The 55,045-nt window shown below is 58.9% G+C and carries 59 protein-coding genes (1 of these 59 cut by a window edge); 18 read left to right on the plus strand and 41 right to left on the minus strand.

Going from position 1 to position 55,045, the window contains the following annotated elements; all coding sequences use genetic code 11:
• Positions 1-62: 62 nt before the first annotated feature.
• The 7 genes from MWN76_RS14510 to MWN76_RS14540 form a co-directional block, all read right to left on the minus strand.
• Positions 63-2,372 (minus strand): xanthine dehydrogenase family protein molybdopterin-binding subunit, encoded by a 2,310-nt coding sequence (locus MWN76_RS14510; RefSeq protein ID WP_250462280.1) that lies wholly within the window; start codon positions 2,370-2,372, stop codon positions 63-65.
• Complete coding sequence (locus MWN76_RS14515) at positions 2,365-2,862, minus strand: (2Fe-2S)-binding protein (RefSeq protein ID WP_250462281.1); 498 nt, start codon at positions 2,860-2,862, stop codon at positions 2,365-2,367. Before MWN76_RS14515 ends, MWN76_RS14510 begins: the two co-directional genes overlap by 8 nt.
• On the minus strand, positions 2,859-4,169 hold the full coding sequence (locus tag MWN76_RS14520) for a cytochrome c (protein WP_250462282.1): 1,311 nt from the start codon (positions 4,167-4,169) through the stop codon (positions 2,859-2,861). The genes MWN76_RS14515 and MWN76_RS14520 overlap by 4 nt, the downstream gene beginning before the upstream one ends.
• Before the next feature lie 197 nt (positions 4,170-4,366).
• A complete protein-coding gene (locus tag MWN76_RS14525; protein WP_250462283.1) occupies positions 4,367-4,957 on the minus strand; it encodes a DUF6064 family protein in 591 nt (196 codons plus the stop codon).
• Positions 4,954-5,886, minus strand: a complete 933-nt coding sequence (locus MWN76_RS14530; RefSeq protein WP_250462284.1) for an aldo/keto reductase — start codon at positions 5,884-5,886, stop codon at positions 4,954-4,956. Before MWN76_RS14530 ends, MWN76_RS14525 begins: the two co-directional genes overlap by 4 nt.
• Entirely contained in the window at positions 5,883-6,299 is a 417-nt protein-coding gene (locus MWN76_RS14535) for a hypothetical protein (RefSeq protein ID WP_250462286.1), read from the minus strand. Before MWN76_RS14535 ends, MWN76_RS14530 begins: the two co-directional genes overlap by 4 nt.
• The gene (locus tag MWN76_RS14540) at positions 6,296-7,201 is read right to left on the minus strand and encodes a LysR family transcriptional regulator (protein WP_250462288.1); all 906 of its coding nucleotides are present in this window, start codon (positions 7,199-7,201) and stop codon (positions 6,296-6,298) included. The genes MWN76_RS14535 and MWN76_RS14540 overlap by 4 nt, the downstream gene beginning before the upstream one ends.
• A gap of 91 nt (positions 7,202-7,292) precedes the next feature.
• Between MWN76_RS14540 and MWN76_RS14545 the strand changes: the two genes are divergently transcribed.
• On the plus strand, positions 7,293-7,508 hold the full coding sequence (locus tag MWN76_RS14545; protein WP_250462290.1) for a DUF2798 domain-containing protein: 216 nt from the start codon (positions 7,293-7,295) through the stop codon (positions 7,506-7,508).
• A 102-nt stretch (positions 7,509-7,610) separates the two neighbouring features.
• A complete protein-coding gene (locus tag MWN76_RS14550; RefSeq protein WP_250462292.1) occupies positions 7,611-9,653 on the plus strand; it encodes a carboxypeptidase-like regulatory domain-containing protein in 2,043 nt (680 codons plus the stop codon).
• 132 nt (positions 9,654-9,785) lie between these two features.
• Here MWN76_RS14550 and MWN76_RS14555 read toward each other — a convergent pair whose 3' ends face one another.
• From MWN76_RS14555 to MWN76_RS14610, 12 genes are all read right to left on the minus strand, one after another.
• Complete coding sequence (locus MWN76_RS14555; RefSeq protein WP_250462294.1) at positions 9,786-10,817, minus strand: S8 family serine peptidase; 1,032 nt, start codon at positions 10,815-10,817, stop codon at positions 9,786-9,788.
• Positions 10,818-11,440: 623 nt separating this feature from the next.
• On the minus strand, positions 11,441-12,025 hold the full coding sequence (locus MWN76_RS14560) for a hypothetical protein (protein ID WP_250462296.1): 585 nt from the start codon (positions 12,023-12,025) through the stop codon (positions 11,441-11,443).
• Positions 12,022-12,585 (minus strand): sigma-70 family RNA polymerase sigma factor, encoded by a 564-nt coding sequence (locus tag MWN76_RS14565; protein ID WP_250462298.1) that lies wholly within the window; start codon positions 12,583-12,585, stop codon positions 12,022-12,024. Before MWN76_RS14565 ends, MWN76_RS14560 begins: the two co-directional genes overlap by 4 nt.
• Before the next feature lie 14 nt (positions 12,586-12,599).
• Positions 12,600-13,823, minus strand: coding sequence for a hypothetical protein (locus MWN76_RS14570; RefSeq protein ID WP_250462300.1), 1,224 nt, complete (start codon positions 13,821-13,823; stop codon positions 12,600-12,602).
• Positions 13,820-15,865: a hypothetical protein gene (locus tag MWN76_RS14575; protein ID WP_250462302.1), complete on the minus strand. Its 2,046-nt coding sequence runs from the start codon at positions 15,863-15,865 to the stop codon at positions 13,820-13,822. The genes MWN76_RS14570 and MWN76_RS14575 overlap by 4 nt, the downstream gene beginning before the upstream one ends.
• A gap of 286 nt (positions 15,866-16,151) precedes the next feature.
• A complete protein-coding gene (locus MWN76_RS14580) occupies positions 16,152-16,583 on the minus strand; it encodes a GFA family protein (RefSeq protein ID WP_250462304.1) in 432 nt (143 codons plus the stop codon).
• Between the two features lie 192 nt (positions 16,584-16,775).
• Positions 16,776-17,672, minus strand: a complete 897-nt coding sequence (gene cyoE, locus MWN76_RS14585) for a heme o synthase (RefSeq protein ID WP_250462306.1) — start codon at positions 17,670-17,672, stop codon at positions 16,776-16,778.
• A 2-nt stretch (positions 17,673-17,674) separates the two neighbouring features.
• On the minus strand, positions 17,675-18,010 hold the full coding sequence (gene cyoD / locus MWN76_RS14590; RefSeq protein WP_250462308.1) for a cytochrome o ubiquinol oxidase subunit IV: 336 nt from the start codon (positions 18,008-18,010) through the stop codon (positions 17,675-17,677).
• Entirely contained in the window at positions 18,010-18,639 is a 630-nt protein-coding gene (cyoC, locus tag MWN76_RS14595) for a cytochrome o ubiquinol oxidase subunit III (RefSeq protein ID WP_250462310.1), read from the minus strand. The genes cyoD and cyoC overlap by 1 nt, the downstream gene beginning before the upstream one ends.
• Positions 18,636-20,660, minus strand: a complete 2,025-nt coding sequence (gene cyoB / locus MWN76_RS14600; RefSeq protein ID WP_250462312.1) for a cytochrome o ubiquinol oxidase subunit I — start codon at positions 20,658-20,660, stop codon at positions 18,636-18,638. Before cyoB ends, cyoC begins: the two co-directional genes overlap by 4 nt.
• Positions 20,661-20,664: 4 nt before the next feature.
• Positions 20,665-21,600 carry a ubiquinol oxidase subunit II gene (gene cyoA, locus MWN76_RS14605; protein ID WP_250462314.1) on the minus strand — a complete coding sequence of 312 codons (936 nt, stop codon included), beginning with the start codon at positions 21,598-21,600 and terminating at the stop codon, positions 20,665-20,667.
• Positions 21,601-21,810: 210 nt separating this feature from the next.
• Entirely contained in the window at positions 21,811-22,200 is a 390-nt protein-coding gene (locus tag MWN76_RS14610; protein WP_250462316.1) for a hypothetical protein, read from the minus strand.
• Positions 22,201-22,372: 172 nt separating this feature from the next.
• Here MWN76_RS14610 and MWN76_RS14615 point away from each other — a divergent pair, with 172 nt between their 5' ends.
• On the plus strand, positions 22,373-22,858 hold the full coding sequence (locus tag MWN76_RS14615) for an ArsR/SmtB family transcription factor (RefSeq protein ID WP_250462318.1): 486 nt from the start codon (positions 22,373-22,375) through the stop codon (positions 22,856-22,858).
• Complete coding sequence (locus MWN76_RS14620; RefSeq protein WP_250462320.1) at positions 22,858-23,391, plus strand: SRPBCC family protein; 534 nt, start codon at positions 22,858-22,860, stop codon at positions 23,389-23,391. The genes MWN76_RS14615 and MWN76_RS14620 overlap by 1 nt, the downstream gene beginning before the upstream one ends.
• A gap of 345 nt (positions 23,392-23,736) precedes the next feature.
• Here the strand turns inward: MWN76_RS14620 and MWN76_RS14625 are convergent, their stop codons facing one another.
• From MWN76_RS14625 to MWN76_RS14635, 3 genes are read right to left on the minus strand one after another with little or no spacing between them, the layout of a single operon-like run.
• A complete protein-coding gene (locus tag MWN76_RS14625) occupies positions 23,737-24,069 on the minus strand; it encodes a VOC family protein (protein ID WP_250462321.1) in 333 nt (110 codons plus the stop codon).
• Positions 24,070-24,111: 42 nt separating this feature from the next.
• Positions 24,112-24,636 (minus strand): NAD(P)H-dependent oxidoreductase, encoded by a 525-nt coding sequence (locus MWN76_RS14630; protein WP_284500558.1) that lies wholly within the window; start codon positions 24,634-24,636, stop codon positions 24,112-24,114.
• Between the two features lie 7 nt (positions 24,637-24,643).
• Positions 24,644-24,865, minus strand: coding sequence for an NAD(P)H-dependent oxidoreductase (locus MWN76_RS14635; protein WP_250462323.1), 222 nt, complete (start codon positions 24,863-24,865; stop codon positions 24,644-24,646).
• 88 nt (positions 24,866-24,953) lie between these two features.
• Here MWN76_RS14635 and MWN76_RS14640 point away from each other — a divergent pair, with 88 nt between their 5' ends.
• A complete protein-coding gene (locus MWN76_RS14640; RefSeq protein ID WP_250462325.1) occupies positions 24,954-25,850 on the plus strand; it encodes a LysR family transcriptional regulator in 897 nt (298 codons plus the stop codon).
• 124 nt (positions 25,851-25,974) lie between these two features.
• On the opposite strand, the gene MWN76_RS14645 is transcribed toward MWN76_RS14640, so the two are convergent.
• The gene (locus tag MWN76_RS14645; RefSeq protein ID WP_250462327.1) at positions 25,975-26,880 is read right to left on the minus strand and encodes a LysR substrate-binding domain-containing protein; all 906 of its coding nucleotides are present in this window, start codon (positions 26,878-26,880) and stop codon (positions 25,975-25,977) included.
• A 98-nt stretch (positions 26,881-26,978) separates the two neighbouring features.
• Here MWN76_RS14645 and MWN76_RS14650 point away from each other — a divergent pair, with 98 nt between their 5' ends.
• Entirely contained in the window at positions 26,979-27,860 is an 882-nt protein-coding gene (locus MWN76_RS14650; RefSeq protein ID WP_250462329.1) for an aldo/keto reductase family oxidoreductase, read from the plus strand.
• Positions 27,861-27,991: 131 nt separating this feature from the next.
• Here the strand turns inward: MWN76_RS14650 and MWN76_RS14655 are convergent, their stop codons facing one another.
• The 5 genes from MWN76_RS14655 to MWN76_RS14675 form a co-directional block, all read right to left on the minus strand.
• The gene (locus MWN76_RS14655; RefSeq protein WP_250462331.1) at positions 27,992-29,380 is read right to left on the minus strand and encodes a S41 family peptidase; all 1,389 of its coding nucleotides are present in this window, start codon (positions 29,378-29,380) and stop codon (positions 27,992-27,994) included.
• Between the two features lie 373 nt (positions 29,381-29,753).
• Positions 29,754-30,086 carry an isocitrate lyase/phosphoenolpyruvate mutase family protein gene (locus MWN76_RS14660; protein ID WP_284500541.1) on the minus strand — a complete coding sequence of 111 codons (333 nt, stop codon included), beginning with the start codon at positions 30,084-30,086 and terminating at the stop codon, positions 29,754-29,756.
• Positions 30,016-30,453 (minus strand): DUF6326 family protein, encoded by a 438-nt coding sequence (locus MWN76_RS14665; RefSeq protein ID WP_250462335.1) that lies wholly within the window; start codon positions 30,451-30,453, stop codon positions 30,016-30,018. Before MWN76_RS14665 ends, MWN76_RS14660 begins: the two co-directional genes overlap by 71 nt.
• A 166-nt stretch (positions 30,454-30,619) precedes the next feature.
• Entirely contained in the window at positions 30,620-31,246 is a 627-nt protein-coding gene (locus MWN76_RS14670) for a hypothetical protein (RefSeq protein WP_250462337.1), read from the minus strand.
• Between the two features lie 681 nt (positions 31,247-31,927).
• Positions 31,928-32,416 (minus strand): GNAT family N-acetyltransferase, encoded by a 489-nt coding sequence (locus MWN76_RS14675; protein WP_250462339.1) that lies wholly within the window; start codon positions 32,414-32,416, stop codon positions 31,928-31,930.
• A 492-nt stretch (positions 32,417-32,908) separates the two neighbouring features.
• On the opposite strand from MWN76_RS14675, the gene MWN76_RS14680 reads away from it, so the two are divergent.
• Entirely contained in the window at positions 32,909-33,220 is a 312-nt protein-coding gene (locus MWN76_RS14680) for a group II intron maturase-specific domain-containing protein (RefSeq protein ID WP_345780075.1), read from the plus strand.
• 79 nt (positions 33,221-33,299) lie between these two features.
• Here MWN76_RS14680 and MWN76_RS14685 read toward each other — a convergent pair whose 3' ends face one another.
• The 7 genes from MWN76_RS14685 to MWN76_RS14715 form a co-directional block, all read right to left on the minus strand.
• Positions 33,300-34,907: a hypothetical protein gene (locus tag MWN76_RS14685; protein ID WP_250462343.1), complete on the minus strand. Its 1,608-nt coding sequence runs from the start codon at positions 34,905-34,907 to the stop codon at positions 33,300-33,302.
• Positions 34,897-35,919, minus strand: a complete 1,023-nt coding sequence (locus MWN76_RS14690; RefSeq protein ID WP_250462345.1) for a hypothetical protein — start codon at positions 35,917-35,919, stop codon at positions 34,897-34,899. Before MWN76_RS14690 ends, MWN76_RS14685 begins: the two co-directional genes overlap by 11 nt.
• 168 nt (positions 35,920-36,087) lie before the next feature.
• A complete protein-coding gene (locus MWN76_RS14695) occupies positions 36,088-36,249 on the minus strand; it encodes a hypothetical protein (RefSeq protein WP_250462347.1) in 162 nt (53 codons plus the stop codon).
• Entirely contained in the window at positions 36,246-36,779 is a 534-nt protein-coding gene (locus MWN76_RS14700; RefSeq protein ID WP_250462349.1) for a hypothetical protein, read from the minus strand. The genes MWN76_RS14695 and MWN76_RS14700 overlap by 4 nt, the downstream gene beginning before the upstream one ends.
• A 126-nt stretch (positions 36,780-36,905) precedes the next feature.
• On the minus strand, positions 36,906-37,358 hold the full coding sequence (locus MWN76_RS14705) for a DUF4265 domain-containing protein (RefSeq protein WP_250462351.1): 453 nt from the start codon (positions 37,356-37,358) through the stop codon (positions 36,906-36,908).
• A 97-nt stretch (positions 37,359-37,455) separates the two neighbouring features.
• Positions 37,456-37,896, minus strand: coding sequence for a hypothetical protein (locus MWN76_RS14710; RefSeq protein ID WP_250462353.1), 441 nt, complete (start codon positions 37,894-37,896; stop codon positions 37,456-37,458).
• A 101-nt stretch (positions 37,897-37,997) separates the two neighbouring features.
• Positions 37,998-38,654, minus strand: coding sequence for a hypothetical protein (locus tag MWN76_RS14715; RefSeq protein ID WP_250462355.1), 657 nt, complete (start codon positions 38,652-38,654; stop codon positions 37,998-38,000).
• A 385-nt stretch (positions 38,655-39,039) separates the two neighbouring features.
• Between MWN76_RS14715 and MWN76_RS21305 the strand changes: the two genes are divergently transcribed.
• Together MWN76_RS21305 and MWN76_RS14720 are read left to right on the plus strand one after the other, a co-directional pair.
• Positions 39,040-39,240, plus strand: coding sequence for a site-specific integrase (locus MWN76_RS21305; protein WP_425606625.1), 201 nt, complete (start codon positions 39,040-39,042; stop codon positions 39,238-39,240).
• Between the two features lie 462 nt (positions 39,241-39,702).
• The gene (locus MWN76_RS14720) at positions 39,703-40,278 is read left to right on the plus strand and encodes a GIY-YIG nuclease family protein (protein WP_250462357.1); all 576 of its coding nucleotides are present in this window, start codon (positions 39,703-39,705) and stop codon (positions 40,276-40,278) included.
• Positions 40,279-40,379: 101 nt separating this feature from the next.
• Here the strand turns inward: MWN76_RS14720 and acnB are convergent, their stop codons facing one another.
• Positions 40,380-42,995 carry a bifunctional aconitate hydratase 2/2-methylisocitrate dehydratase gene (gene acnB / locus MWN76_RS14725; RefSeq protein ID WP_250462359.1) on the minus strand — a complete coding sequence of 872 codons (2,616 nt, stop codon included), beginning with the start codon at positions 42,993-42,995 and terminating at the stop codon, positions 40,380-40,382.
• Between the two features lie 559 nt (positions 42,996-43,554).
• On the opposite strand from acnB, the gene MWN76_RS14730 reads away from it, so the two are divergent.
• The 3 genes from MWN76_RS14730 (at position 43,555) to MWN76_RS14740 (ending at position 45,566) form a co-directional block, all read left to right on the plus strand.
• Positions 43,555-44,010: a DUF1289 domain-containing protein gene (locus MWN76_RS14730; protein ID WP_250462361.1), complete on the plus strand. Its 456-nt coding sequence runs from the start codon at positions 43,555-43,557 to the stop codon at positions 44,008-44,010.
• A gap of 187 nt (positions 44,011-44,197) precedes the next feature.
• Positions 44,198-45,124 carry a lipid kinase gene (locus tag MWN76_RS14735; protein WP_345780076.1) on the plus strand — a complete coding sequence of 309 codons (927 nt, stop codon included), beginning with the start codon at positions 44,198-44,200 and terminating at the stop codon, positions 45,122-45,124.
• 7 nt (positions 45,125-45,131) lie between these two features.
• Complete coding sequence (locus tag MWN76_RS14740; RefSeq protein WP_250462367.1) at positions 45,132-45,566, plus strand: hypothetical protein; 435 nt, start codon at positions 45,132-45,134, stop codon at positions 45,564-45,566.
• 14 nt (positions 45,567-45,580) lie between these two features.
• On the opposite strand, the gene MWN76_RS14745 is transcribed toward MWN76_RS14740, so the two are convergent.
• On the minus strand, positions 45,581-46,510 hold the full coding sequence (locus MWN76_RS14745) for a hypothetical protein (RefSeq protein ID WP_250462369.1): 930 nt from the start codon (positions 46,508-46,510) through the stop codon (positions 45,581-45,583).
• 187 nt (positions 46,511-46,697) lie between these two features.
• On the opposite strand from MWN76_RS14745, the gene MWN76_RS14750 reads away from it, so the two are divergent.
• Both MWN76_RS14750 and MWN76_RS14755 read left to right on the plus strand, forming a co-directional pair.
• Positions 46,698-47,462 carry an iron-containing redox enzyme family protein gene (locus MWN76_RS14750; RefSeq protein ID WP_250462371.1) on the plus strand — a complete coding sequence of 255 codons (765 nt, stop codon included), beginning with the start codon at positions 46,698-46,700 and terminating at the stop codon, positions 47,460-47,462.
• A 40-nt stretch (positions 47,463-47,502) separates the two neighbouring features.
• The gene (locus MWN76_RS14755) at positions 47,503-48,120 is read left to right on the plus strand and encodes a MiaE family protein (RefSeq protein WP_250462373.1); all 618 of its coding nucleotides are present in this window, start codon (positions 47,503-47,505) and stop codon (positions 48,118-48,120) included.
• Positions 48,121-48,356: 236 nt separating this feature from the next.
• Here MWN76_RS14755 and MWN76_RS14760 read toward each other — a convergent pair whose 3' ends face one another.
• On the minus strand, positions 48,357-48,620 hold the full coding sequence (locus MWN76_RS14760; protein WP_250462375.1) for a DUF3081 family protein: 264 nt from the start codon (positions 48,618-48,620) through the stop codon (positions 48,357-48,359).
• 100 nt (positions 48,621-48,720) lie between these two features.
• On the opposite strand from MWN76_RS14760, the gene MWN76_RS14765 reads away from it, so the two are divergent.
• Together MWN76_RS14765 and MWN76_RS14770 are read left to right on the plus strand one after the other, a co-directional pair.
• The gene (locus MWN76_RS14765; protein WP_250462377.1) at positions 48,721-49,176 is read left to right on the plus strand and encodes a DUF3429 domain-containing protein; all 456 of its coding nucleotides are present in this window, start codon (positions 48,721-48,723) and stop codon (positions 49,174-49,176) included.
• The gene (locus MWN76_RS14770; protein ID WP_250462379.1) at positions 49,164-49,856 is read left to right on the plus strand and encodes a malonic semialdehyde reductase; all 693 of its coding nucleotides are present in this window, start codon (positions 49,164-49,166) and stop codon (positions 49,854-49,856) included. The genes MWN76_RS14765 and MWN76_RS14770 overlap by 13 nt, the downstream gene beginning before the upstream one ends.
• 42 nt (positions 49,857-49,898) lie before the next feature.
• Here MWN76_RS14770 and MWN76_RS14775 read toward each other — a convergent pair whose 3' ends face one another.
• Positions 49,899-50,357, minus strand: a complete 459-nt coding sequence (locus tag MWN76_RS14775) for a DUF2269 domain-containing protein (RefSeq protein ID WP_250462381.1) — start codon at positions 50,355-50,357, stop codon at positions 49,899-49,901.
• Between the two features lie 67 nt (positions 50,358-50,424).
• Positions 50,425-51,372 (minus strand): hydrogen peroxide-inducible genes activator, encoded by a 948-nt coding sequence (locus MWN76_RS14780; protein WP_250462383.1) that lies wholly within the window; start codon positions 51,370-51,372, stop codon positions 50,425-50,427.
• 133 nt (positions 51,373-51,505) lie between these two features.
• Here MWN76_RS14780 and MWN76_RS14785 point away from each other — a divergent pair, with 133 nt between their 5' ends.
• Both MWN76_RS14785 and MWN76_RS14790 read left to right on the plus strand, forming a co-directional pair.
• On the plus strand, positions 51,506-52,177 hold the full coding sequence (locus MWN76_RS14785) for a carbonic anhydrase (protein WP_250462386.1): 672 nt from the start codon (positions 51,506-51,508) through the stop codon (positions 52,175-52,177).
• 1 nt (position 52,178) lies between these two features.
• The gene (locus MWN76_RS14790; RefSeq protein WP_250462389.1) at positions 52,179-53,816 is read left to right on the plus strand and encodes a SulP family inorganic anion transporter; all 1,638 of its coding nucleotides are present in this window, start codon (positions 52,179-52,181) and stop codon (positions 53,814-53,816) included.
• Between the two features lie 83 nt (positions 53,817-53,899).
• Here MWN76_RS14790 and adiC read toward each other — a convergent pair whose 3' ends face one another.
• Positions 53,900-55,045, minus strand: the 3' portion of a protein-coding gene (gene adiC / locus MWN76_RS14795) for an arginine/agmatine antiporter (protein WP_250462392.1). The gene runs 339 nt beyond the window's last position; the window shows 1,146 of its 1,485 coding nt (coding positions 340-1,485); its start codon lies off the right edge, out of view; the stop codon is at positions 53,900-53,902.

The following is a 55,045-nucleotide window of genomic DNA, read 5'->3' on the forward strand; positions in this document are numbered from 1 at the left end:
ACCACTATGGCCCCGGGTGGCGAGGGCCCGCAGCTATCGTAGGTTAAGCGAGCAATCCCTGCTCATTCTTCAGGCGCCGGCGAATCCCCTCGTATCGCCCGGAGAATCTCCTCCGCCCGCATCGGCAGGGTCCGCATGCGCACCCCGGTTGCGGCGAAAATCGCGTTGCCAATCGCCGGGCCCACCACGGTGGTGGCTGGCTCGCCGAGGCCTACGGGCATCTCGGTGCTGTCGACAAATTCCATTTCGATGTTTGGCACATCACGCATGCGCAGTGGGGTGTAGGTGTTCAGGTTGGTGTCCACCACCTGGCCCTTGTCGAAGCGGGTGCCCTCGTGCAGGGCCAGGCTGACGCCCCAGAGGGCGGCGCCCTCTACCTGGGCGCGGGCGCCGTCCGGGTGGACGACGGTGCCGGCGTCGGTGACCAGGGTGAGTTTCTCCACCGTCGGCCGGCCGGTTTTGCGGTCCACGCGCACGCGGGCGACGCAGGCGGTCCAGGTGGGCATATTGCGTTCCTGGCCATAGGTGGTGGCGACGCCCAGGCCGGTGTCCGCCGGCATTTCGCTGCCCCAGCCAGAGATTTCCCGCACGCGGCGCAGCACGTTGGCCTGGCGGCTGGCGCCGCCGACGGCGTTGGGGGCGGAGCCGACGTTCTTGCCCTCTGCCTTGAGTTTTTCCAGCCGGAATTCAATCGGGTCCTGGCCGGCCTTGTGGGCGGCTTCGTCCATAAAGCTTTCCAGCGCCCAGTTGACCCAGCCGGAGCCCACGGAACGCAGCCAGCCGGGGCGGAAGGTTTCGGCGGCCAGGTCGTTGGAGATGGCCCGCAGCCGGTTGCCGCCCAGGGTATACCAGTGCAGGGCGCCCTGGATCGCGAAGGGATCGTACTTGCCGCCGGAGATACCGTCGACAAGAAACGAGGGCGCCATCACTTCGGTGGGCCAGCCGGCGGTGGCGTGGTGCTCCATGGCGGTGGCCCGGCCATCGCTGTCGAAGGCCATGCGCATCCGCTGTACCGAGGCTGAACGCAGTGAGTCGAAGCGGAGGTCGTCCTCGCGGGTCAGTACCATCTTGACCGGCCTGCCCAGGGCCTTTGCGGCCAGCGCGGCGGGCACGGCGTAGTCGCCGTTCAGCCGGCGACCGAAACCGCCGCCGAGCATATAGGTCTTCATGACCACTTTTTCTTCCGGCACACCCAGCGCCTTTGCCAGCGTGGGGATGATCAGTGACTGCCACTGGTTACCGGTATGGATTTCCCAGATGCCGTTTTTCTCCAGTGCCAGCGCGTTGACCGGTTCCAGCTGGAAGTGCAGGGCGCTGTGGGTGATGTACTCGGCTTCCAGGGTGGAATCGGCCGTGGCGAAGGCCTGTTCCACATCGCCGTCGTCCACCACCAGCACGCCGGCGTCGCCGCTGTTGATCAGTTCGCGCCCGCGGTCGAGGATTGCCTGTTCGTCGATATCCGCGGTTTTGCCCGGCGCCCAGTCCACGGCGATTTTCTGCACGGCCATATTGGCGGCGTGGAAGCTGTCGGCGATGGCCATGGCCCAGCCGGGCACGGTGCCGGACGGGTCTTCCAGCGCGATGGTTTTGTGGTAGCCGGGAATATCCCGCGCTGCGCTGTCGTCGATGCTTTTGACACTGGCACCGTAGCGGGTCGGCGGTACCAGCGGGCGCCCGTAGACCATGTTCTCCGCGCTGGCATCCAGGCCGTAGAGCGCTTTGCCGTCGGTCTTGTCGGGAATATCCAGTGCCTTTGCCGGCCCGCCGATCAGGCGCCGCTCACCGGCGGGCTTGATCGGCATCTTTTTCAGTTCTTCCTCGGTATAGCTGCGGCTCATGGTGCCGCCCTGCACCAGTTCCGCGTAGCTGATGGCGCGGTCGCCGGCGATCACGCGGCCGTTGCGCGCGCGGCACTGGTCTGCGGGCACGCCGAGCTGGCGCGCACCTTCCTCGATCAGTGCAATGCGGCCGGCGGCACCGGCGTGGCTGAGGGGCACGTAGCTTTGCCATACGGACCAGCTGCCGCCGGTCACCATGTAGCCCCACTTGGGATCGCTGTCGACGTACTTCAGGGAAACCTGTTGCCAGTCTGCCTCCAGTTCGTCGGCGACGATGCGGGCGAGGGCGGTGCCGATATGCTGGCCCATTTCCGCCTTGGCGATATTGACAACGATGTGCCCGTCTTGCTGGATCTGGTACCACACCGTGGGCTCGAAGGCGCCCTCGGCAGCAGCCCTGGTGGGGTCGGCCAGGCTGAGGGCCGAGCGGGCGAAGGCGAAGGTCAGGCCGGCGCCAGCCATGCCGATGATGAAGCCGCGCCGGCCCAGGTCCGGTGCGTCGCCGCCGTTTTTGTTTTTGGGAAACTTAAGCATGGTCGGCCCCCGGGTTTTCCTCTCCGGTATCGGCTCGCATGCGGTCGGCGGCCAGTCTGATCGCCTCGCGGATGCGGATATAAGCCATGCAGCGGCACAGGTTGCCGCTCATCACATGGTCGATCTGTTCGTCGGTGGGGTTGGGGAAGTCTTTCAGCATGGCCGCGGCCTGCATGATCTGGCCCGGCTGGCAGTAGCCGCATTGTGGTGTCTGCGCTTCCACCCAGGCCTGGATCAGCGGGTGTTCGCCATTTTGCGACAGGCCCTCGATGGTGGTGACTTCGGTATCGGCAACGCTGCTGACCGGTGTGATGCACGAGCGTACGGCGCGGCCGTTGACGTGCACCGTGCAGGCGCCGCAGAGCCCGATACCGCAGCCGTACTTGGTGCCGGTAAAGCCGATATCGTCGCGGATGACCCACAACAGTGGGGTTTCCTCCGGCACATCCACTGCTGCCTGTTGGCCGTTGATCCGGAATTCGGTGCTCATTGCTTCTCTCCCGCGTGTGATGCTGCCTGGCCCAGTGTCTGGCGCAGTTCTTCCAGGCGTTTGTCCAGTCCCTCCCACGGTGGCAGGTTGGCGCGCTTGCGCAGGAACTGCGCCAGGCTGGCGATATCCGCATTACTCAGGGAGGCGAAATCCGGCATCACGATACCCGGCGAGCCCTCGTCGGCGGGCACCCCCTGCAGCAGTACCCGCAGCAGGTTGGTGGGGTCGCCGGCGGTAACGGCGCTGTTCAGGCTCAGCTCGGCGCGCAGTGCCATGGGATTGTTCGCCGCGTTGTAGTGGCAGGCGGCGCAGGCGCTGATATAGAGGTTTTCGCCGTGGCTGCGATCGCCGTCGGTACGCCTGTGGGCCGCTTCGATAAGCTCGCCGGCGCGCCGGGCGGCGCCGTCAACTTTGGCCGGGCCGGCGAGGGAGGCCAGGTAGGCGGCCAGTGCGTGGATATCGCTGTCCGGCGCCCGCTGCAGGCCCCTGTGCACCACTTCACCCATGGAGCCCACGGCGACGCCCTGGTAGTCGGCCCGCCCCTCGCGCAGGTAGCTGTAGAGCGTGTCGGTGTCCCAGTGCACTGGGACCGGCTGTTCCGGATTCAGCGCCGGCGCATACCAGTTGTCGATCAGTGCCCCGGCGTAGGCCCGGCCTTTTTTCTCTGCGCCGAAGAGGTTGCGCGGCGAGTGGCAGGCGGTGCAGTGGCCGGCGCCCTCCGCCAGGTAGGCGCCGCGGTTCCATTCATCGCTCTGTTGCGGGTCTGGCTGTATCGGTTTGCTGTCGAAGAACAGCAGTTGCCAGCCCCATTGCAGGAAGCGCAGGTTGAATGGAAAATGCATGGCATTTTCCGGCGGCGTATAGGCCACCGGTTCCAGCGTCATCAGGTAGGCGTAGAGCGCATCCAGGTCCTCGTCCGACAGGTTCTTGAAATGGGTGTACGGAAATGCCGGGTAGAGGTAGGAGCCATCGCGGGCGATGCCTTCGCGCATGGAGCGCACAAAGGCATCGCGGGACCAGCGGCCGATGCCGTTCTCGGGATGCGGGGTGATATTGGTGGAGTAGAGGGTGCCGAAACCGGTGGGGAAATCCCGGCCGCCGGCATAGGGCTTGTCCTCTGCCGTGGTGTGGCAGGTGGCGCAGTTGCCGATGCCGGCCAAGACCCGGCCGCGCTCTACCTGCTCCGCACTGAAGGACGAGGCGGCGGGCGTTTCCACCGCGGCAATCGACGGTTTGCGAATCAGGAAGAAAAGTGCGGCGAGGATGATCAGTACCACCACGAGTACCGTGGCCAGGGTTCTGCCCATGTCGAAACCTCTTGCAGTAAACAGTCACCGGGGCCGCGTTTTATCGGGAATGAGGCGGCAGATCAGTCACTGTATAGCACCCTTTGAGAGCCGCTTTGGCCGCGTCGGTAGATTATCGGGCAGATGGCGGGAATGACTTCTTCTTCCCTATGGAATATGGGGGTTTTGGCGTCGCAAGTATGGTGGAGTGGCTGCAACTAACCCAGCGCCATATGGGTGAGTCCCGAGAGCAGTAGCCACAGTGTGGGAATGATGGAGGCCGCCCACATCGCCGGGCCGCGCAGCGCGATCAGCGCCAGGCCGAGGGTGACGATGGCGGTGGGATCCGGGTGGATGCCGAATATCTCCGCCCGGTACCAGGAGTGACCGCCCGGCGGCGCAAGCAGCGGCAGGCCGACCAGCCCCGAGAGGGCGATTGCAATACCGGTAATCACTGCCGGGTTTGTAAATTGCGGTGGCTCCAGGGGGGCGCTGCGCACAAGCGCAATCAATACCAGAAACAACGCCTGTGCCAGGAAGGCCCAGCCGATGTAACCGCCGGCCCAGTTGAGTTCCGCGTAGCGTTGCATGAAAAAAGCCACGGCGATAAACGCCCAGGGCGGGGCCAGCAGCAGGCAGGCGACGCGCGCGCGGTTTTTCAAGGCGAAAAGCAGTGCGGCTGTGCCCAATGCCAGTGTCAGCAGGTGCAGCGGCCAGAAGGTTTCGCCCATGCGTTCGAGCAGGCGAAAATAGATATCCGCGGTAAACGGGATAAAGTCCTGCAAGCGGTAGCTGGACCAATCGCTCATAGCGACTCGATGGCGGCTGCCATCCGCCGCCGGGCACTGGCGGAGGGCAGGGGCGCACTGCCCGCGCGCATGTTTTCATTCATATGGTCGACGCGGGTGGTGGCGGGGATGGCACAGTTGACGGCCGGGTGACTGACGATAAATTTCAGCAGGAAATCCGCCCAGGTGCGGCAGCCGCATTCCTCGACCGCCCATTCCGGAACTTTCTCGCCACGGCGTTTCAGGCCCTTGATCAGCGCGCCGCCGTCGTAGGGCCGGTTGGCAATGACGGCGATACCCTTTTCCCGTGCCAGCGGCAACAATCGTTGTTCCGCCTCGCGGTGGGTAATGTTGTAGGTGAGCTGGGCGAAGTCGATATCTTCACTGGCCATCACCTGCTCGAATTCGCGGTGGCGGCGCCCATGGGATGTGGTGATGCCGATATAGCCGATCTCTCCCGCCGCCTTCATTTCCCGCAGTGTTGCCAGATGGTCGCGCCAGTCGGTCAGGTTGTGAACCTGCACCAGGTCGAAACGCTTGACGCCCCAGCGCTTTTCCAGTTCGGCAACCTGCTCCCGCGCCGTGCCGCCGGCCGGGCTCCAGACTTTTTCCGCGGAAAAGAGGCTGGCGGGAATCCCGAGGCGCTCAAGCGCATAGCCGATCACATCGGGCGCGGAGCCGTACATGGGGGAGGAATCGATCAGGCCGCCGCCGTGCCGGAAAAAGGCCCGCACCACCTCGCTGCGTGCACCGAGCAGCTGCGGATCGCTGCCCACGTTGAAGGTGCGCCAGGTGCCCATACCGATTACCGGCAGCTTTTGACCGCTGGCGGGAATGGGTTTGCTGAGCAGCGAACCGGGTTCGGCCAGTGCCGGCCCGGATGGCAGCCACGCGGCGGCGATACCTGCGCCGATCCACTTCAATGTGCGTCTGCGGTTGCGATCTGTCATGACGAACGGCCTCTCAGGGTATCCGGGCGCCAAAGGGCGGTGCCGAGCAGTAGTGCAAAGCATGCCAGCACGAACACCTTGTTGACAAACCAGTTGGTTCGCCAGATGGACCACTCCGGGTCGGCGAGAAAACGGGTGAACAGCGTAACGATGATGACGATTTCCACCACCGACATCGCAATCGCCAGCGCACGCGTATAGGGCGGTCGCGCCAGCAGCGCCCAGCCCATCCAGATATGCGCCAGCGGCCACAGGTCCCAGTAGATATGGCTGTTCCAGGGCCCACCGCTGGCCAGTGCAAAACCGATCGGGAACAGATATTTGATAAACACCGTCCAGGCGGCGAGGATAAACAGCAGGTGGGCGAGAAAGGTGGCCCAGGTGTTCGGAGGCTCGGGAGTGGGTGCTGTCATTGCGACGCTCCCGTAGCGTAGAACCACGGCTGGGCGTGCAGAAAGTTTTCCAGCCCTTCGCGGAACAGCCTCGCTCGAACGGACAGCGTGCGCTGGTACGGCCAGACCAGGTAAATCTCCCTTTGCGGCCCCTGCCATTGTGGCAGTACCTGTACCAGCTCGCCATTCTGCAGGCTGTCGTGGAGCATACTCATTGGCAGCAGGGCGACGCCAGCGCCCGCCTTGACCAGGTTCAGGGTAACCTGCATATCGTTACTGATATGGCGATGCTTTTTTGGGACTTCGATAGTCTGGTCACCGGAGTGCAACACCCAATCACTGAACATTTCGGCGGCGATACTGGGGCAGGCGCCCAGCGAATCGACCGTTGATGGAAGCTTCCCCGCGGCCGCCCTGGCGGCTACCAGCACCAGGGGAATGGTGCCGACCAACTTCTGAATCAGGGACGAACTCGTCTGTGGCCCCGATCGCAGAGCGATATCCGCCTGGCTGGAGATGACATCCTCGGTGGGATCGCCGAGTTTTATTCTCAGTGCGATATCGGGATGGCGGGAGACAAACCCCTGCCAGAATGCATCGAGGGGGCCGCTGCCCAGATTGGTCGGCGCCATCACCTTGAGTTCGCCACTGGGGCTGTTGATGGCCCGGTCCAGGTTGTCGAGGCGCCGGTCCAGGGCATTGATAAAATCGGCGCACTCCCGATAGTAGGGAAGTCCCGCCGGGGTCAGTGCCAAGCCCTTGCTTGAACGGTGGAATAGCTCGCAGCCCAGCTGTTTTTCAAGATCGCTTACCCGCCGCGAGACGGTAGCCACCGTCATGCCGAGTGTATGGGCGGCATTGGTCAGGCTCTGCTGGTCCGCGGCGTTGATAAAGATCTTCAGGTTATCCAGCATGCTTTCCATATGTGCAAATTGTGTTTTCGATTTTAACGATACACTACAAATATGTCGGGTGATAGCCTGCTCCCTGAAAGTTATCGAGGGAGTTGGAACCATGAAACATCGATTGATCTTTGCTGTGCTGATGTCGTTCGTCCTGACATTGTTTATGTCTGCATGGGTGACTTTTATCAATATGGGGCTTGTCGAGGGGTTTGCGGACTACTGGCTCTCGGCCTGGATTCTCGCCTGGCTCGCCGCGGGAGTGATTTCCTTTCTGTGCGGGCCGCAGATTCATCGCGTGGCGCATCGAATTGCTGCCAGAATCTGAAAGATCAGGCACACCGCTTTCATACTTTGAACCTCACGGCCGTTTGGTGCGACTACCTCTCTGGAAACACAGTTTACCCAAGCAACCAGAGAGACCATCACTATGGGCCAGCTACTGCACTCCAATTTCAAAAACTACCTGAAAGCGGTGTCTTTCACGCTATTGAGCGCCGCGCTATTCGCCTGTGAAGGCAATGGCGACAATCCTTTACCCGGTGACGATATCAATGACCCCGATCCGCCCGCGGCGGAAATCGGGCTCAGTTTCGTGGCGCAGACCCACGACGGCGCGCGCTTGTCGGGTGTGACGGTTACCCTTGATGAAACCAGTGTGGATACTGATGAAACCGGTTGGGCGCATTTCACCCTGGTGGAGCAGGAATCCTATGTCGTGCGCGCCCAGGCGGAGGGTTTTGTCCCTCAGGCACTGAAGGTTGATGGCGAGGATGAGAGTGTCATGCCGATTCGGCTGACACCGGTGAAGCAGTCGCTGGACCTGGTTGATATCGAATCGGGCCGGACGTTGAGTGCAGCGGATATGGGGGCACGGATCACCTTTCCGGACGACGCCTTTGTCACGCCCGACGGCGAACCAGCCAGTGGCGGCGCGACCGTGGAAATTACCCCGTGGGATATTGCCGGCAGTGAGCTCAACGCCATGCCCGGAAACGGCCAGGCTGTGGACGCCATGGGCAATCCGACGGAATTGATCAGCGCCGGAATGATCACCGTGGATCTGCGCAATGAAGATGGGGACTACCTGCAGTTGGCCGCCGGGACCACGGCGGAAATCCAGGTAGACCTGCCCCACAATAGTATCAACAACGAGACGTTGGAGATCGGCAGCACCGTGCCCATGTGGCATTTCGATGAAACCCAGGGGGTATGGGTGGAAGACGACTCTACTACCGGTACTGTTGTCGCTTCGGCCACCTCCCCTGTGGGTCTGGCAGTGCGCGCGGAAGTCGGCCACTTCTCCACCTGGAACTGGGATTTCAAGTTCGAAAATGGCGGCAGCATCAATGTGGAGTGCCGGCTATACGACAACAGCCCTGTTCCCTGTGGTATCACAGCCGAAGTGACACTGGATGACGGTTCGGTATTCACTCGCAGTGGACAGTTGCCGGAAGGCGGTTCCACCATCATCAACATGCCCAATAGCGCCAGTATAAATTGGCTTGCCACTTCCTTTGGTGGCTTTATCGGGGAAGAAACTTCGGACATGTCTGCCGACGTGGTAATCGAACTGAGTGAGCCCAGTAGCGAGAACTTCGTGCGCTGTGTGCTGCCCGACGGCAGCCCGACCGCCTGTTCGGTGACGCTGTCGGATGGCAGCCACAGCTTGTCCCAGTCTGTTCCGGAGTCCGGTGCCACTGTGGTTACCGCCTGGCCGGCGCTAAATGAACTGACTCAACTGAACTGGGTGGCGGAAACGTCCGGCCCGGTGACTTTCGATGGGCAGCAGGTGGTGGGCGAGGGGAGCATCGACTCCGGCATCACCGGGAGCGTGGAGATTGCCCTGGCCACAACAGCGATCCAAAGCGTGCAGGTTCAGTGCCTGTCGTCGACCGGGAGCATCATCCCCTGCACCGTGGATCTGCTGGCGAGCGCCTCCGATGGCAGCGAGTTCACACAGGCCGGTGTCGTAGTCAACGACAGCCTCGGCATCACCATTCCCGCAGAGATGACCCAGATTCAATGGTCCGCGACCTCGAATGGCGGCTATAGCCAGAACGGGCAGTTTGTCACGCTGTCCGGCAACATGGAGACTGCCCTGGTCGGCAGTGTTGCCGTTATTCTGGATGAAGAGACCGCGCAGGGTCCCGCGGCCCAGAGTGTGCAGGCCTATTGTAGCAACAGCCAGGAATCCGCGGCCGGCAGTTGCGATATCGAGGTCCATCTGGAGGGCAACCAGACTGGCTATATGCTCCTGGAAAGCTTTGATGATATCTCCCCGGGCGATGCCGTTACCGTAAGCTTCCCCGAGGGGTTGCCGAATCAGGGGCAGTGGGTGCAGTTTACGGCCACCGGTGATGATGGCTCATCAGCATCCAGCTTTTCCCCGTACGGATCGCTGGTCGATGGTGAGATGATCGAGCTGGAATTGCAGTGTCTGGACGGAGCCGGCAACAATAACTGTCCCTGACCCGCGTCGCGGATTGAGTTGCCAGAGCCGGCTCTCCTGTTTTGGATCTCCCGAAAGGTTGCTGGTCGTCCAAGTCAATCGGGCATTGCTTTTTCCATCTGCAGACAGGTCCCGACAGGGTGAAACAAACTGTTATCTGACTTTACGAGTGGCTTGCTGTCGACATTCGATCGGTACCTGCAGCAGACCCCAACCAAATTGGTTGTCGCGTCCGTTGGGCCCCAGATCCTTTACTGTCTCCGTCAGGTCTATGCCATGCTGATTCGCCAACAGCAGTGCGGCAGTCACAAAAGGAGCGGCGAAGGACGTACCGGTGTGATAGCGGCCCAATGCCCCGCCATCGGCCGCCCAGATATCGACACCCGGTGCCGCGAGATCGATGTAATCGCCCCGGTTGGCGTCCGCGTAGCGTCGCTGCGCGGCATCCACGGCGGTCACGGCAATCACGCCTTTTTGCGCCGCGGGAAATACGGGGGACGCACCCGGTCCATTGTTGCCGGCCGCCGCGACCAGGTGGATATCGTGCTCGAGCAGCCGTGTCAGTGCCAGTTCAAAAACCCGATTGCGCTCCCCGCCCAGGCTCAGGTTGACGGCCTGCACTTTCCGGCCGGCGAGCCAGTCCAGTGCGGCGAGCAGGCTGTCTGTGGTGGTGTCGGTCGTCTCGCCGCGCTGGCGAAAGACTTCCGCGGCGAAGAGCTGGCTGCCCGGCAGCAGGCCGGGTGTCGGCGAGTCCGGCGCGCCGACCAGCAGGCTGGCCACGGCGGTCCCGTGTACCGGTGACGCCGCTTCGCCGCGCACGAAACTGCGGCGTACCACTGCGGCATTGGCCAGCGCCGGATGCCTGTCCGACACCGGCGTATCCAGTATGCCGATACGGAAGGGGCTGCTGCAGGAGCCAATGGGATCAGGCCAGGTGATCAACCGATGGCCATAGCGCCGCCGGTTACCGGGAGCGCTGGTATTGAGCGGGCGATAGCGCTGGTTGGCATCCAGGTCCAGGTCCGGCAGTTCCGTTCGCAGCCGCGCTTGCAGTGCCGGCACGCTGGTCCCGGGTGGGAGGCGAAAGACACTGAGCACCAGCCCCAGGTTGTCGAGGCGCTGCCGGGATTTTATTCGCAGCTGGTAAGCGCGGAGCTGTCGGGCCGTCGACAGTGCTTCAGCCATATCGGCGCTGAGTAGTAGCAATTCCCCCGGTTCGTAGTGCTTCTCTGCCGGGGCGGCAGTAGCGTCTGTCGTGGAGGTCTGTTGTAGAGCCGGTGCAACCGGTGGTGACGGAGGAGGGGCGGTGCCCAGCAAACTGCCACCGCGCTGGATCGGTGGACGGGCCCGGATGGGTTCGGTGGGTTTCGGTTCTGTTGCTTCTACTGCCTCTGCTTGGGCAGGGACCGGCGCCTTTTGTTCTGGCTCTGGCTCGGGCTCAGGGACGGGTTCGGGTTTTGGCGCGGTTTGTTGTTCAGGCTTGGTATCCGTTTCCTGTTCGGGCGGTTGCTTGGCGGGGCTTTCGGACACGACTTTCGCGTCGTCCGGTCGGGCCGATTCTGGATCCTGTTCCGCCTTGCGTTCCGGCACCGATCCGTCTGTCCGTGGGGATGGGGCCGTTGTGCGTTTACGCCCGCTTTGCTGCTGGCTGATGCTCTCCGTTGTCGTCTCGTGTTCCCCGGCGTTCGCATCCCCGCGCAATACCACAGCCGGATCCTTTTCCGCAGTCTGTGCGGCAGTGGAGCCGGGACAGATCGGCAATGACAGAGACAAGAGTGCAATCGAGTATCGCGCAACCGCCCTTGTCTTCACTGTGGGATAACCTCATCCACAAACTCGAATGCCCGCAGGGTTTCCATGGCGGCCTCAGCAGAAGTCCCCTCTGGGAGCGCCACCCGAAAGATACCGAGGGCGCTGGGGCCGGCAGTGATACTGCCATCCACACTGAGGACTGCCGTTTGTATATTCGCTGCAGTGGCCGAGGAATCGAAGACCAGCTGTAACTGCGCTGTCGCCGGCGGAGTCTCTCCCGATGCCGGACGCAGATCGACGGTTCCACCCGCTTGCCGGTGTTCCGGTGTCAGCAGCACTGCTGCCTGGACGGCGATCACAACGCAGGCCGCAATTGCCACGGGCTTCCAGATGTTGTGGCGGGACGTCGCACCGGGGACCTGTCGCCGCTCTTTGTGTACCGCTTTCTGCAGTCGCGCCAACCCCAGTTCGCCCGGTGGCGCTGCGGCCTCGCTCTGCAACGTCTGCCGCAGGGCCCTGGCAAACTCGGCCTCCCGCGCAAGGGCCGGGTCCGTGGCCATTTTCTCCTCGAACGCCAGGCGCTGCGGTTCCGGCAGCCTGCCGTTGGCCCACAGGTTCAATTGTTTATCAGTCTCGTTCATGGCGACCTCATCACTCGGGCCAGTTGTTTCTTTAGCAGGTTCTTGGCGTGATACACACGGGACTTCACGGTGCCTTCGGGAATTTTCAGCATTTCGGCAATTTCCGTGTAATCCAGCTCTTCAAAAAAAACCAGGTACAGGATTTCCCGGTGGAGCGGTGACAGGGTTTCCATACACGCACGCAGTACCTGGCCATCCTTCACCGCGGCCAGTGCCTGTTCCAGGTCCGCGGCGGGCGTGTCGTCGGCGAGACTGTCGTCCAGATCCGTAAATTCGCGCAGGCCCTGCTTGCGCCAGTGGGTAAGCACTTTATTGCGCGCAATGCCAAGTACCCAGGTGGTGACTTTGGCACGACCGGCAAAGCGGGTGGCCGAGCGCCACACCTCAAGCATTACCTCGTTCAATAAGTCGGCTGCGGTGAACGAATCGTTCAATCTGGAAAACAGGTAGTGGTAAACACGCGCCTCGTGTCGGCGATAGAACGCTGACATGGCCTCTGTGTCACCGCCCGCCATGGTGCGCAGCAACTGTTCGTCGGTATCCTGTACTGAATCTTCCATAGGGGGAGTGGGGACTAATCCTCGGTGCGAATGGATTGAATCGGGCTGGCGGCGACAACGGCTCCTTCGGCATTTATTGCCGCCACCCGCCAGTAATAAATGCGCCCGGGCAGCAACCGATGCAACACCGTGGGAGACAGGCGCGTGTGATCTGTATCGCCCTCCAGCAGAATCCCGGTGATGGGGGCGCTGGCCATTTCCGCTGGGGCCGTGTGGGGCTCGGATGCAATAGTCGGTTCCAGTGCCGACGGCGGCTGATCGTACAGTTCCAGTTGGTAGGCATGGGTATTCGAGACCGGCCGCCAGTGGAATTCCGTCTCACCGTCGAGAACTTTTCCCATATCGGGTTTGCCCGCATGCAATATCGGCACGAACGCGGGGGCTCCCGTCGACTGACCGCTGACCTGATAGTGCAACGTAATCCCCTGCTCATCAAAAGAAGGTTGGACCAAGCGCAGCCGCAGCAGGTAGAGCCCCTCTTCGTCGGAGGGTAATACCGGGGCCTGCAGGGTGGCCTCCCGGCCAGCTCCCAGGTACTCGCGCACATTATCCAGCCGGCGGAACACCGGTTGACCGCGGGTGGTGGCCGGCGTTGCCACCTCCCACACCGCCTCCAGCAGCCCGGCCCGCTCGTAGCGGATAGTGGCCAATGCCCGCAACCGCTCGCCACGTCTCGCCGATGCGGCGGCGGTGCCGTCTTCAAACCGCAATGCCAGTCGCCGCACGATCAGGCCGCTGGCGGTTGCGGCCCGGCCTTCGGGCAGGGAGTTGCTGGCGTCGGGCAGGGGGGCCGACAGCCGGATGGTCTGTACACCGGTAACCGGCATGCCGTTGACACTGAACTGGCGGATATACAGAAGCCGCGTCGCTCCGCGGGCGGTCGCGCGCTGGCTTACCTCCGCCGGAACAGTCAGGGATTCATTGAGAGTGAAGGGTACTGGCTGGCCGTCAGGGCTACCGGTTACGCGCTTTATCAAGGCGTGCTGCACCAGGCCCAATCGCTCACCCGGGGCCGGGTCGCCGAGGCTGAAAAAGCCCATATCGGATGCGATGTCGACGCGATCAAACCGGGCCCGGCCGCGCCAGGTGATGGGCAGGGTGGTCTCCCTCCCCACGGTGACCGCGCGGGATACCGAGCAGGGTTGCGCGGAGGAACAGAGTTCCAGCTCCTGGGCGGGTGCGGCCGCGGCAAACCCGAGGGTAAAGGCGAAGAGCGGTGCGAGGAAAGAGGCCTTCATGGTGTGCCTCCCGGAAAAGCCACCGGCAGGCTGGAGCGGAGCTCGATGAAGGCCTGGTAGTCATCGACGGATTCGGCCATGAACAGTTGATTCCGGTAGTCGTTGCGGGCGATGGATACAATCAGGTCCAGGCCCGAAATCAGTTTGTCAGGCTGCAAGATTCGCCAATTGAGTCCGGCGCTGATATAGGTGGTTTCATCCCACTGGGCGTAGAAGGGGTCGTCCCGCGCGCTGGTCCGGTTCAGGCCGACATTCAGATGGCCCCGCAGTCGTTGGGGGATAAATTCCGCTCTGGCGTCGATGGAGTAGATGTGTCGATCGGTGCTGACGCCCGGATCAGGGTAGGTCGTATGCTGTAACTCCCAGCCGACGAAGACGCTGTAGCGACGGCTCGGATACCAGCCGGCATCCAGCCGGGTCGCCTGGGTGCGGGTCTCCGGCTGCCAGTCGGTGGCGTCTTCCAGTGTGTCGTATCGGTAGCCCGCCGACCATTGCAGTTGTTCGTGGGCGAACGCTGCAGTCAGTGTATAGCGCCGGGTTTGCAGGTTGTTGGGTAGATATCCCGGCGGTGTATAGCGATCCCGGATACTTGTCCCCCGGGCTGAAAGAGTGTAACTGGGCTGCCCCAGTAGCGAGAGCAGCCGCCCCTCGGCGAAATCGTAATCGGTATAGTGGGTAGCGAGGTTCCACTGGCGGGTTTCGGAGGTGGCGTAGCGGGTGTCACGGGAAAGGTTGTTTTCCTCTGCCGCATAGCCGCCGTCCCAGCGCCAATTGTCGGCAGAGATATCGAAAAAAAGCCGTTTCATCTGTTTGTCGGCGGGGGCATAGCGGTTGGCCAGGCTCCGGTACCATGTACCGATTGTTTTTGCCTCCAGGCCCAGGCGCCAGTCGAGCATACTTCCGCGCACTGGCGTCGGGTCCAATACCAGCAGTGCAGCTCGGGCATTGTCCCGCTCGGATTCAAAGCCCCGGTCGATGCCGTCGAAGTCGTACTCGCTGCCGGCTTTTTCCAGCCGTAACCGCAGTTGTCGTTGGAAAAACTGGCCATCCATCACCAGGTTCCAGGCATCGCCCTCGTGTACTCTTGCATCTGTGGGAGAACCGGTTTGTGGATAGAGGGTGCCGTAGTCCGGTGCACCGATGCGACCGGACAGACGCTCTCCCGCCACCATCACCTGGGCGCTATCACCGCGAAGAGGCCAGAATTCCAGCCGGCTACCGCTCAGTTGATTGTCGCTGTCATTGAATCCCAGCCCGGCATCAATGCCGATCTGTTGCTGGCTGCCAGCCCGATACAGTGACAGGGCGCCGGCCCACAGAGGTAGCCGGGCGCCGGCCGACAGGCCACGCCGCTCGAAGCCATCCTGGATCAGGCTCGCGGAAGCCAGTTGCTGGTCTCCCAAGGCAAGCCGGTAGCGATCGTACTCACCGCGCAGGTTGAAACGGGCCAGATCCACCTCTCGTCCGGCAATGGCCAGGTCCCGGTCGTTCGCCGCAATCAGGGCCAGGTCGCTATCCAGGCGCCAGTTGTCGCCCCCCAAACTCGATTCCAGGTAGCCACCTCCCTGCAAATCGCTTCCCGCGCTCCGAGTGCTTTCGGAAACACCTTCGCTCAGCGCCAGGTTCAATTGACCTTCGGCATGCAGTTCGCGCAGTTTCTCTGAGTGACGGACCTGAAAAGTCCAGTAGCCCAGCTCCCGGACATCGCCGTGTTCACCGTAAAACATGACCCTCACTTCGTGGGAACCGGGTGTGAGCGGGCGTACCGGTAAATACTCCAGCCCCGTCGCATGCCATCGAGCCAGCGCTGAGACATCCATACCATCCAGCTCCAGGCTCAGCCGCCCGGGGCCATCGGCCGACATGTTTTCGACGAGGGACAGGCGCAACCTCTCGCGCGGCTGATAAAAATCATCGTTCTCGGGAGGAGCCATACGCGCCTCGGTTTGCGCCTGGGCGGCGGACACGGCCAGTGACAGCCAGCTGCCGAGCAGCAGTGGCCAGGTCCATGCCATCAGGGGTGGGGATGTGAGAGCAGCCATCCATTGCTCATTGTGTAAGAACCTCTGTTTCCGGTGGGTCGCAAGACACCCGGTACGGGTTCAATATTTTTATCAATTTTTGCAACAGGCATCACTGACCAGAGTGATGTCACGAGATTGAGGGGTTATCAATCCTTCTGTGTACCTTACGGCGCCGGGTTGTATCCTGCAACATTGCGGCGGGCCGGCAATATAGGAAGTGAGGCTCCGGATTATCAAATGCAGATTCTGGCGCTTAAATCTTCTTTCGGGTAGATGAAAGTCAGTTTTGAATGCTGATCTGCATCTACCACGAATCGGGATACTCTTCGTGGACAGCAAGCTCGCCGTCGAAGCAGGACCAGGATGCCCGCGAGCCCCAGAAAATACGGTCGCTCGGATTGATCGATGGCTCCTCGTCCAGTGATCCCGCGGGGATGATCATTCTCTCGCCGTTGCGTGTCGGCCGCGGCAGCGGACTGCCGCAGTCACCGCAGAACCATTTGCCGAAACTTTTTGCGGTGAGCAGGTCGTAGCGCTGGATTTTGTCCTCGCCGGAGAGCCACTGCAGTTGCGCCGGCTCGGCGATCATATTGGTGGCGTGGCCGGTGCCGGTGGCCTTGCGGCAGCGCTGGCAATGGCAGTGCACCATTTTGTGGAAGGGCGGGTCGATCCGGTAGCGCACCTGGCCGCACAGGCAACTGCCGTGCAGGCCGGACTGTTCCGTGGCTTTATTCATGGTGCATTCCTCCATTCGGGTCCGGGGAGCGTCCGAGTGTATGGAAGATTCGGGCTGGCGACAATCTGGCAAGGGAATGCGGAGCCGGCATCAACTGTAGGAGCCTGCCTTGCAGGCGAAGACGGGTGGGAATGGCCCCCCGGGTCGTTCGCCTGCAAGGCAGGCTCCTACGGGCGGTATTGTGCCGTTGTGTTATGGGTTCAACACCAACAGCCGGGGTGCCGCCACATTGAAATCCAGCGCCATGGTTACGCTGAGTGCGGTGATGGTAACAATCGAAAAGGCGAACACCTGTCGTGCCCAGCCGGTAACATCGACATCGCGGCGGTAACCCCGCAGCGCCATTGCCAGCCACCAGAGGCTGGTGGTGCAGGCGACCGCCATAAAGGCAGCGCCGGTGTAACCGCTCAGCGGCAGCAATACCGTGACCAGGCTGAATACGGCGATATACAGCACGATATGCAGTTTGGCCTTGGCCACACCCCGGGCCACGGGCAATACCGGAATGCCGGCGGCCTCGTAGTCCTTATAGCGGAAAATACCGATAGCGTAGGAATGCGGCATCTGCCACAGGCAGAACATCGCCAGCAGGATCATGGCACCCGCATCGCACTGCCCGGTGACCGCGCAATAGCCGACCACCGGCGGCATGGCGCCGGACAGGGCGCCCACCAGGGTGCCGTAGACGGAATGCCGTTTCAGGTACAGGCTGTAGAGCCCCACATAGACGACGAAACCGAGTGCCGCAAACGCGACACTGATCCCGTTGGTGTAAACCGCCAGCAATGCAAAGCCGAGTGCACCCAGCAACAGCCCGAACACCAGCGCCGCGCGCGCCGACAGCTCGCCGGTCACGGTGACGCGGTTGCGGGTGCGTTGCATGCGCGCGTCGATATCCCGGTCGATACAGTTGTTGATCGCGCAACCGGACGCGACCACCAGCGACAGGCCGATCACCGTCGCCAGGAACAGCGGCCAGTCGATCTCGCCGCGGGCGGCTAGGAAAAAGCCGCCCGCAACGGAGATCAGGTTGCCGGCGATAATGCCCGGTTTGGTGACCTTGAAGTAGTGTCGGATCGAGGTGGCCATACTCAATACATCATCATTGCGTTGGCGCTGTAGATGATCCACACCGAAAGCCCCACCACCATGACGATGATCAGCGCGGTAAACAGGAAGGCGAAGGTATTGGCCTTGCCCGCCGGCGTGAAATCCAGATGCAGGAAATATTTCAGGTGCACGACCACCTGGATCACGGCCATGATCACCACCAGCGGAATCGCCGTGGATTTTTCAAACTGCCCGGTCATGATCGCCCAGAAGGGGAGGGCGGTAAGGACCACGGACAGCACAAAACCGATCAGGTAAGACCGGACGCTGCCGTGATCCACGTCGTGCGCATTGGCGGAAGAGGAATGCGAGCTCATTACAGTACTCCCATCAGGTAGACAACGGTAAAAACGCAAACCCAGACGATATCCAGGAAGTGCCAGAACAGGCTCAGGCAGCTCAATCGCGTTACCGTCTGGTTGCCGAGGCCGCGCTTGACGACTTCCAGCATCATCACTGCCATCCAGATCAGGCCGGCGGTCACGTGCAGGCCGTGCATGCCCACCAGCGCGAAGAAGGAAGACAGGAAGGCACTGCGGGACGGGCCATTGCCCTCGGCGATCAGGTGGTGGAACTCGTTCACCTCCATACCGATAAACACCGCGCCCAGCGCAAAAGTCACCAGCAGCCAGCAGAGTGTGGCGGCGCGGTTCTGCTTGTGTGCGCCGATCATGGCAAAGCCATAGGTGATACTGCTCAGCAGCAGCGCCGCGGTCTCGATGGCCACATAGTCCAGCTCGAAAATATCGCGGCCGGAGACGCCGCCGGCGGTGTTCATGAACAACACCGCGTAGGTGGCGAAGACCGATGCGAACAGCAGGCAGTCGGTCATCAGGTAGATCCAGAAACCGAATACGGTATTGGCACCGGTATCGTGGTGCTCGTGGTCGTCCGGCTGCCAGTTGGATTCGTCGGCCAGGTACGCCGCTTCGGTCATGGTATTCATGCCGGTACCTCCTCAACTTGTTGCTCAGCTTCTTGCTTCAACGGCGCCACGCCCGCCTGTTTCAGGTAGGCGGATTCGGTGCGCTCTATCTCATCGGGTTGCACGTAGTAGTCCACATCGCTGCTGTAGGCCCGCAGCAGGAAAAACACCACGGAAGCCAACAGCCCGGCCACTGCCAGCCAGCCGATATGCCAGATGGCGGCAAAACCGAAGGTAGTGATGGCGCCGGCAATCAGCATGCCGGACGGTGTGTTTTTCGGCATATGGATGGGCGCGTAGCTGGCCGGCCGGCTATAGGCGGTGCCCTGTTCCTTCATGTCGGTAAACGCATCGATATCGCGCACTTGCGGCAGCTCGGCAAAGTTGTAGAACTGCGGCGGCGAGGCGGTGGACCATTCCAGCGTGTGGCCGTTCCAGGGGTCGCCGGTGGTATCGGGGTTTTGCTCGCGCTGGCGGAAAGCCTGGTAGAGCTGCACGAACTGCAGCACGATTCCCACCAGGATGATCACCGCACCGGCGCAGGCGATATACAGCCAGATATTCCAGTCCGGATTGTCGGTGTGGTTCAGGCGGCGGGTCATGCCGAGGAAACCGAGCACGTACAGCGGCATGAAGGCCACGTAGAAACCCACCTGCCAGCACCAGAAAGAGGCCTTGCCCAGGCGCTCGTCCAGGTGAAAGCCCATGGCCTTCGGGAACCAGTAGGCGAAGCCCGCCAGGTAACCGAATACGGCACCGCCGATAATGGTGTTGTGGAAATGGGCGATCAGGAACAGGCTGTTGTGCAGTACATAGTCCGCGCCCGGCACCGCCAGCAGCACGCCGGTCATGCCGCCGATGGTGAAGGTCACCATAAAGCCGAGCGTCCACAGCACTGGCACCGTCAGCCGCAGGCGGCCGCGGTACATGGTGAACAGCCAGTTGAACAGTTTCACCCCGGTGGGCACGGCGATGATCATGGTCATGATGCCGAAGAAGGCATTCACGTCGGCGCTGGAGCCCATGGTGAAGAAGTGGTGCAGCCAGACGATAAAACCCAGGATGGAAATCGCACCGCTGGCCCAGACCATGGACTTGTAGCCGAACAGCCGCTTGCCGGTAAAAGTGGAGATCACTTCGGAGAAAATACCGAACGCCGGCAGAATCAGGATGTACACCTCCGGATGGCCCCAGGCCCAGAAGAGGTTGATATACATCATGGCGTTGCCGCCAGCGGCGTTGGTGAAGAAGTGGAAGTCCAGGTAGCGGTCCAGCGTCAGCAGGCCCAGCACCGCGGTCAGGATCGGGAAGGAGGCCACGATCAGGATATTGGCCCAGGTGCAGGTCCAGGTGAAGATAGGCATCTGCATCAGCTTCATGCCCGGCGCGCGCATCTTGAACACGGTCACCAGGAAGTTGACACCGGTCAACAGCGTGCCGATGCCCGATATCTGCAGCGCCCAGATATAGTAATCCACCCCGACCCCGGGACTCAGCGACAACTCCGACAGCGGTGGATAGGCCAGCCAGCCGGTCTTGGCGAATTCGCCCAGGCCCAGCGACAGGTTGATCAGCACCGCGCCGCCCACAGACAGCCAGAAACTCAGGTTGTTCAGGAACGGAAAGGCCACGTCGCGGGCACCGATCTGTAGCGGCAGGGCGATGTTCATCAGGCCGATCATGAACGGCATGGCCATGAACATGATCATGATGACGCCGTGGGCGGTAAAGATCTGGTCGTAGTGTTCCGGCGGTAGATAGCCTTTGTCGCCGCTGGTGGCCATTGCCAACTGGGTGCGCATCATGATGGCGTCGGAAAAGCCGCGTATCAGCATGATCAGCGCCAGCACGATATACATGACCCCGAGGCGCTTGTGGTCGACGGACGTCAGCCAGTCGTGCCAGAGCACGCCCCATTTTTTATAGGCGGTGATGGCAACGGCGATGGCGACACCGGCCAGGCCGACAACCGCCAGCGTGACCATGATGATGGGCTCGTGAAAGGGAATCGCATCGAGCGACAGATTACCGAGTAGGGACATGGTCCTAGGCCTCCTCAGGTTTGGCGGCACCCGGCAGTGCGGCGGCGTGTTCAGAGGTTGAGTGTTCGGGGGAGGCGTGCGCCGGCCCCTGATTCCAGTCGTTGTAGTTCTTCATGTATTTGTCGATGATCCCGTGGAAGAGGCCATCGCTGACGCGACCGAAGTGTTCCACCGGATGGTTCTCGCTCGGTTTTGCCAGTTCCGCGTAGCGCCCGCCGGTCAGGGCGGGGCTCTCGCGTTTCAGGGAGGCGACCCACTTTTCGAAACCGGCCTCGTCTGTGGCCACAGCCTCAAACTGCATATCGGAGAAGCCAGCGCCGCTGTAGTTGGCCGAGAAGCCTTCGTAGGAACCGGGTTCGTTCGCGATCAGGTTCAGCCGCGTTTCCATGCCAGCCATGGAATAGATCTGGCTGCCGAGCTGCGGAATGAAGAAGGAGTTCATCGTGGACTCGGAGGTGATCTTGAACTGCACCGGTACATCGGTCGGGAGCACCAGTTCGTTGACCGAGGCCACGCCCTGCTCGGGATAGATAAACAGCCATTTCCAGTTGAGGGATACCACCTGCACCGTCAATGGGTCGCGCTCGTGCGCCAACGGTTTGTAGGGATCCAACGCGTGGGTGGAGCGCCAGGTGATTGCGCCCAGGATCACGATGATGGCCACCGGCACCAGCCAGATGATGGTTTCGATCTTGCCGGAGTGCGCCCATTTGGGGGCATAGATCTCGTGCTCCCGTCCCTCGCGGTACTTCCAGGCGAAGTACAGCGTCATGACGATCACGGGTATCACCACCAGCAACATCAGCAGGGTCGAGATAATAATCAGGTATTTCTCGTCGACACCCACCTGGCCTTTGGGGTCGAGCACGCCACCCTGACAACCCGCCAGTGCGAACACGGCAGCGGCCAGCGCAGCTTTTCTTAGGCTACGAACTAACACGAGGAAAGATCCTCTCAACACGGAGGTTTACAACATCTGCCCGATGGAAGAGGCAGGGCGGAGAACGCAAAGCCGCCCCGCGAACCGGAAAGAATCAGGTCGCGTCGCACAACAGGGCTGCCGGGCGCAACGTGCGCGCTGGCAGCACCTGTTCAGTGACAGGTGGCAATGCGAAAAATCGGGAACAGACCGGCGGAATCGGCCGGTGGATCAGATGGCGAGCGGGGGAGCCCGGCAGCCGTGGGCCGCGCGCGGGGCAAGGCGAAGCGTCGGTGCGGCCGGTAGCAGGTGGCGCAGATACCGCAGGAAGGCGGTGCGCAGGGTTTTGACAAAGTTGAGCAGCAGCAGGAAGTGTCGGTACACCAGGAAATGCGATACCGCGAGCCCGGCCAGGCCCAGGCCGGCCAGCAGATTCAGTGCGGTGTTTTCCAGCAGCGGAACCAGCTCAGCGGTATCGTAGACGAGGCCGAAATGCACCAGCAGTCCGGTGATACCGGCAGCCAGCGCTGCAAGCACGAACGCAGCAGCGGTCCGCCGCTCCAGCAGGGGAGCCGTCGGGGCGCTTCCGTTCAGTGATTCGGGGAGGCTGATCGCTTTCAAAAACTCATCCAGCAGATAACGATTGCAGAATGGACTGCAGGTACAACGGCGGAATAAAGCGGAGAAAAAAGGTATTCCGGGTTGACGGCGGGCGAAGACTACCAAAGATCGCCGGGGCGCACAAAGCCTAATTCCTTGACCTGCCGGTACAGAACCCGGCCCGCCGCGGCGAATGGAGCGCGGTGACCCGAAAGTCAATGGTTGGTACTTTTGCATTGGCCTCCTTCAGCCTGCCGGGCATCTTCATTTAAATTTTTGGTTGAATGAGGGCGCGTTCGCTGTTACATTCAACTTTATGGTTGAATCAGAAATGACACAATTGAATACCGTCTTTCAGGCCCTGGGCGACGCCACACGCCGCCGTATGTTGCGCGAGCTCAGCGAGGGAGAGAAGACGGTAGGGGAGCTGGCCGCGCCGTTCGAGATGTCGCTGGCGGCGGCTTCAAAACATATCAAGGTATTGGAGAGGGCTGGCCTGATCCGGCGCGAGGTGCGCTGGCGCAGCCGCGTGTGCCATTTGAATCCCGGGCCGCTGGCCAGTGCGCAGCAGTGGTTGAAACAGTACGAGCGCTTCTGGACCGGGCGCCTGGATGTTCTCGAACGGCTCCTCCGCGAAGAGGATGCCGCCAAAACCCCCGACAGGGAAGGAAATGACTGATGACTGAAGATGCAACCCTCAATGACTACGGCACCCTGACCGGGTCGGATACGCTCAGGATCCAGCGCCTGCTGCCGGGCCCGATCGAACGCGTATGGGCCCACCTCACCGAGAGCGATCTGCGCCGCCAGTGGCTGGCCGCCGGTGAAATGCAGATGGCTACCGGCTCGACATTCGAATTTGTCTGGCGCAATGACGAGCTGACCGATCCGCCCGGCCAGCGACCGGAGGGCTATGGCGAGGAACACCGGATGCAGAGCCGTATCACCGAACTGGATGCACCGCACAGGCTGGCGATCGAGTGGGGCAGTACCGGCGGCGTGACCTTCGAGCTGGAACCCCACGGCGCCGAAGTGCTGCTGACGATTACCCATCACCGAGTGCCGGATCGCTCGACCCTGTTGAGTATCAGTACCGGCTGGCACGCGCATCTGCAGGTCCTGGCCGCGCGGCTGGCGGACGTGCAAGCGGAGCCATTCTGGGATGCGGTCAATCGCCTGAAGGCCGATTACGACCGGCGACTGCCGGCCTGAGTGGAAATATCGCCATTCAAGTTTCGGAGTTGGAGACAGCGGACTGACAGGCGCAGGTGCGGCCCGGTACCGCCATCCCGGATTCCGGCGCTACGCGCCTCCATCCAGGCTACGTTCTGCCGGGTCCTCCGGCATAACGATACAGGCGTAGCCCGGATGGAGCGCAGCGGAATCCGGGGGAGGGTACGGTTTTGCACCGCAATCCCGGATTCCGGCGCTGTGCGCCTCCACCCGGGCTACGTTGTCGAGTCTGGTATGACGATGGAGGCTTGTCTCTCCGGATGCGCAGGGACGCCCGCTACCGCCATGGCATTTTGAGTTTTCAGCTGGCTCGTCCGCGCATTTCTATTCATGCTGCAGAATATTGAGCAGCCGCCCGAATGGATCCCGCACATAAAATCGCCGTACGCCCCAGGGCTCGCTCGCCGGCCCGTATTCGATGGGAATATCCGCCGCCTGCATTCTCTCCAGCGCCGCCTCCACATCGTCGACCTCGATCGACAGATCCGGCACCGGCGTGTCCGAGCCACCTTCGGAACCGAAACTGAGCTGAACCATCATCTTTGCATCTGAACCGTAGGTCTGGAACCAGCCGTGATCCATCAGCAGGTCGAGCCCCAGGATATCGCCGTAGAAAGCGGCGGCCTTTTCGGTATCGCGGGTTTCGAAATTCGACATTATTCGTTTTACTTTCACCGTCGTATCTCCCGGTCATTCGTATCAGGACAATCGCCAACGCATCGGATGGCGGCCCTGTAGTGTGCCTGCTTCGTCCCAATCTTCCCAGCCGGTAAACGGAATCGGGTCGTCGTGCTCAATACCCTTCAGGCGATCGATCCAGTCGGCGCGCAGCGATTCGACATGCTCGCGGAAAGCCGCCTCCTGCTGGTACTGGATACCGCCGCCCTGCACGCCGTAACCGACCTGCGGTGCCAGCACATCGTAGCCGACGTAATACAGCGACGAATGGATCGGCCACAGCCACTCGACCATATTGCCGGCCCGGCCGAACGGCATGAAGGCCTGCTCGGGTGAGCCGGCGGTGACCGAGCAGATGGCGCGCTTGCCGCGGAAATAGCCGCGGTCGTAACGCATACTGCCGGAATAGAGGCCGCCGTAAACCAGCACCCGGTCGAACCAGCCCTTCAATATGGCCGGCTGTGCATGCCACCACAGCGGGAACTGGAATATCACCAGGTCCGCCCACTCCAGCCGCGCGATCTCGCGCTGTACGTCTGCCGGCAGATGCCCGTCACGGTTGGTGGGCCCGCTGCTCGGTCAGCGGCGCAAAAGGCCGCTCCTCGTCGCGATCGGCATAGTTCGACGCCTTTTCCACCGGATCAAACTGCTCGCGGTAGAGGTCGTCCAATTGCACTCGATGGCCGGCGGATTGCAGCACTTCAACAGCGCTTCCGGCCAGCAGGCCATTGAAAGATTGCGGCTCCGGGTGAGCCAGCACGATCAGTACATTCATCGCTCGCACTCCTGTTGCACTTGTTGGATGCCAGCTTAAACTGTCCGAAAATACACATACATTCCCCAATAGTGAGAGTCTGGTTTGTATGGATGAACAACTGATTCGCTGGGATGATCTGCAGATAGTCCACGCCATCGCCCGGAACGGCTCACTGTCCGGCGCCGGCCGGCAGTTGGGCCTGAGCCATGCCACCGTATTCCGCCGGCTGGGGGAGATGGAGCGGCGCCTCGGCGTCACCCTGTTCGAGCGCGGTCACGGCGGTTACAGCCAGACCCCGGCCGGGGAGGACCTCGCCGCAGTCGCGGCGCGGGTGGAGACGGATATCCTGGGCGCGGAACGCCGCATCGCGGGGCGGGATATCAAGCTGTCCGGCACCATTCGCCTCACTACCACCGACACCCTGTACAGCGGTCTGCTGGCGCCGATACTGGCGGGTTTCCGCCGGCAATATCCGCAGATCGAGCTGGAGCTGGTGATTTCCAATCAGCTGCACAGCCTCAGCAAGCGCGAGGCCGATATCGCTATCCGCCCGACCCACAAACCGCCGGAAACCCTGGTTGGCCGGCGGGTAGGGGAGATCCAGATGGCCGTCTATGGCGCGCGGGCAGGGTGGCGGGATCAATCCCTGCCGTTGTCACCGGAGTCACTGGCCGCCTGCAATTGGGTGGGGCCGGATGTGCATATGGGAGATGCCGCGCTGGAAGCCTGGATGAACGCGCGCGGTCACCGCGAACGCTGTCGCTACCGGATCGATTCCCTGCTCGGCGTACAGGTGGCCATCCGGCAGGGCGCCGAGGTGGCGGTGTTGCCGCGCTATCTGGGGGACGCGGACGAACAGCTGCTGCGACTGGCGCCGCCGGTTGCGGAGCTGGCTACGCCTTTATGGTTGCTGATCCATCCGGACCTGAGGCGGGTGAGCCGCATGCGGATATTCCTGGAAGAGGTCGGGGGGCAGATCAGGGAGGCGTTGCAGGGCGGGTAGCCGCGTATTCGCCGTCATCCTGGTACCGGGTCAAGTCCGGCATGACAAAAGGATCCGGGATCCAGCGAAGGTGGCCCGACGGCCTGGATTCGGGCGCGTTCTGTTATGGTCGCGAAGCCCCGATTTATTCAGCCTCCATCTTCCGGAGAAAATCGATAAACGCCAGCAGCGGCGTCGGCGCCAGTCTGCGGCCGGAGTAATAGAGATAGGGGCCACTGAAGGATTGCCACCAGGATTCCAGCACCGGCTCCAGCTGCCCGCAGTCCAGATAGGGGCGCAGCCACTGTTCGAACAGCGTGATGACGCCGGTACCGGCCACCGCCGCATCCACGGCGAGATCGACGGCACTGCCGACACTGACGGTCAGCGGGCCGGCTGGCTGTATTTCGATGACCTGGCCGTCTTTTTCAAACTCCCACGCAGAGGCCACTCCGCTGCGATAGCGTCCCCCGATACAGGGATACTCCAGCAGGTCGCGGGGATGCTCCGGCCGCCCCAGCCTGTCCAGTAAAGCCGGTGCGGCAGCGGTCGCGAACCGCTGCCGGCGCGGGCCGATCGGCACCGCTATCATGTCCTGCTCGAGCCGTTCGTCGTAGCGAATGCCGGCATCGCAACCGGCCTCGAACACGTTAATGACATTGCTGTCCGCCACCACCTCCAGTTCGATATCCGGATAGGCCGCGAGAAACGGGGGCACAATAGCGGGCAGTATCAGTTTGGCGGCGCTGACGGGTACATGCAGGCGCAGCTTGCCCGCCGGTTTGCCGCGGTAGTGATTGACGCTGTCCAGCGCCGAGTCGAGCTCGTTCATCACCGGGCTCACCCGCTCCAGCAGCGAAGCGCCGGCTTCCGTGACCACTACGCTGCGGGTGCTGCGGTGAAACAGGCGCACACCGAGCCGCGATTCCAACCGCCGCACCGCATCGCTGAGTCGCGAGGCACTGGTATTGGTGGCCCTTGCAGCTTCACGAAAACCGCTGGCCCTGGCGACGGCGACAAAGGCGGTCAAATCGTTCAGGTCTGTCTTCACTGTTCCAGATTCCGTACAAGCTGTCCTGATTTCGGTCGATTGTCGCACAAATGGAGGCGCGATAAAGTGCTTCCACCTTGCCAAACCGGAGAACTCACATGACTGACATTACCAAAGCCGGCACTTTCAGATTGGGCGACCGGGAAATCCACCGCATGGGTTATGGCGCCATGCAGCTCGCCGGCCCCAGTGTTTTCGGCCCCCCGAAAGACCGGCGGGCGGCAATAGCCGTACTTCGGGCCGCCGTGGAACAGGGGGTAAACCATATTGATACCTCCGACTTCTACGGGCCCCATGTCACCAACCAGATCATTCGCGAGGCCCTGCATCCCTACGCAGACGACCTGACACTGGTCACCAAGATCGGTGCCCGGCGGGACGAGCAGGGCGGCTGGATCCCGGCACTCTCGAGGGGGGAGCTGATCCAGGCCGTGCAGGATAACCTGTCCAACCTGGGCCTGGAGCAATTGGAGGTAGTGAACTTCCGGGCGATGTTCTCTGCCCACGGCCCGGCAGAGGGCTCCATCGCCGAGCCGTTTTCGGTACTTGCGGAGCTGCAGAAAGAGGGACTGATCCGACATCTTGGCGTCAGCAACGTAACCACCCGACAGATCGAGGAGGCCCGCAGCATTGCCCCTGTCGTCTGTGTGCAGAACCACTACAATCTCGTTCACCGGCATGACGATGCAATCATCGACCTGCTGGCGGAAGACGGCATCGCCTATGTCCCCTTTTTCCCGCTGGGCGGTTTTACGCCGCTGCAGTCCTCGATCCTGCAGCAGGTAGCCGATGAGCTGGCGGTTACGCCCATGCAGGTGGCGCTTGCCTGGCTGCTGCGGCGCTCTGCAAATATCCTGTTGATTCCAGGAACCTCTTCCGTGGAGCACCTGCAGGAGAACCTGGCTGCGGCAGAGTTGGTTCTGCCTGAAGCCGCAGTTGAAGTACTGAATAGCATTGCGAGTGAAAGCGAGCCGGAGTGACGCAGAATGTGGAGAAAATCCAGGGGAGGGGCTGCTCACGCCCCTGGAGCCGGCATCAGCTGGCAAGCGCGGCATCCTCCCTCTACTGATGTGGCAATTCCATTCTACTGAATAGCACTAGGATAAATAGGCTAACTACCTTTCCTTTGCACAATATCCTTATAGACAGAGTCAATCACCAGATCGTTTCCGGTTCTATAGGAATCCCAGGTATTTTCAATAGGTATGTCTACCTCCAGTGAACCCACTTTTCTCAACAGCAACTTGTTCGGCGGCCAGCAATCATCAAACCAACCGCATCCATCAACCAGGTCGGTCCAACCCTTGGTCAAATAGAGCTTGATTCCCGATTCCGGTAATGTCGGATAGAAACCTTCCGCCCTGAAGCGCAGTCGGTCGCCGATTTCGCTGCCCACAACTGTCAGCCTGTCTGGAATGAACCTCTTGAACTGGCTGCCAGCGATAATACCGGCGGAAAATGTATTGGGACCAACGATCAGGTAAAGTCTGCCATTCTCCGGAGTGGCATTGGAAAGGGACCGGACGATCGGCAGTACCTTCGTATAGTCGCCACCCCGATTGAAGCGAAAGTCCACAATGATGTTACCCGGTTCATTCTGGGAAATCGCTTCGAGTATCCGCTTCTCAAACTGTTCGAGAGATTCGGATTTATCCGCGAAACTGGCATTCATACGTACGTATATGGCATCGTATTCAGGAAGTTCCCGTAACAGGTGAAGCCTGGTGCTTTCCTGCAGATACAGGGGGAGTGCCTGATCCCGATGAAGAAGTGACACCCACTCCTCGGTCTTGAAACTGTCGTCATCCGGAAAGGCATTGAGAAAATCCCAGAATGGATCACCCGGCATGATTTCTTTGTCAGCGCTAAGCTTTGTCTTGAACTTGCCTCCATTCGGGTCCTGAGCATGAAGTTCGACTGTATTATCCTCGACATCAGCACCTATGAGCGACAGAGCACTTGGAGCTGAGAACAGGAACTCGCTACGGTACCGGATCCAGCTTGAGGTCCCGGAGCCGGTCAAGATTGCTGTATGGGCCAGCATGGACTCGGGGGACTTTCCTCCAATTGAGAGTACCTTTCGGCCGAGTAGCTTTTTATACTTGGCTCGTGCCTTTACAATGATCAGCCCATCGGCTGTCCAGTGAAAACGTACTGGAAGTCGGTACATCTTCGTCTTCAATACAGTCGTGTGCGCATTGTCAAAAACTGCCAGCGCCTGTAGTGCGGTGAGAGTCAGGTCGTCAACGTTTTGTGGTGAGGGAGCCTGATCAATAATTTTCTTAAACTCCCTCTGCTGCTCTGGCGTGGTATCCTTTTCATTGGCAAGGACAACCTTTTGGAAGAATTTTAGGTCTGATGAGAGGGAGGAAGGAACCGCTGCCTCCGGAATGGTGGGTCCCAATACCATCTGCAAACCGCCCGCGGAGAAGAATAAGATGGCCAATAGAGCGTTTATGCATACATAGGCAATGAATGCTCTTATTAATATACGTTTCATTTTTCTCTTCTTGAAAATTTTAGTGTTTGGTAAGGTTAATGGTGCTAAGCTCTGGTGTCGCATAAAAGTATGATCATTTAACGACAGTCTGATCTGAATGTATTATTCGATGAGCTTAAAGGTTTGCTCTTAGAACAGCGTCGGAAAACCGTCAGGCTGGTTGATTTTTAGACGATCTGTACGTTCCACTAAGATAAATGGTATTCCACTAGCATCGATTGCCTCTCTTGCTGCTTGAACTCGCTCTACTACTAAGGATATTTTGTAGAGAGGGCACTCCGATCCTTGAGATCCGTATAGTCTTCGATACTGCCTCCTACAACCGCGTTTCTATAGCCCGTTGAATGGTTCTGGCGACTGCTTCGGGAGAACCTCAATAACCATCTTCATGATCAGCGTTGATTGGAACAGAAACCGAATGAGTAATGGAGCGAACTTCTGAAATCATTGTCTCTCCATCTAATCTCGCTTCAGCAGCGCAAGAAATATTATCAGGCCGGCCAAGTGAAAATGCGACACCGGCACTGCCAATTATTTTAAGACCAGTCGCAACAAGCATTTTTGCATTACCCGAATCCCGTTTGCTGGACATTAAGAAGCGGTCATCGCTTGTGCGGAGATTCTGAATCGAATGGTTATGTGGCTGTCTGGACGTCGTTTGCTTCTCGGATCTTCGTATCTTCTGACTCTGTCCAGGTCCAGGCATACCAAACAATAAATGATGTGGTCGCAATTTCTATGATGGCGAAGAAAATGTAATGAAGGCTTGCTCCCATAAACAGCGTTCCAGCCATCACCAGCGTCTTAATCGAACCACCAATAATATTTGCCCATCGATTAGTTTTATACGTCAAAACCCTGGAAAGTAATACCAATAAAATGGAAATCTCTAACAGTATGGCTGCGCCGAGCAACGTCGGTTCGTCCATGGTGATTCCGCCTGCCCCACCTGTCGTAATCAACGAGTTCAGCATTTCTGGAGACATCAGTGATAAAACATCACAGTATAAATAGTTCAGTGTAACAAAAATCCATAGTGTGGATAAAATCGTCCGTCTATCTTTAGTTGTCATCATAAGTCTCCTTTGTAAATATCGTGAAAGCGCACAATGATATTGTGGAAAGCCCCGATCCCTTATTTATTTTTCTTTTATTTTCAAAATGTTGACTCTACGTGAAATCCTGGCTTGTCTGAATGGAGAAAGTATTTTCAGTACTCTGAATTGGTGGATAAAAATTTCACTCATAAAATGAAAATTTCCTCCAGGTTGACTTGTCTGTAGATGTTGCTTTATCTGGATAAAAGAATTCTGAATTCCTGTTGCCTTCGTGATTGATTGCGCTTACACCAAACATCATCTTCCAGGTGTCGCCAGGAAATTTACTGCGTGAAACCTGGACTTGCCTGTGTGTTCCTTTAGCCCATATAGGATTGCTTCTATTTTCTGGATCTTCAAGCCCAGAAAAGGGCACCCAGAATCCGGCATAATCTTTGAGATCCCACTTTCCGGATACACGTTCCCATCCATTGCCTGTGAGTACTTTTTCCCCCATTTGAGCGGAAAGATGAAATTTGTGTAGCTGGCCTGTTTCTGTATGATCTATATAAAGGTCTAAGACTGTGATGTCTTCTGCTTTGCCTTTGGCGCATATGTAGAAGTAATCTTTATCGTGCATTAGATAAATAGATACCTGCGCTGGCAGATCGATCTTTGTTGCTGCTTCCCACTCATCATTACCACAACGGCCGTCCAACAGTGCTGCTTTGCTGGTTGGATTGATCGCAATGGTTTCGGAAGCATTGGCTTCAGTGGCTGCGAATGATAGGTAGGCGCTTAATAACAGGAGTTTTATCTTATTGTGCATGGGATTTCTCGTGTCGGGATTCGTACTTGCTTCACTAATCTGGCTATGCCCTAGTGTGCTGTACGGGAAGTTCGCAAACAGTTCGCTGCGCCAAAGCGTCCAGCTCTGCGTTGCGAAAGCTTGAAATAACCCTGCTATTCCAGCGCTTTCTCGCCTTGATCTGAGCGCTTTGGCTGTGCTCCTTTGTTCGCGAACTTCCCGCACAGCACACTAGTGCGCCGTGCGAGAACTTCGCAAACAGTTAACTGCGCCAAAGCGCCCAGCCTCGTGTTGAGGAATCTTGAAATAACCCTACTATTCCAGCGCTTTCTCGCCTTGACCTGAACGCTTTGGCCGTGCTTCTTTGTTCGCGAACTTCCCGCACAGCACACTAGTGGGCCGCTCGCAAAGTTAGGTAACAGTTCGCTTCGCCAAATCGTCCAGCTCTGTGTTGAGAAAGCTTGAAATAACGCTGCTATTCCAGCGCTCTCTCGCCTTGACCTGAACGATTTGGCTGTGCTCCTTTGTTACCGAACTTTACAAACAGCCCACTAGCATATATTCGTAATGTGTTTTAAGGCAAAGAAGTTCCATTATTCAAAAATGCTTCTATATTGATACCAGGTATTGCTGTCTGACTGCGACCAAACCAGGATGGTATCACCGTCCCTTGCCGCATCTTGTTCAGTACTGAAGACTTTCCTAAAGTCTCTTACCCATGATGCAGAGACTGTAATTATTGCCATCCATCTTTGCGACATCAGGAAGCCGCCCCCATTCCTGAAATGCATGCGCCTGAAGTAGACGCATGCTCGGAGTATTGTGTGCAAAGACGTATCCAACGAGAGTATGTAAACCAAGTTTCGGTGCCATCTCTTCTGCAGCTCGTAATAACCTATTTCCAAGCTGCTTACCCTGATTCTCCGGAGCTATATAAATACTCAGTTCTGCCGTATGCTGATAGGCTGGTCTGCCGTAAAAATCTTCAAAGCTTATCCACCCAACAATCTCATTCTCTTGCTCGTAAACGAGTAAAGGCCGATATTCCGGATGATGTTTGTGGAACCATTGAAGCCGTGATTCAACCGTTACCGCCTCAGTATCAGCTGTGGATCGTCTAGATACGATTGAAGAATTGTAAATCTCTACGATTCTCGTCAGATCGTGCTCTTTCGCATGCCTTAGACTCATAGAACACTTTTCCATAATGTTATGAAATTTACCGCTACCTATGACACTGAACACCACCGTTAGAGACAGCTCGCCTTATGCACGTATTACGCGAAAATGGGAGCGCAGCGACCCGCGCAAAATGTGCACAAGGTAAGACGTCTCGCGGAGACTTGAGTGAAATGCCTCGCATTGTATGATCTAATTCCCCCAAATTCGGTAAGTTGAAGCCCGTAACATCTCTCACCATGTTACCGGCCTCCCAGCCCGATGCTTGCCTGGTCCTTAGAGACCGTTAACAAGCGTGGCGCGGGCGGCCGACCCGATTTACTAACTCGAACAGTCGAATGGGCTTCGAGCCCGAATTTAGCAAAGAAGAGTCTCTATGGCAATTCAACGTAACAGGGTAACGGGCATCAATGTTGAGAGCGAAGCGACCTGTGCATAAAGTGCATAAAGTAAGCTGTCCGGTGGAGGCCTGTAGTGATCAAGTGATTTAGGACCAGCCAATTTATACGTGGGTGGATCAACTACTTTGGCATAGCCAGCGGCTATCAGCTGTGTTGTGATCTGGATCACTGGATAAGGCGCAGAGTACGGATGGCCTACTGGCGCCAGTGGCGTAAGCCACGAACCAAGGTGCGTAATCTAATGAGGCTGGGTGTGCATGTCCAAGCTGCGGTGGCGTGCGGTATTACAAGTAAAGGCCCGTGGCGCAGTTCAAAAACACCCGGAATCAATCAGGCATTGTCAAATGACTACCTGAAGAAGGCCGGGTTGGCGACACTGCGCGACGGATGGATCAAACTTCACTACTCTGATTGAAACGCCCTGTGCGGACCCGCATGCAGGGTGTTGTGGGGAGGGCGGGCTAAATACCCGTCCCTTACCCGATTATAGCTCTTTACAGAACAAGGCCTTCAAATCTTGACGTTAGCGTCAAGAACTCTCTTACATATTGCTTGCTTAATATTTTACAATCCTGATGATTGCTGTAATCCACAGCATTTACACCATCTATTCTGGAGTATTTATCGTTGCTATATTCTTCATCTTTCAGTGTTGAGGTTAATATGACCTGACTATCTATCTTCTTATATATTTCAAGCATCTTAGTCTCCTTTCCTGTTGATAGCTCTCCATCGCGAAATGAGTCAATCATAATAGGAAAGTTATGTTTAAGCAGCTTTTTAAGGGCAATAACTTTACAAAAATAAAACTCCTGCCCTTCACTACCTGAAAAAGTTGAGCCCTTTTTGGTAAAAATATCCTCGAACACCAAATTACCACTAGGATCTATCGCCTTGTACAGGTCGTTCATCTCCTTCAGCAGATTGTCGTCGAAACTCTTTCTTTCTTCCTTCAGAGATTCATCGATATTTGTATATGAATTAAGCTGGTCCTCTAATGCCTTTATTTGATTCGAAAGGGAAAATGCTTGGTCATCAAAATCCACCTCTGATATAGTCTGCTCCTGATACAAAACAATTTGTTGGAAATTCGGCGGTGTATCTTTCATTTCCTCATTTAGCTCCCTCTGAAAAGAATTAATTTCTCCAGAGAAATCCATGATTATATCGGCCTTTTGCCTAATATTTTGATCGATTGACTTTATGATTCCATTTCTAACATCGATATTACTTATTTCGAATGTTAGATCGTTATTGGAATACACTATCTTATCACTGCCACAATCACCACATTGAACATTTCCCTCACTAAGGTCCCTATTTAGTGAATTAAGCTCTGCAATTAGATTTTCTAGTTTAGACTTTCTATTAATCTCTCTTTGCCGGGAACGTTTAAGTTTTGATATATTTTCATTTATTTCAGATATTCTTTTAATTTTACCCTGAACAACTTCAGAGTCATACGTTCTAGAAGCTATTTCTGCAATATTGGGGTTTTGTCTTATTATTGATATTTTTCTTCTGACCTCTTTAAGCTGAAGTTTTAAGGATTTAATATTTTCCTTTATGCTCTTTATGTCATCGATATTAAACTGGTTATCAGACAAACCCGCCAAATCATAAACCATAGCTTTAAAGTCAGACTTATTAAATCGCCCCTTACTTATAAGTCCAGATGGATTTCTATTATCCTGACCAATAAAAAACAACTCATATAACAAGCTCAAATCGACGAGCACATTTCGACCTTCCTTTTGAATCCTGGGTATTGAGAAAACAAATTCATCTAAGAAGTACCTTGCCTCACCAACTGAATTGAATATCTGCATCGCGTCTTCAGTCATTATGGCGATAGAATTCCTTTTCCTTAAGAATTCATAGGTAATATTGCCAAACTCAACCTCAGAATAGAAGTATTTATCTTTGTAGTTGAAAGAGCTAGGAAAGATAGACTCATATCCTAAAGAAAACATTAGCCCTTGCATGACAAGAGTTTTACCTCTGTTATTGTCGTCACTAAAAATAACATTTACGCCATCAGACAACCTATTCTCAACAAACGCCTCCTCTGAATCGCCAAACGCGATTTTTTTAATCAGCATTTGCTAACCCCGTCTTTACTAGAGAAATCATATAAAGCAACGTTTCCTTAGTTAAATACTCTGTTTTCACCTTAACGCCTGAGGTCAAACTTGAGTAAACATCAAAAATACTATAACCGGGGTTCTCTTTAAGTATCTTTATTAGTGTTTCTGTTACTTTCCAAAACTCCCTGCAGCCGTTTTTGTCGAAGAAAGCACGACTTAGATTCTCATTACACTCTTGAAGCAAATCTTTTCTTTCTTCTTCATCCTTACCCACTAAAACGTCAAAGAAACTCACAGGTATTCCGGGAAAAGAAAAAACATCAATACCAACTAGCCTGCTAATCAAAAGAGTGTTGATTTCTGTCTTTGTAATATGACGATTAAATTTGAGAACTTCAGAGGGGGCGTTTATTTCTTCATTTTCTATGCATGAGTTCTTCAGGGCAGATTGGGCATTCCTAATTTCTATAAATATTCGATCATATATCTCTTCAGGGATTGATTTTTTATTTTTAAATCTAGAAATCTTCTTTATGTATGTGCTTACTCTCTTATTATCTTCAACAAAGCATATCTTCGACAAGAAGTCTATAAATAGCGGTGGGGCCGCCCCGGATTTGTCTCCATTTATTTTTTCTTTGAGTTTCCTCTCTATCCCCTTTTTTTGCTTTTCATTGATGTTTTCGTAGCTGTAAATATTTAGGGAAGGGTCTACCAAATAGTCTCTATTAAGTTTTGGAATGAATAATATATATTCATAAAAGCTAATAGTTGAGATGTAGTTGTCGTACAGCGTGGAAAGACTCTCACCAATTTTAGAAGGAGGGAGACTGTTATGGTTTTTACTTTGCACATCCCAGAGCTTGCTGAAATCCGTATTAGAGCCCGTTACGTCATTGAAGCAATCCACAGTAATTATTTCAATTTCTTCACTATCGCTTCTCATTCCAAGCAAATACAGCAAAGACTTAGTTTCAAAGTCTGAAGCTTTCTTGTTGTTGATTTCCGTATTTTTGAAAGTATACAAACGGTTATTCCTGATTTCTTAAGCTTCAATCTCTATCAATGAATGAATTTGGCTATAACGCCGCAATCAGCCGCGGCTAAGTTTGGGCGCTTTTTGCGCCACAATGGAGCGCAGCGACAGCGCAATAAAGTGCACAAACTTAGCCGTCGGCTGCATTGCCTAGTTAACTTACTCCTCCTCGTCGCTCCGGTCTGTGAGGTTATCTGGAGAGCCGAAAGTATCTTTCTTGGCCAGCTCCTCCTCAGTATCTTTCGGGCGCGGTTTAAACAACTCTTCAGAGGTTTTCTTTAACTCTTCTTCAATTTTCTTTAAGCGTTCTTGATCATTCATAGATTCTTTACCAAATAGTGGGGGACACCTTGCTTAGCCCTGCAATACTCAAACCCGCCATGAGACGAATAGTATTTGACCAATTTTTCATTCAGTGGGTCCATAACTCTTATCTGAGTGGCTCCAATTAGTCTCGCGTAAGCTTCATACGCCAAAAGAGATATGGGAAACATGTCATTGGCAAACAGTATATGCTTATTAAAGCGCTCGATGAAATCCAGGCGAACAGCTGTTCCTTTGTAAGTTGGACGGCCTAATGTCAGCGAGCAAAGTGTGCTTCCGTGCCAAACGGATAACTCAAATGCTTTTGGGTAGAAAATTTTATAGCGGCTAGCAAAATTCCAATTCCAGCTCACTAACCGATCTTGAGAAACATCTACAGATCTGAATGCAGCAAGAGCCTTATGATCTATAGGTTCAAGACATATTTTTCCAAGCAAATGCCTCGGCAAACTTTTTGAAGCCATTTCGCGTGCTTGACGCCCAAACTCTTCGTGTTTATTGATTGTTTCAACATGTGAAAGCTGCATTTCAACTCCTTCTTGATGTTTGCTACTTGCGAAAGTTAACGCCCGCATTTGGGGCCGGAGTGTAGCGCAGCGGAACGAAGGTCCCAGCCCCGCAGGGGCGAACAACATGTGCTTGTTACGTGTTTGCTAGCCGGCTGGATAAAGGGTGTCATATGACGGCGCAGCATGCTCCCAGTTGATTTCACTGTTTATTAAATACTCGGTGACTTTGCCTAGCTCGATTTCTGGGGGGATATCTACACAGATATATTTAGGGTTAGCCCCTTCATATGTACACCCCATTGCCACAAGACTATCAAGTTGCTCTTTTTCCTTACCTTCTTCGTTAGCAGGATTCTCGAAGATAATGCGAATCAGTTTGTGACCGGATGGCTCTAGCAACTTAACAAAGGCTAGTCTCTCTTCTTCCTCGGAATACTCAGCCAAAAATATATCTCCGTAGGCAAGGTTATAGAAATAGAATGGGCAGTTTTCTAGCCGGTATCGGCCACCACCCAAATCCGTGGCCCAAGGAGTTTCGACATAAACGTGTTCTCCTTCTTCAAGCCGTAGAACAACTTTTACTAGATTGTCTTCCATACTCTCCCTGACACGTAACGCTGCCATAACCGGCAGCCGGAGCGTAGCGTAGGCTGTCCGGCGCCGATAGGCGCGAAGTTCATGGCCTAGTTATATTTCATTTGCGAGAAAGGTGACTATAGCTATTGTCACCAACCTCTACTATGAGTTCTACAGTTTTAACACTTTCTGTAGGGAAGAACTCCAAAACAATAGTTTTCCCGCTCACAATCGGGTTCCATGGCCCATTCTCATCTAAAGCTGTTGATATGAGACCGTAGTACTCAAACACGTTCCAGTCGGTATTTTCGAGATTTTTGTAGCCTCGTGAAGCTAGTGGTTTGAATAGATACTCTCCAAATAGCGAGCGAACTTCGTTGTAATCTGCTGTGTATTGACGCTCTAGATTCTCGCCGTGTTTCTTAATATGACTCTCAAGGTAGCCAGTTTTTCTATCGAGCAGAAAACAGCCAAAAACTCTTCTATAGCCTAGAAAGCACCTAAGTGCGTTGAGGAATCCATCATACTCCGCAGCAATGATTTGGACTTCGTTATTCATGCACTGACTCAGAAGAAATATAACGCAAAGCTAAGCGGCGCCCTGACAAGGGCGTCCGGTGGAGGCCAAAGGCCGTAACGAACTTAAGCGACTGGTTAGAGTCACTTCCGGTACCGCTCGATGAATGATGGAAGAAATGAAAGCAGCATGTTTACCATATCGATAGTGACCTGATCCCAATTCGCGTGAAAAGCTGCATTTCGTAGGGGCTTAAAGCTAAGAAGAGCGCTCTGAGTAGTGCGTTCAATTACGCTTTTTGCTGCCAACCCGTTGACCACCGTAGACATTTCTTTACCAATCAAATCATCTAACCCGTTGGAACGGGCAATTTGCTTAATAGAATCCTCAAGCACGCACACTGCCAATACCGAAGCCGCATCTTTTTCACCCTGTCCTGCAAGCTCCTGGGCCGTGCTCAAAAAATCAGATTTGATATCCACTCGGATGCTGGACTCAAGCTCCGAGAGGAATCCGCCCCGAATACTCTCTTGGATGCCGTTTAGAATCCCTTTTGCTTGTAAAAGTCCGCGCTTTGAGTGCTCGTTGTAGGCATGCAAAATGCGCTGATAGTTCGGATGCCTTGGTCCAAAGATATGCTCGATGACACTTATCGTCTGAGTCATCACACTCTCATAGCCCGCGTAGTCAGTGAATGCTCCGCCCATGGAACTGGAGTGGTGCCAAGACTCTTCCACCGCTGCGTATAGCGACAGAATGGAATCGATTTGGGATATCAATTCTTCACTTCGGTTTGGCATACTCCTCCTGAAACTCTAACAGTTATATCGTGGTCCTCACGACCGATATCACCTTGAAACTTATCCAAGGCTGAAATTGACGACAGGATGTCCGGAATCCCCCGCGCCGTCAAGGCTGCGTCGATATTGGTACATTCGCACCGATTCCTATAATCGATCGTCACGACGCATATCGTCGATTCGGCTTTATCTCTTAACTCACTGATTTTTCTATGTTTACAAGGTTTTCCCGGCCTGCTGACGATATATCGGTCTTCAGGGCCGAAATGTCCAGGCAGGTTTGCTCATTTTTCAAATGACAGTGTATAAATATACAGTTATCGATTGCCGAGGAATGAGCATGGAAGACATCCCTGTGCCGGTACCGGCGAGGCCGGTGCGTTTTATGGACCGTCTGCGCGCGTTTATGAGGGCGCAGCATATGGCCTACCGAACAGAGAAGACCTATTGTCTTTGGATTCGGGATTTCATCCGGTTTCACCAGATGCGGCGTCCAGAGGAGTTGGGGGCCCCGGAGGTTGAGGCTTGGTTGGCGTATCTGGCCGGCCACCGGTCGGTGGCGGTCAATCCCCGAAGACGGCTTTGAACGCTGTTGTATTTTTGTACCGCCAGTTTCTGGGAGTCGATCTCGGCGAGTTACGGTTTGGCAAGGCCTGTAAGGGCCGCCGATTGCCTGTGGTGTTCAGCCATGGGGAGGCGATGGCGCTGATTGAGTGGTTGAGTGGCCAGCACAGATTTATACCTATGTGATCGGTGTACACGAGCGGGGCCGTGGTCAGTCCGATGGATTGAGCTGGCTGTAGCAAGTGACGGCCACTGTTAGGGCAGGGGGGTATTGTGCAACAGGCGGTTTGTGGTCGCACAATTCATGTACCGGGACCTTTGCCTGACAAGATCGGGTTTCGTCCACTCAATTCTGTTTCCATTCCCTCCAAGTCAAGACTGCACTTTTATTTTTATCTCATTAGAATGCGCGGCCTTTCAGCCCTTCGGGGGAGTTCTGAATGGTTGGTCTGTAGTTGGCCCGTAAAGTGTGGTTTGAGGTTGTATGATCGTATTTACCCTTATAAATGAAGTGACGGACGATGTCTGGGTTGGCACCGCACGCGAGGGCGTGTCGCCGGAAGCCCGCTTCAGGCAATTTCAGGACGCGCTCGAGCTTGGTATCGAGCACCCGTTTTATAAGGAGCTGAAGGCTTTTGGTCCGGACGTCTTCGAGGTGAGTCTGTTTGCAGTTGCCGAGGACCCGGCCGAGTTGAAGATGCTGGTGGAGGAGGCCTTGGAGACGTATGGTGGCAAGAGCCTGGCCGGGATAAAAACTGTGCGGCCCGGTACCACCAAGGCGGCCCTGGCTCCCAAGCCAAAGTCTCGGGCCAGGTCCTCTTCGGCCGGGAAGGTTTCGACACAGGGCGGTCCCCGTAGTACTGCGAAAGTAGTCAAGGAAAAGCTGGCCAAGGGGCGCACCGGCAGTGCTGCCAAGGAGCGGAAGATCAAGGAGGCGATCGAGGCTGAAAAGGTGGCCATGGCGGCTGCCAAAGCAAAACGGGCCGCGGAAGAGGCCGATGAAATGAAAGCGATTCTGGCGGGATTGGATGCCCGCGGTTCGACTCTCAAAAAACGTTGAATCGGAACCCGGAGTCGACTCCGGGTGGCAGTCGCTATTCTGCCGGCATAAAAAAGCCCCGCCGGTGAGGGCAGGGCTTTCAGTCCAATCCAGTCTGTCGCTTATACAGCCACTTCCTGAATCTCGGTCGCTGCAATGCGCTTGCCTTCTTCGGCAGATTTCTGGAATTCCTCGATCTGGTCGAAGTTCATGTAGCGGTAGATCTCCGCGGCCATGGAGTTGATGTTTTTCGCATACTCCAGATACTCGGCCGGGGTGGGCAGTTTGCCGAGGATGGCGCCAACGGAGGCCAGCTCCGCAGAGGTCAGGTACACATTGGCACCGTCGCCCAGGCGGTTGGGGAAGTTGCGGGTAGAGGTGGACAGCACGGTGCTGTTCGCCGCTACGCGCGCCTGGTTACCCATGCACAGGGAGCAGCCGGGCATTTCGGTGCGGGCACCGGATGCACCGTAGATGTTGTAGTAGCCTTCTTCCATCAGCTGGTGCTCGTCCATCTTGGTGGGCGGTGCGATCCACATGCGGGTGGGGATGCTGCCCTTGTGCTGGTCGAGCAGTTTGCCGGCGGCGCGGAAGTGACCGATGTTGGTCATGCAGGAGCCGAGGAAGACTTCGTCGACCTTGTCGCCGGCCACTTCGGACAGCAGGCGCGCGTCGTCCGGGTCGTTCGGGGCGCAGACGATCGGTTCCTTGATCTCGGCCAGGTCGATCTCGATCACCTCGGCGTATTCGGCGTCTTTGTCCGCTTCCATCAGTTCCGGGTTTTCCAGCCACTCTTCCATGGCGCGCGCGCGGCGTTCCAGGGTGCGGGAGGAACCGTAGTCCTCGGCGATCATCCAGCGCAGCAGGGTGATGTTGGAGCGCAGGTACTCGGCGATGGTCTCTTCAGACAGCTTGATGGTACAGCCGGCGGCGGAGCGCTCGGCGGAGGCGTCGGACAGTTCGAACGCCTGCTCCACGGTCAGGTTGTCCAGGCCCTCGATCTCGAGGATGCGGCCGGAGAAAGCGTTCTTCTTGTTCTTCTTCTCCACGGTCAGCAGGCCCTGCTTGATGCCGTAGTAGGGGATCGCGTGGACCAGGTCGCGCAGGGTGATGCCGGGTTGCATTTCACCCTTGAAGCGCACCAGTACGGATTCCGGCATATCCAGCGGCATAACGCCGGTGGCCGCGGCAAACGCCACCAGGCCGGAGCCGGCCGGGAAGGAGATGCCCATCGGGAAGCGGGTGTGGGAGTCGCCGCCGGTGCCCACGGTGTCGGGCAGCAGCATGCGGTTCAGCCAGCTGTGAATGATGCCGTCCGCCGGGCGCAGGGAAACGCCGCCGCGGTTCATGATGAAGTCCGGCAGTTTGTGCTGGGTGTCGATGTCCACCGGCTTCGGGTAGGCGGCTGTGTGGCAGAAGGACTGCATCACCAGGTCGGCCTGGAAGCCGAGGCAGGCGAGGTCTTTCAGCTCGTCGCGGGTCATGGGGCCGGTGGTGTCCTGGGAGCCGACGGTGGTCATCTTCGGCTCGCAGTAGGTGCCCGGGCGCACGCCGTCCATACCGCAGGCCTTGCCGACCATCTTCTGGGCCAGGGTGAAGCCCTTGCCGGTGTCGTTCGGTTGCTCCGGCAGGCGGAACAGGTCGGACGCGTCGAGGCCGAGGGATTCGCGGGCCTTGGTGGTCAGGCCGCGACCGACGATCAGGTTGATGCGGCCACCGGCCTGCACTTCGTCCAGCAGGACCTGGGAGCGCAGTTCGAATTCGCTCAGGACCTTGCCGTCTTCGGACAGGATCTTGCCGTCGTAGGGGCGGATCTCGATTACGTCGCCCATGTTCAGGTCGTCTACCGGTGCTTCAAACACCAGTGCGCCGGCGTCTTCCATGGTGTTGAAGAAGATCGGTGCCACTTTGCCGCCGATGCAGATGCCGCCGCCTTTCTTGTTGGGCACGCCCGGCAGGTCTTCACCGAAGTACCAGAGGACGGAGTTGGTGGCGGATTTGCGCGAGGAGCCGGTGCCGACGACATCGCCGACGAAAGCCACCGGGTGGCCCTTGGCTTTCACTTCCTCGATCTGCTTCAGCGGGCCGGTTACGCCGGCTTCTTCCGGTTCCAGGCCGTCGCGCTTCATTTTGTACATGGCGCGCGCGTGCAGCGGGATATCCGGGCGGGACCAGGCGTCCGGGGCAGGGGACAGGTCATCGGTGTTGGTTTCGCCGGTTACCTTGAAGATGCTGACCTTGATGCTTTCCGGCACCTTGTCGCGCTTGGTGAACCACTCGCCGTCGGCCCAGGACTGGATCACTTCCCTGGCTTTGTCGTTGCCGGCTTTGGCTTTCTCTTCCACATCGTGGAAGGCGTCGAACATCAGCAGGGTACCCTTCAGCTGCTCGGCGGCCAGGTCGGCCAACTCGCTGTCGTCCAGCAGCTCGACCAGGGTGGCGATGTTGTAGCCGCCGAGCATCATGCCCAGCAGTTTGGTGGCGTGTTTGCGGTCGATCAGCGGGGACTCCGCCTCGCCCTTGACGATGGCGGACAGGAAGCCGGCTTTCACGTAAGCGGCTTCGTCCACACCCGGCGGCACGCGGTGGGTCAGCAGTTCTACCAGTTCCTGTTCTTCGCCGGCGGGGGGATTCTTCAGCAGTTCTACCAGGCCAGCCACTTGTTCGGCATCTAGCGGCTTGGGCGGAATACCCTGTTCGGCGCGTTCGGAGACGTGTTTGCGATAGGCTTCAAGCACGGATAAGTCCCTCTTCGTATGTGGGGTGGCACCAACAGCTGGCGAATTCCCGATCTCTGATATTCACCAGGGGAATATTCTCTGCCGGGATTTTTGGCATTCGTGCCGCTGGAGGCGGGTGGCGAATTCTACAGGAAAGCCCTGATGCTGTTAAGTTTATTGAAAAATCAATAACTTAGGCGAATTACCATTATTTGCTTGGTGAATAGTGGTGGGGCGCCGGGGGCTTTCCTCCGGAACCCAAACAACATAGTCTACGCGCTGCTTTATTTCAGGCCGCTGACGGCTCTAACTCAGGCCGCTGAGGGCTCTATTTTCAGGCCGCTGAAGGCTCTATTTCACTCAAGTTTCGGAGTTCGGGATTGCGAATCGATCGGCGTAGCCCGGATGGAGCGCAGTGGAATCCGGGATGGGGTGTGGCCCGGCACCGAACTCCCGGATTCCGGCGCTGCGCGCCTTCATCCGGGCTACGCCCCGAGCTCCGGGACTCGAGTGTTTCAGCTGGCGGCTCCATATCTCAGAGCGTTGACAGCTTAGCTTCGGCAGATTTGGTTATTCGATGTATAAGAAAGTGCGCACCCCCTGCATTGGCGTTTGCTCCACCGGTATCGGCGATGATGTCTGCCGCGGCTGCAAGCGCTTTGCCCACGAAGTGATCGACTGGAACGCCTACACCGAGGAGCAGCGGCGCGTGATCGCCGAGCGTCGCGAGGGCTACCTGGTGAACGCGGTGCGCAGCCAGTTGGAGATCGTGGATCGCAACCTGTTGCTGGCCCAGTTGCGCCACCAGCAGATCCGCTTCGACGAGGACCAGAGTCCCTACTGCTGGGTGTTCGAGCTGTTGCGCGCCGGCGCCAGCCAGATAGAAAACCCCGCCCACTACGGCCTGCGGCCAACGGCGGTGGCCCGCGGGGTACCGCTGGTGGAGCTGCGCCGCCGGATCGACGAGGACTTCTACGCGCTGTCGGTGGCCTACTACCAGCGCTTTGTGGCGCCGGGGTTGCGGCCGGCCTGATTATCCGCTTCTACCTCCAGTGAGGGCATGTCATTTCCGTGCCGCTGGTCTTCCCGGATTCCGCTGCGCTTCATCCGGGCTACGGTTTGGTTTCCGGGGCACGGCTGGATTTGTGACTGCGCGTGTTCTCCTGCTCCCCGTATCCCGATACCATAAGCGTTTCCCGCGCTGAAACGGAGGATCGGCCATCAGCCAGCCATCGGCGACGCCAACCCGCGCGCTCCTGTTGCTCAACCCGAAAAGCCGCAATGGCGCCGGGGCCGATATCGACGCCGGTGTCGATTCGCTGCGCGCTGCCGGCCTGGAACTGGAAGTGCTGTATTCCCACAGCCCGGAGGAATCGAATGCGGCCATCCGCGGGCGCGCCGGGCAACTGGACCTGGTGATTGTCGGCGGCGGCGACGGCACTATCAGTTCCACCGCCCGTACCCTGTACGAATGCGGGCTGGCACTGGCGATACTGCCGCTGGGCACCGCCAACGACCTGGCGCGCTCGCTCGGCATCGGCGACGACCTGCGGCGGGCCTTTGCCGTGATCGCCGACGATCACCGCGCACCCGTCGACCTGGGTGTGGTCAACGATTGCTATTTCTTTAACGTCGCCAATATGGGCCTGGGCGTCCAGGTGACTGAGGAGTTGGCGCCGGAGGTGAAAAAGCGCTGGGGTGTGTTCGGTTACCTGAAGGCCTTTTTTGCCGCACTGGCGCGGCGGCGCGAGTTCCGGGTACGGCTGGTGGTGGACGGCAAGCGGCGCACGCTGCGCTCCATCCAGCTGGCGGTGGGGAATGGCCGCTACTACGGCGGCGGCAACCTGGTGCACGAGTCGGCGCGCATCGACGATGCTAGACTCGATCTGTACTGTGTACGCCCGCAGACCGCCTGGGAGCTGCTGACCCTGGCGCCGCTGCTGCGAAGCGGGAAACACGACCTGGCGCGGCGCGTATTCAATGTGTCGGGCCAGCGCATCGAGATCGCGACCAAACCGAAGGCCATGTCGATCCACGCCGACGGCGAGCCGGTGACCCGGACGCCGGCCAGTTTCTCGGTGATCCCCGGCGCGCTGCAGGTGGTGGTTCCCCGCGACACGGAATTACTCTCCCGGAGAGGACCATAACAACACCATGTCACTGATCCGCAACGAAACCCAGACCGCGCTCGGCCAACTGCATATCGCCCTCCAGCACAGTGCGGACTGCTACCGTCACACCGCGGAGTTCCTCGACGATGCATCGGTCGGCGGGCAATTTATCGATATCGCCGCCGGGCGCGAGCGGCTGGCCGCCCGTGTGGCGGAGGCCATCCGCGCGACCGGGGATCTCCCCTCGGAGCCGGACCCGGACCGGGAAACCGGCGAGCAGCTGCTGAGCCGCTTGCGCAGCCTGTTTTCCGCCGACCAGGTTCAGGAGGTGACAGAGCAGCGCCTCGAGGCGGACCGGGAACTGGCCGCGCAGCTCGACGGGGGAGAGCTGGCCGTGCTCGAAGACGAGTACGGCCCGCTGATGGCGGACTGTCGCGAGGCGGTAAAGGAGACCATTGCCGCGCTTCGGCGCGGGTAGATCCGCGCGGTCACTCAGCGCGGTTCGCGAAGGAATACGCGCAGCGCCGGTAGCAGCGGTTCGCTGGCAAGGGCCAGGTCGCGCCGCTGGCGCCGGCGGTGCAGGCCCGGCTCGTGATCCACGCGGGTGAATTCCGGCAGTTGGCCGCGGTTGTCGCCGCGCACCAGCACCGGCATGGCCGCGTAACCCACCTGGCGATAATGCTCCCCATCGCTTTCGCGGAAAATCTCCGCCACCTGCAGGTTGGGGCGGCTCTGCACCTGCACCTGGCGCAGATCGTCGTGCTGGTTTCTGTGCAGGCCGGCCAGCAGCTGTCGCTGGTACTGGATGCCGGCGTCTTCCCCCTGCGGATCCAGTTGCACCAGCTTTTTCTCACACCAGGCCACCGTCACCTTGCGAATCGACTTGCGCGCCTTGATCCAGGACAGCGCAATGGCGTCCGGCGTGTCCGCACACAACAGCACCTGCCGGTAGCACTGGCGCAGGTGCGCCCGCGGGTGGCCGGCCCCGGCGAGGATGTCCCGCAGGCGCCGGTCGCGCTCCGGGGCAGGGCGTTCCGACAGCCCCTTTTTGAACGCCGCCACGGCGTCGGCGAAGGCCGCCTTGTCTTCATTCAGCTGTCGTGCCAGGTCGATGGTGCCGGCCGGCGCACTCAGCAGGCCGGGAAGCTGCAGCGTGGCGCGCGCGTCGCCGCCCGTATCCAGTGGGGATTCCGCGTAATCCAGTCGTGCGACCAGGGCGCCGGCCAGCGCATAGGGGCGTTCGAAACTGCCGCCCAGGCGCTCGGCGGCGTCGACGGCGAAGCGGGGCTGCAACAGGTACGCCTGCCAGGGTCCGGGCGATTCCTGCAGCGTCTCCAGCGACTGGCGCAGGGCACCGGCACTGTCGTGAAGGCGCTCCAGCAGCGGCGGAATGGCCGCCGCCAGCTTTCCTTGTTCGGTCATCGTCGCTTTCCCCGATGTATTCTGTCGGGAAATATTAATCCACTTAATAAGTCGTTATCAAATAATCAAACGCTCTCCGGATCCCTCCCTTCGTTCCGTCGACAGGTCGATCAGGACAGGGGGGAGTCCGCCCCGCAGGCGAACTGCCGCAAGGATTGGCTCCCGTCCGGCCCTACCATTGGCTTCCATGAACCGCTCTGAATTCAAAGACGGACTGCTGCGGGTCATGGAGCGCAAAGTGCACTGGGCCTGGCCGGCGTTTACCGCGGGTATGGTGCCGCGGGAACTGCTGCATATTCACCTGGAGCAGGAATACGCCGTCTATGTGCGGGACTTTCCGGTCCTGCTGGGGCGCGCTTATATCCAGTGCCCGATTCCCCCGGTGCGCCGGGAACTGGCGGCGAATCTTTACGAGGAGGAGACCGGGCGCCTGAGCGGCAGTGCGCCGCACCCGCAGCTTTTCCTGGAATACCCGCGCGGGCTGGGGATGAACCTGGACCGGTTCCGGCAGGTGCAGCTGCTGCCGGAGGCGGCGCGTTTTCGCGCGCTGCTGGATGAAACGACCGGCCAGCACGGCTGGGAGGTGGCGACAGCGGTGACCACGCTGTTCCTGGAGGGCACCGAGTACGAGCGCGGCGAGCTGGATCCCGGCTGCCCGCGCCGGCCCGAACCGCGCCCGGCGGAGCACCCGCTGGTCAAACATTACGGCCTGCCGGTGGAGTGCCTGGCGCTGCACCGGGTCCACGCGGCTGTCGAGGGCGGTCACCGCAAGGCTGCCTGGCACCTGATGCTGGATTATGTCGACGAGCGCGCGCGGCCGACCGTACTGCACTGGATGGGGCAGGTGCTGCACGGTTGGCTGGATTACCGGGACGAAGTGGCCGAGCACTGCGGCCTGACCCAGATCGCACGACACCAGCGCCCTGCCAATCCCTCCCAGACACCGCTATAATCCCGCGCTTTCAACAAGCCGCGATCTTCGATTTCCCGCCATGAGTCCAGCCGTTCCCGACCTCTCCGCCATCCATGCATTCCTGCTCTGCCCGACCCCGGATGCCTGGGTGCAGGCGGCGCTGGCCGAGCCGGAGATGTTGCTGGTGGACCACGCCAACTGCGAAAAGAAAGCTGCCGGCACGGCGTTGAACCTGATGTTCCGCTACCTGGACGATTTCGAGCTGCTGAACAAGATGTCGCGCCTGGCGCGGGAGGAACTGCGCCATTTCGAGCAGGTGCTGGCGATCATGGAAAAGCGCGGTATCGACTACCCGCATGTCAGTGCCTCGCGCTACGCCGCCGGCCTGCGCCAGCAGGTGCGCGGTGCGGAGCCCGCCCGCCTGGTGGATACCCTGATCTGCGGCGCCATCATCGAGGCCCGCTCCTGCGAGCGCTTCGCCCGTATCGCCCCGCACCTGGATGACGAACTACAGAAATTCTACCTGTCCCTGCTGAAGTCCGAGGCGCGGCATTTCCGCGACTATCTGGCGCTGGCGGAGAAGGCCGCCGGCGAGGATATCCGCGCGCGGGTGCAGGCGTTGCTGGAGGTGGAAAAGGGGCTGGTTGTGGGGGTCGATGCCGACTTCCGCTTTCACAGCGGCGTGCCGCAAACCTGAAACCCGGCGCCCCGATCTGAACCCCGAAACTTGAGTCAACAACAGCTTACGATGGTCATTCCGGGCTCGATCCGGAATCCAGGCCACCGCGGCACCCCCGCTGGATCCCGGATCGAGTCCGGGATGACGGTTCCGAAGTCGGACTTGATCAAGATACTTTCGGGGCGACTGATAGCGGAGCGACATTGGCCCATCGGGACGAATCTTCTGTTCTCCCCGGGCGGTTTCCTCCCGGCTCAACTGCGGTCGAGCTTGTCGAGCAATTCGACGAACTCCTGCAGGTCGTGTGCCTTGGCGTAGTCCACCGTGAACTTGTTGTGGAAGAAGATCGTCAGCGTCACTTTGGGCGAGCTCAGGAGCACCGTGTAACCGTCGAAATCGGTGGTCGCGGTCAGGCCCCGGTAGTGCCAGCCATCCTCTCTTTTCTCGCCTTTGCTCGTCACTTTGTCAAACACGCGCAGGGCCTGTTTGACGTCGATTTTGTGTTCGTTCCCGTTCATTGCTCCGGTGCCCTCTGTACTGCTTTCACGCCTGTTGTGACATGCGTCTAAGCTTACCTGTAAATTTCCTGCCGAATGCCAGCTTGTCAGCCAGATCGACATGACTCAACCCGATCGCGGAACCCGGTCCCTCAATGCGCTCGCCTATGCCGGGGTGTTGCCGTTCCTGCTGGGCATCGCCATGCAGGTCACCGGCGTGACCCTGTTTGGCGTCGACGGCCTGCTGTGGTTTGCCACCTACAGTGCGACGATCCTCAGTTTCCTGTGCGGTATCTGGTGGGGCGCGATGCTGAACCGGCCGGGCTACCCGCACGCATCGACGCTGACGCTGCTGAGCAACCTGTTCTGCATCGGCGCCTGGGTGGGGGTGATGTTGTACCGCACCGCCTGGGGGCTGCCGCTGTTGGCGATCGGCTACGGCCTGGTGGCCTGGAGCGAGGCGCGCCTGAACCCGAACGCGCCGGATCTCGGCAGTTACTTCAAAACCCGCGGCCGTGTCACCTGCCTGGTGATCGGCTGCCACCTGATCATGATCGGCAGCCTGTGGATCCATTGAGCGGCGGGCCTGTCGACAGTGTAGAGCCGGACGAGGAGGAGATGACCATGGCCGATACGGTACCCGAAAGCACCCTGAAGCAGCTGTTTACCGACGCCCGGACCCACAGCCACTGGCTGGACAGGCCGGTCGACGACGACACCCTGAAGCGGCTTTACGACCTGATGAAGGTGGGACCCACCAGCGCCAACTGCTGCCCGGCGCGCATTGTGTTCATCAAGGGCAAGGAGGCCAAGGAGCGCCTGAAACCGCTGCTGAACGAGGGCAATGTGGAGAAGACCATGGCCGCGCCGGTGACCGCGATCATCGCCCACGACATGAAGTTCTACGAGTACCTGCCCAAACTGTTTCCGCACGCGCCGGCGCGGGACTGGTTTGTCGACAACGCCGAGCTGGCGGCCAGCACTGCCTTTCGCAACGGCTCCCTGCAGGGCGCCTATTTCATCGTCGCGGCCCGTTCGCTGGGGCTGGACTGCGGTCCCATGTCCGGCTTTGACAATGTGGCGGTGGATCGGGCGTTTTTCAGCGAGGGCTGCTCGGATCCGGCTTTCCAGCAGGAGCACTGCCCGGAGAGCCATATCAAATCGAATTTTCTCTGCAACCTGGGTTATGGCGACCCGGAAATGCTGCATCCCCGCAGCCCGCGATTCGACTTTGACGAGGTGTGTAGAATCCTCTGAGAGTGGAGAATCGCGTGGTGCCCCTGTGGTTTGAGCCGGCGGTCAGAGTGCCGGCTTGGCGACCATCAGGAACACAATCGCCAGCATCAGCGGAAAGGCGAGGGCGCCCAGCAGGCACCAGAGTCTCATGACGCGCCGGATGGCGGCGGGGTTGTCGCCGCCATCATGGGTGTGGCGGCGCAGCCGGTACTGCAGCAGGACCACCGGCAGCCAGAGCAGGAACACCGCCAGGGTCAGGCCAATGGCCAGCTGCAGCCACGCCTGCTGCAACCAGGCGGGGTTGATCGCCAGCATGCCCCCGGCGCTGCCGAGCAGTGCGACGATGGCGGTAGTGGTAAAAATCCAGTCTGCGGCCACGGTTTCCGCGCTGATCCAGCGCAATACCCGCCGGTCGCCGCTCAGCCAGCCGCGCAGGGTGTACCAGGCGATACCGGTGCCGGTGCCCAGCACCACGACGGCGCTGATGACGTGCAGTGTCTTCAGTAGCAGGTAGGTAGACATGGCCTGGCCCCTGTGGATGTATGGAGTTGCGTGTCCGGAATTGCGCGCCCGTCGCGGCGAGCGCCACTCAGTCCCTGGAGACGGTGACCACTTCCCCCAGTCTCCGCCCGATGATTTCGCGCATATATATCGCCAGGTCGCGGAACAGGCGCCGGCCCGGGCTGCTGGCGCGCCACACCAGGCCGTGCTGGCGGAAAATGGGCTTGGCCTTGAGCTCGCTGACGTGCAGAGCCTCGGGGTCGTGCATCTCCGAGTGGACATAGAGTCCCGGCAGGAAGGCGACGCCGAGGCCCATGACCACCATCTGGCGCAGCGTGTCCAGGCTGGTGCCCTCGTAGTCCCGCTGCAGCTGCGCCCCCAGCTGTTGGCATATCTCCTGCACCTGGTGGTGGAAGTGGTGCTGTTCCTCCAGCGTCAGTACTTTCTCCCCGCGCAACTGCGACGGTGTCACTTCCGCCTTGCCGGCCAGCCGGTGGTCGCTAGGCACGACGAACTTCAGCGGTTCGGTGAACAGCGGTTCCAGTGCCAGCAGTTCGTCGGCGGCCAGCGGCAGCGGCAGGATGGCCAGGTCGTACGCGCCCTCGGACAGTTCCCGCTGTAGCAGCCGCGGCGGTGCCTCGCGCACGTAGAGTTTGAGGTCGCTGTAGCGGGCGTGCAGTTCCGGCAGCACGTTCGGCAGCAGGTAGGGCCCCACGGTGGGCGGCACACCCAGCTTGTAGGTGGCGCCGTGTCCCTGGGAGATGACGTCGGCACTGGCCTGGAATTCCCGCATCGCCAGCAGGATCTGGCGGGCCGGGTCCAACAGTTCGCGCCCCTCCGGGGTCAGCAGGGTGCCGGCGCGGGAGCGCTCGAACAGGGAGACGCCGAGGGTGTTTTCCAGCGCTGCAATCTGCGTGGTCAGGGCCGGCTGGCTGACGCCCAGATCCTCCGCCGCGCGGCGGTAACTGCCGCGGCCGGCGATGGCCGCGAAGTACTCCAGTTGCTTGATTGTGGGCGGCGATTGGGAGTTGACCACCGGGTCCTCCGACGCTGTTTTCAATTTTTCTGATAATACTATGTTATCAGCAAATGGTATTTATTATTATTGAACTATCAAAAAATAATGATTTCCACCATATACACAAGGGTCAATTCACAGAGGAGTTTCCATGGAGCACGTGATTTCCGGCGTAGCCAAGTTCCAGAAAGAGGTCTACCCGGCCAAGAAAGAGCGGTTTTCCAAGCTGGCCAACGGCCAGAATCCGGAGGTGTTGTTCATCACCTGTGCGGATTCCCGCATCGACCCGAACCTGGTTACCCAGACCGAGCCGGGCGAGCTGTTTATCTGCCGCAACGCGGGCAATGTGGTGCCGCCCCACAGCAGCCATACCGGCGGCATGACCGCGTCCATCGAGTTTGCGGTGGCGGCGCTGGGCGTTTCCCATATCGTGGTTTGCGGCCACACCGACTGCGGCGCGATGAAGGGCGCCATCGCACCGGAAAACCTCGACAGCCTGCCCCATGTGAAGGAGTGGCTGGGCCACTGCCGCTCCGCCACCGAGGTGGTGCGCTCCCGGCACGATGGCGAACTGTGCAAGGACCACCTGGATGAGGTGACCTGCGAGAACGTGGTGCAGCAGCTGCAGCACCTGCGCACCCATCCCGCCGTGGCCACCGGCCTCGCCAATGGCAGCGTTGCGCTGCACGGCTGGCTGTACAATATCGGCAGCGGTGAAGTGCTGTATTACGACGAAGCCAGCGGCGACTTCAAGCCGATGGACGACGACTACCGGGCCGCCTTCGAGGTGCGCGCTGCCGGCGCGGGCGGGGAGGCCGGTTGACATGAAGTTTGACCTGACCAACCTGCGCGGCGACATCACCGGCGGTATCACCGCCGGCGTGGTGGCGCTGCCGCTGGCGCTGGCGCTGGGGGTGGCCTCGGGCCTGGGGCCCATGGCGGGCATGTACGGTGCCATTGCGGTGGGGTTCTTCGCCGCGCTGTTCGGCGGCACCGGCCCGCAGATCTCCGGGCCCACCGGCCCCATGGTGGTGGTGCTGGCGGGGCTGTTTGCCAGCCTGTCCGGCGATGCCGCACTGATCTTTACCGCGGTGATGCTTGCCGGTGTTATCCAGGTGGCCTTCGGCCTGTTCGGTCTGGGGCACTATATCCGCCTGGTTCCCTACCCGGTGATCTCCGGCTTCATGACCGGTATCGGCGTCATCATCATCATCCTGCAGATGAACCCGCTGCTGGGGCACGATTCCCCCAGCGGTACGCTCGGTGCGCTCGGCAATCTGCCGGCGGCGCTGTCGGACGTGCACTTCATCAACCTGCTGCTCGGTATCGGCACCCTGGCGATGGTCTACACCTGGCCGGCGCGCTTCGGCCGCTACCTGCCGGCGCCGCTGGCGGCGCTGATCGCCGGGACCGTTGTGGCGTTTTTCGCCCTGGATGTACCGGTGCTGGGGGATATTCCCACCGGCCTGCCGGAACTGCAGATGCCGGTATTCGGCGGCGAGCAGATATTCCTGGTGGTGGAGGCCGCGGTGATCCTGGCGATCCTGGGCTCGCTGGACAGCCTGCTGACTTCGCTGGTGGCGGATAACATGACCCGCGAGCGGCACCAGAGTAACCGCGAGCTGATCGGCCAGGGTATCGGCAACACCGCCGCCGGCCTGATCGGCGGTATCGCCGGTGCCGGTGCCACCATGCGTACCGTGGTCAATATCCGCACCGGCGGCCGCACGCGCATCTCCGGTATGGTGCACGCGCTGGTATTGCTGGCAGTGGCGCTGGGGCTGGGGCCGCTGGCCTCCAATATCCCGATGGCGGTGCTGGCGGGTATCCTGGTGAAAGTCGGCCTGGATATCATCGACTGGAGCTACCTGAAGCGCGCCCACCAGGGCCCGCGCTGGGACCTGCTACTGATGGCGCTGGTGCTGGTGCTGACGATCTTCGTCGACCTGATCACCGCCGTGGGTGTGGGTGTGGTACTGGCGGCACTCGCATTCGTGAAGCAGGTGGCCAAGCTGCAGATCGATCGCCTGCGCAATCTGCCGGAACACCTGGACTCGGAAGAGGACAAGGAAATCCTGCAGCGCCACCACGACGCCATCGCCCTGTTCGAGTTCAGCGGCCCGCTGAGCTTCGGTGCGGCGGCGGACCTCGGCCACCATGTGCGCGAGCACAGCGAGGCGGGTTCGCGGATCCTGATCCTGGACTTCTCCTCGGTGCCCTACCTGGACCTGTCGGCGGCGCTGGCGGTGGAAACCATCGCCGCGGATGCGCGCGACAGCGGTCGCGCCCTGTACCTGGCGGGCATGAACGAGGAGGTGCGTTCGGTACTGGCGAAAATGAACGGTGGCCTGCCCGGCGACGGCCAGTTCCGCGATCGCAGCGAGGCGCTGCGTGTCGCGGAGAAGGCGCTGCGCGACCGGGGCGACGGTGGCCTCGGGGACCTGGCGCCGGCCGGCGCCTGAGTTTCCGGCAGCCGGAGCTGTCATTGAGAGACGGGGCGGCCGCGGTGGTTTCCAGACTGCCGCGGCCGCCCTTTTTTGTGCCGCTATTCCCGTATCGTCGGCCGCTCGATCGGTTGTGGTTCGCGGTGGCGCAGGTTGAGGTCCTTCATCTGGCCCACCGACATCCAGAAGAAGATCACCAGTGCTCCGATGGTGACACCCAGGGTGACATAGCGCACCCAGCCCGGGGCCGGGCCACCGGGCAGGCGGTGTCCCTCCTGCACATCCCGCTTGCGGTTCAGGGCCAGCGCGTAGAAGACAATGGTGGAGATCACGAAGATCAGCGACCAGCGTGTCTGCGCACCGTCGGAGCCCACCAGAGCCACCAGGCAGTAGACCGCCGCCAGCAGCAACACCAGCGTAAACAGGCTGTACTGCTTCGGCGGCATCTTGCCGTAGCCGAGCACCTTCAGCGCCACGGCGGAATAGATATACGGCAGCAGTGTCATGATCACGGCAATAGAGGCGATCTTGCCGAACTGTTCGCTGGCGGACGGCGACATGGTGGCCAGTACCTGCAGCGACATCAGCGCCGCCACCAGCGCCAGGCCCGCCGACGGCACGCCCTTGGCATTGGTCTTGGCGAACAGGGTGGGAAAGAGGCCGTCATCCGCGGCCGCCTTGGCGGACTGGCCCACCAGCAGCGTCCAGCCACCCAGGGAGCCGATGCAGCCCACCGCCGCACAGATGGCGACGATGTTGGCCGCAGTACTGCCCAGCGCGATGCGCGCCGCGTCGGCAAACGGGGCGGAAGAGGTGATCAGCTCCTTGTTGGGGATCATGCCCATGATGGCCGATGAACTGAGCACATAGGCCACCGATGCCAGCAGCACGCCGCCGACGGTGGCGATGGGCACGTTTCTGGTGGGGTCCTTGACCACCCCGGTGGATACCGACGCCGTCTCCACGCCGATAAAGGCCCACAGGGTGAAGGTCAGCGTCGCCATCACCGCGCTGACACTGCCCTTGCCGGATACATTCCAGCCGTCCACAAACGTCTGCCCGTCGAACCAGAACCAGCCCAGCACCGCGGTACCGAGTATCGGGATCAGCACCAGGCCGGTGGTCCAGGACTGGATGCGGCCGACGGTCCTGGGGCCGAGGATATTGGCGTAGGTCAGCAGCCAGATCACCGCGATCTGCGCCAGTGCAAAGGTCAGCGGTTCTTTCAATGGCGGGAAGAAGTGGGT

This window comes from Microbulbifer litoralis, assembly GCF_023634065.1.
GTDB classification, from domain to species: Bacteria; Pseudomonadota; Gammaproteobacteria; order Pseudomonadales; family Cellvibrionaceae; genus Microbulbifer; species Microbulbifer litoralis.

Bases quoted from the DNA above. Each gene is read 5' to 3' on its own strand.
- cyoE (WP_250462306.1), bottom strand. From the start codon at position 17,672: ATGGCCACCTCGATCCGACACTACTTCAAGGTCACCAAACCGGGCATT.
- MWN76_RS14755 (WP_250462373.1), top strand. From the start codon at position 47,503: ATGAGTCCAGCCGTTCCCGACCTCTCCGCCATCCATGCATTCCTGCTC.
- MWN76_RS14765 (WP_250462377.1), top strand. From the start codon at position 48,721: ATGACTCAACCCGATCGCGGAACCCGGTCCCTCAATGCGCTCGCCTAT.
- MWN76_RS14520 (WP_250462282.1), bottom strand. From the start codon at position 4,169: ATGGGCAGAACCCTGGCCACGGTACTCGTGGTGGTACTGATCATCCTC.
- MWN76_RS14525 (WP_250462283.1), bottom strand. From the start codon at position 4,957: ATGAGCGATTGGTCCAGCTACCGCTTGCAGGACTTTATCCCGTTTACC.
- MWN76_RS14720 (WP_250462357.1), top strand. From the start codon at position 39,703: ATGATCGTATTTACCCTTATAAATGAAGTGACGGACGATGTCTGGGTT.
- MWN76_RS14675 (WP_250462339.1), bottom strand. From the start codon at position 32,416: ATGAGTCTAAGGCATGCGAAAGAGCACGATCTGACGAGAATCGTAGAG.
- MWN76_RS14510 (WP_250462280.1), bottom strand. From the start codon at position 2,372: ATGCTTAAGTTTCCCAAAAACAAAAACGGCGGCGACGCACCGGACCTG.
- MWN76_RS14710 (WP_250462353.1), bottom strand. From the start codon at position 37,896: ATGAATAACGAAGTCCAAATCATTGCTGCGGAGTATGATGGATTCCTC.
- MWN76_RS14550 (WP_250462292.1), top strand. From the start codon at position 7,611: ATGGGCCAGCTACTGCACTCCAATTTCAAAAACTACCTGAAAGCGGTG.
- MWN76_RS14640 (WP_250462325.1), top strand. From the start codon at position 24,954: ATGGATGAACAACTGATTCGCTGGGATGATCTGCAGATAGTCCACGCC.
- MWN76_RS14730 (WP_250462361.1), top strand. From the start codon at position 43,555: ATGTATAAGAAAGTGCGCACCCCCTGCATTGGCGTTTGCTCCACCGGT.
- MWN76_RS14570 (WP_250462300.1), bottom strand. From the start codon at position 13,823: ATGAAGGCCTCTTTCCTCGCACCGCTCTTCGCCTTTACCCTCGGGTTT.
- MWN76_RS14565 (WP_250462298.1), bottom strand. From the start codon at position 12,585: ATGGAAGATTCAGTACAGGATACCGACGAACAGTTGCTGCGCACCATG.
- MWN76_RS14560 (WP_250462296.1), bottom strand. From the start codon at position 12,025: ATGAACGAGACTGATAAACAATTGAACCTGTGGGCCAACGGCAGGCTG.
- MWN76_RS14750 (WP_250462371.1), top strand. From the start codon at position 46,698: ATGAACCGCTCTGAATTCAAAGACGGACTGCTGCGGGTCATGGAGCGC.
- MWN76_RS14685 (WP_250462343.1), bottom strand. From the start codon at position 34,907: ATGCTGATTAAAAAAATCGCGTTTGGCGATTCAGAGGAGGCGTTTGTT.
- MWN76_RS14790 (WP_250462389.1), top strand. From the start codon at position 52,179: ATGAAGTTTGACCTGACCAACCTGCGCGGCGACATCACCGGCGGTATC.
- cyoB (WP_250462312.1), bottom strand. From the start codon at position 20,660: ATGTCCCTACTCGGTAATCTGTCGCTCGATGCGATTCCCTTTCACGAG.
- MWN76_RS14785 (WP_250462386.1), top strand. From the start codon at position 51,506: ATGGAGCACGTGATTTCCGGCGTAGCCAAGTTCCAGAAAGAGGTCTAC.
- MWN76_RS14625 (WP_250462321.1), bottom strand. From the start codon at position 24,069: ATGTCGAATTTCGAAACCCGCGATACCGAAAAGGCCGCCGCTTTCTAC.
- MWN76_RS14535 (WP_250462286.1), bottom strand. From the start codon at position 6,299: ATGACAGCACCCACTCCCGAGCCTCCGAACACCTGGGCCACCTTTCTC.
- cyoD (WP_250462308.1), bottom strand. From the start codon at position 18,010: ATGAGCTCGCATTCCTCTTCCGCCAATGCGCACGACGTGGATCACGGC.
- MWN76_RS14715 (WP_250462355.1), bottom strand. From the start codon at position 38,654: ATGCCAAACCGAAGTGAAGAATTGATATCCCAAATCGATTCCATTCTG.
- MWN76_RS14545 (WP_250462290.1), top strand. From the start codon at position 7,293: ATGAAACATCGATTGATCTTTGCTGTGCTGATGTCGTTCGTCCTGACA.
- MWN76_RS14695 (WP_250462347.1), bottom strand. From the start codon at position 36,249: ATGAATGATCAAGAACGCTTAAAGAAAATTGAAGAAGAGTTAAAGAAA.
- MWN76_RS14655 (WP_250462331.1), bottom strand. From the start codon at position 29,380: ATGAAACGTATATTAATAAGAGCATTCATTGCCTATGTATGCATAAAC.
- MWN76_RS14775 (WP_250462381.1), bottom strand. From the start codon at position 50,357: ATGTCTACCTACCTGCTACTGAAGACACTGCACGTCATCAGCGCCGTC.
- MWN76_RS14515 (WP_250462281.1), bottom strand. From the start codon at position 2,862: ATGAGCACCGAATTCCGGATCAACGGCCAACAGGCAGCAGTGGATGTG.
- MWN76_RS14705 (WP_250462351.1), bottom strand. From the start codon at position 37,358: ATGGAAGACAATCTAGTAAAAGTTGTTCTACGGCTTGAAGAAGGAGAA.
- MWN76_RS14555 (WP_250462294.1), bottom strand. From the start codon at position 10,817: ATGGCTGAAGCACTGTCGACGGCCCGACAGCTCCGCGCTTACCAGCTG.
- MWN76_RS14665 (WP_250462335.1), bottom strand. From the start codon at position 30,453: ATGACAACTAAAGATAGACGGACGATTTTATCCACACTATGGATTTTT.
- MWN76_RS14540 (WP_250462288.1), bottom strand. From the start codon at position 7,201: ATGGAAAGCATGCTGGATAACCTGAAGATCTTTATCAACGCCGCGGAC.
- MWN76_RS14635 (WP_250462323.1), bottom strand. From the start codon at position 24,865: ATGAATGTACTGATCGTGCTGGCTCACCCGGAGCCGCAATCTTTCAAT.
- MWN76_RS14615 (WP_250462318.1), top strand. From the start codon at position 22,373: ATGGAGCGCGGTGACCCGAAAGTCAATGGTTGGTACTTTTGCATTGGC.
- MWN76_RS14575 (WP_250462302.1), bottom strand. From the start codon at position 15,865: ATGGCTGCTCTCACATCCCCACCCCTGATGGCATGGACCTGGCCACTG.
- MWN76_RS14660 (WP_284500541.1), bottom strand. From the start codon at position 30,086: ATGCCTGGACCTGGACAGAGTCAGAAGATACGAAGATCCGAGAAGCAA.
- MWN76_RS14620 (WP_250462320.1), top strand. From the start codon at position 22,858: ATGACTGAAGATGCAACCCTCAATGACTACGGCACCCTGACCGGGTCG.
- MWN76_RS14740 (WP_250462367.1), top strand. From the start codon at position 45,132: ATGTCACTGATCCGCAACGAAACCCAGACCGCGCTCGGCCAACTGCAT.
- MWN76_RS14650 (WP_250462329.1), top strand. From the start codon at position 26,979: ATGACTGACATTACCAAAGCCGGCACTTTCAGATTGGGCGACCGGGAA.
- MWN76_RS14760 (WP_250462375.1), bottom strand. From the start codon at position 48,620: ATGAACGGGAACGAACACAAAATCGACGTCAAACAGGCCCTGCGCGTG.
- MWN76_RS14580 (WP_250462304.1), bottom strand. From the start codon at position 16,583: ATGAATAAAGCCACGGAACAGTCCGGCCTGCACGGCAGTTGCCTGTGC.
- MWN76_RS21305 (WP_425606625.1), top strand. From the start codon at position 39,040: ATGGACCGTCTGCGCGCGTTTATGAGGGCGCAGCATATGGCCTACCGA.
- MWN76_RS14530 (WP_250462284.1), bottom strand. From the start codon at position 5,886: ATGACAGATCGCAACCGCAGACGCACATTGAAGTGGATCGGCGCAGGT.
- MWN76_RS14700 (WP_250462349.1), bottom strand. From the start codon at position 36,779: ATGCAGCTTTCACATGTTGAAACAATCAATAAACACGAAGAGTTTGGG.
- MWN76_RS14670 (WP_250462337.1), bottom strand. From the start codon at position 31,246: ATGCACAATAAGATAAAACTCCTGTTATTAAGCGCCTACCTATCATTC.
- cyoC (WP_250462310.1), bottom strand. From the start codon at position 18,639: ATGAATACCATGACCGAAGCGGCGTACCTGGCCGACGAATCCAACTGG.
- MWN76_RS14745 (WP_250462369.1), bottom strand. From the start codon at position 46,510: ATGACCGAACAAGGAAAGCTGGCGGCGGCCATTCCGCCGCTGCTGGAG.